Consider the following 56222-nt stretch of genomic DNA (forward strand, 5'->3'; position numbering starts at 1 on the left):
CACGAGCACGTTGCCGACGAGGTAGGCGCCGAGCAGGAAGCCCGCCGACACCCGTCTGCGGCGCACGAGCAGGAAGACCAGCAGTGCGAGCGGCACGACGACGCCGAGCGGGCCGCCGAACCAGTTCAGGACCGCCGCGACCATGCCGTACGGCCCCCCGTGCGGGCCGTCCATCCAGGTCAGCCAGCGGTCGTCCGCGCTCTGGAACGGCGGCTGCGCCGGGTCCCGCCGGACGGCGAGGGCGAGCACCGCCGGTACGACCAGCAGCAGGACCCCCGCGCCGAGGACGCCGGGCCGATGGCGGGCGGCCGCCTGCGGGGGCGGCGGGGCGGCGGGGGCGCCGCGGGTGGGCGGGGAAGCGACCGGATTCCTGGACATGCCTGCCTCTCGCGACCGTGACGGGGCACGGCGTGGTTCGGGGAATCGACGTGCGCGCCCGGGCGGGATCGACATGCCCGGACGGGACCGGGGGTGCCGGGCGCCCGGCCTTGCGGGGCACGGGCGCCCGGCCCGGGCGGGGAACGGGGGCGCCGCCCGTGCGGGAACGGGGGTGCCGCCCCTCCGGGCCGCGCCCCCGTCTCCTTCGCTGGCGACCAGCTCAGACCCGCGCCGAGGTGACGGGTCAGGCACCCTCGCCGAGGTGCCGGGCCAGGAACGCGACGCTGTCCGCGACGATCCGCGGGACGTCGGGCGAGCCGAGGAAGATGTGGTCGGCGCCTTCGACGGGCTGGAGGGTGACCTCCCCGCCCGCCTGCGTGAGGGCGGCGGCGAGCAACTCGCTCTGGCTGTACGGGACCAGCCCGTCCTGCCGGCCGTGGACGAGCAGGAACGGCGGCGGGTTCGAGCCCGGGGTCACGTGCGTGACCGGGCTGGCGGCCCTGGCCAGCTCCGGGCACTCGGCGACGGGCGCGCCGAGGAGCGCCACGTACGGGTCGGGGAACTCCGTGCCGGGTGCCATCGGCAGCTCGGGCATCGGGTGCGCCGAGAGGGAGACCAGGTCGGAGATCCCGTACCAGTCGACGACGGCCCGCACCGCGGTGTCGCCGGTGCCCACGCCGTGCGCGCCCTCCAGCGCCTCGCGGTCCGCGCTGTCCGGGCCGACGAGGCCCGCGAGCGCGGCCAGGTGGCCGCCCGCGGACTCGCCCCAGACGCCGATGCGGTCCGGGTCGATGCCGAGGATCCCGGCGAACGCTCGGACGTAGCGGATCGCGGCCTTCACGTCGTGCAGCTGGGCCGGGAAGGGGGCCTCCAGGCTGTGCCGGTAGTCGATGGAGACCAGGGCGAGCCCTGCCCCCAGCACCGCTCCGTGCAGCAGGGCCGCCGGCACGGTGGGCGGCGGGTAGCGGCGGTCGCCGTCCAGCCAGCCGCCGCCGTGGATCCACACGACCGCCGGGAAGGGGCCCTTCCCCGGGGGCACTTGCACGTCGAGCAGCCGGGGGCGGTAGCCGGGCGTGGTGGCGTAGGTGGCGCCGTGGTGGTGACGGACGCCGTTCTCGTCCGTGAGCGCCGGGACGGGAGTCTGGTAGGGCGGAGGCGGCCAGGTCATGTCGGCCATGTCGATCGCGGGCGGGGAGTGCGTCATTGCGGCCCTTCCAATCAGCGCGGACCCGGTAGGGGCAAGGCTTCGTAACGTATGTCCGAATTGCTTGCACGACCCACCCGGGAGGCATAACGTGTTACACGTGTAATCACGACTCTAGCGACGCATTTCCGCTGACCACAAGCCCACGAGCGGGCCGACTTCCGCACTTGTTACACGGGCCACAGCGCGAACTGCGTCACCGTCCCCCAGGGAGCACCCCATGCTCACCGCCACTCCCGCCCCCACCCCCGCCACCGTTCGCCCGCGCGCCTTCGTGCGGTGGACGGCCGAGCCCGGTGCGGCGACCGTCCCGCTCATCCGGTCCCGCGTCCGGGCGGTGCTCGACGACTGGCGGGTGACCGCCGATCTCGCGGACGTCCTGCTGCTGGCCGTGAGCGAACTCGCGGGCAACGTCGTACTCCATGCCGCCGGCCCGCGCCGGATGCGGGTGGCGGTCATCCTCCGGGAGGGCTGGCTGCACCTGGAGGTCGCCGACGAGTCGCGCACACCGCCCCGGCCGCTCCTCCCCCGGCCCGCGGTCGATCCGGACGCCGAGACGGGGCGGGGCCTGCTGATCGTGGAGTTGATGGCGGCCGAGGCGGGAGGCGAACTCACTTGCGGTGGAGGCGAGTTCGGGCAGCACTTCGCCGTCCGCGTCCCCGTCGCGTGAGGGTCTTTCGGGAGCAGAAAATATGGCGACTGATTGACGGTCGCCAAAATATCGAGATACTTGCCCCATCTCCCCCGCTGCTCCCTGATTGAGGTGCCGCCCCATGGAGCTCTCCCCCTCGGCACATGCCGATACCTTCTGCCGCGACCGGCTCCCCCCGTTCTCCCTCTGGCCCCGGCTCCACTTCGACCTGCCGGAGCTGGACTATCCCGTCCGGCTCAACTGCGCCCACAGCCTGCTCGACGAAGCCGTCGAACGCTGGGGACCCGACCGGCCCTGCCTGCTGACCCCGACCGAGCGCTGGACGTACGGCGACCTGCTGCGGCGTGCCAACCAGGTCGCCCAGGTGCTCACCGAGGAGCTGGGCCTGCTGCCCGGAAACCGCGTCCTGCTGCGCGGACCGAACAACCCGTGGCTCGTCGCCGCCTGGTTCGGCGTCCTGAAGGCGGGCGGGGTGGCCGTCACCACCGTGCCGCTGCTGCGCGCCGCCGAACTCGCCGAGCTGTGCGGGATCAGCCGCCCCGCGATCGCCCTCTGCGACCACCGCTACCTGGACGAACTCCGCTCCGCCACCGGCTCCGATCCCGGCGCCGCCCCCCGCGTGATCGCCTACGGCGGCCCCGGCGACGACGACCTCGCGGTCCGCTGCGCCGCCAAGGACGGCGACTTCACCAGCGTCGCGACCGCCGCCGACGACGTCGCACTGATCGCCTTCACCTCCGGCACGACCGGACGGCCGAAGGCAACCCTGCACTTCCACCGGGACGTCCTGGCCAACGCGGACACGTTCTCCCGGCACGTCCTGGCGCCCCGGCACGACGACGTGTTCACCGGCACCCCGCCCCTCGCCTTCACCTTCGGCCTCGGCGGGCTGGTGGTCTTCCCGCTGCGCGTCGGAGCCTCGACCCTGCTGATCGAGCAGGCCACGCCCGGGCAGCTGGCCGACCTGATCGCCGCGCACGCGGTGAGCGTCCTGTTCACGGCGCCGACCGCGTACCGCGCGATGCTGGCGCAGGGCGCGGCCGGCCTGCTCGCGGGCCTGCGCCGCTGCGTGTCCGCGGGCGAGCCGCTGCCCGCCGTCGTGTGGGAGGAGTTCCACGCCGCCACGGGGCTGCGCATCATCGACGGCATCGGCGCCACGGAGATGCTGCACGTCTTCATCTCCGCGGCCGACGAGGACATCCGGCCCGGATCCACGGGCAGGCCCGTGCCCGGCTACCGGGCCGCAGTGGTCGACGAGCACGGCGAACCCGTCCCCGACGGGCAGCCCGGCCTGCTCGCCGTCACCGGGCCCACCGGCTGCCGCTACCTCGACGACCCGCGCCAGTCCACCTACGTCCGGGGCGGCTGGAACATCACCGGCGACACCTACGTCCGCGACGCCGACGGCTACTTCTGGTACGTGGCCCGCAGCGACGACATGATCGTCTCCTCGGGCTACAACATCGCCGGGCCCGAGGTCGAAAAGGCCCTGACCGGCCACCCGTACGTCGCGGACTGCGGGGTCATCGGGGTGCCCGACGAGCGGCGGGGCATGCTCGTCAAGGCGTACGTCGTGCTGCGCGCCGGGGTCCCGGCCTCGCCGGCCACGGCCCGGGAGCTCCAGGACCACGTCAAAGCGGTCATCGCCCCCTTCAAGTACCCGCGCGCGGTGGAGTTCGTCACCGACCTCCCGCGCACGGAGACCGGCAAGCTCCGGCGCGGCCAACTCCGGGCCCAGGCACGGGAACCGGCCGTTCCCGCGGCGACGGTCCCGCGCGCCACCGTCGTGGAGTCGCTGCCCAGCGTCGTCATCGAGCGCCGTGTGGAGTGGCCCGACACCGACGCTGCCGGCCACTACCACCACTCCACCGTCGTGCGCTGGGTCGAGGCGGCGGAGGCGGTCCTGCTGAGGCGTCTGGGCCTGGCCCACCTGTTCGGCAGTACGCCCCGCGTCCGCTTCGAGGCGGACTACCGGGCCCGGCTCTGGTTCGGCGAGGCGGTGCGCACGGAGCTGCGCGTCACCAAGGTCGGCGCCAGCTCGCTCCACTACGCCTTCACCGTGCGCGGGGAGGCGGGCGCGGAGGCGGCCGCCGGCCGCATGGTCATCGCCCATTCCGCCGCCCGCGCCACCGGGGCCACCCCCTGGCCGGCCGAGGTCCGCGAGGTCCTCACCCAGGCGGGTCCGCAGGCCCCCGAACTGATCGAGAACGTCCGAGGAGGCGCCCCGTGCGCGTAGCAGTCATCGGAGGCGGACCCGGCGGTCTGTACTTCGCCGCCCTGGCCAAGCAGCTCTCCCCGCACTGGGAGATCACCGTCTGGGAGCGCAACGCTCCCGACGACACCTTCGGTTTCGGTGTCGTCTTCTCCGACGAGACCCTCGACGGCATCGCCCAGGCCGATCCGGTCGTGCACGCCGCCATGTCGGCGGAGTTCGCCCGCTGGAGCGACATCGACGTCCGCCACCGCGGCCGGACCCTGACCTCCGGCGGACACGGCTTCGCCGCCCTGGGTCGCCGCCGGCTGCTGGAGATCCTCCAGGAACGCTGCGCCGCGCTGGAGGTCGACGTCCGCTACCGCACCCAGGCCCCGCCGCCGGAGCAACTGGCCTCGGCCTACGACCTGGTGGTCGCCTGCGACGGCGTACGGTCGGGCACGCGCGCCGCCCACGCCGACACCTTCGCCACCGACCTCGACGAACGGTCCGGCCGCTACATGTGGCTCGGCACGGACAAGGTCTTCGAGGCCTTCACCTTCATCGTCGAGGAGCGGGAGTTCGGCACCCTCCAGGTGCACGCCTACCCCTACGACGCCACCCGGTCCACCGTCATCGTCGAGATGAACGAGGACGCCTGGCGGCGCGGCGGCTTCGACCGCTCCGAGTCCCTGGACCTGCCCCCCGGCGCGAGTGACGAGGAGGGGATCCGCCGCTGCGAGGAGATCCTCGCCCCCCACCTGGACGGCCACCGGCTGCTGCCGAACAACTCCAAGTGGCTGCGGTTCACCACCGTGCGCAACCGCACCTGGCGACACGGCAACACCGTGCTGCTCGGGGACGCCGCGCACACCGCGCACTTCTCGATCGGCTCGGGCACCAAGCTCGCCATGGAGGACGCGCTCGCACTGGCGGCCTGCCTGCACGAGCACCCCGACGCGCCCAGCGCGCTGGCAGCGTACGAGGACGAGCGCAGGCCGGTCGTGGAGTCCACCCAGCGGGCGGCGCAGGCCAGCCTCGAATGGTTCGAGCACATCGACCGGTACACCGGCCAGGACCCGCACCAGTTCGCCTTCAACCTGCTGACCCGCAGCCGCCGGGCCACCTACGACGGGCTGCGCGCCCGGGACGAGGGCTTCACCACCGCGGTGAACGCGTCGGCGCCGGTACCGCCGATGTTCCGGCCGCTGCGGCTCGGCGGACTGCGGCTGCGCAACCGGGTGGTGGCGGCCCCGGTCGCCCTGTCGACGGCCCGCGAGGGGATTCCTGGCGACTTCGACCTGGTGCACCTGGCCACCCAGGCCCTCGGCGGTCCGGCCCTGGTGCTGGCCGGGATGACCGCCGTCAGCGCGGGCGGGCGGACCGACGCGGGCTGCCCGGGCCTGTGGACCGACGAGCAGGAGGAGGCCTGGCGCCGGATCACCGGCTTCGTCCACGGCCAGTCGGACGCCTGCCTGGGCATCCAGCTCACCCACGCGGGCCGCCGCGCGGCCGACGGGACACCGCTGGCAGCCTCCGCGCTGGCCTGGGACGAGCGCAGCCCGGTGCCGCGGGAGGCGACCCGGGCGGACATGGACCTGGTCGTGCGGGACTTCGTCCGGGCGGCCGAGCGCGCCGACCGGGCCGGGTTCGACGTACTGGAACTTCAATACGGCCACGGCCACTTGCTGTCCGGGTTCCTGTCCCCGCTGACCAACCGGCGCGCCGACGCCTATGGAGACGGCCCGGCCGGGAGGCTGCGCTTCCCGCTCGAAGTACTGGGCGCGGTACGGGCGGTGTGGCCCGCCGGGAAGGCGCTCCTGGTGCGGATCTCCGCGACCGACTGGGCGGCAGGCGGTCTGGGCGAAGGCGAGGCGGTGGAGATCGCCCGGGCCCTGGGGGCGGCGGGCGCGGACGGGATCGACGTCTCGACGGGCGAGGTCGTGTCCCACGAACGGCCCCGCTACGGCCGCAGTTATCAGACGCCGTACGCCGACCTGATCCGCAACGCCACGGGGCTGACGACGATCGCCGTGGGCGCGCTCTCCACCTACGACGACGTGAACTCGGTGATCCTGGCGGGCCGCGCCGACCTGTGCGCCCTCGGCCGCGCGCAGCTCCACGACCCGCTGTGGACCCTGCACGCGGCGGCGGCCCAGGGGTACCGCGGGCCCGCCGCGCCGTGGGCCCGCTCCTGGGCGGCGGGCAGTGCCCGGCCGCCGGCCGCTCGCACCGACCGGGTACCGCCCCGCCTCGAACTGCTGCGGCCGGCCGAGGCCGCGGTGCACCGGCGCTGGCGTCCGCACGCCGCCGCGTCCCCCGCCGTCCCGGCGCCGACCGTGACCGCCGCCGCAACCCGCTGACCAGCGGAGATCCAGGAGATTCCATGGAACCCCCTCCCCCGTACGACCTGCCCCGCTTCACGGCGGCGGCCGTGCAGGCGTCCCCGGTCTACCTCGACCCCGGAGCCACCGTCGACAAGGCCGTCGCGCTCATCGCCGAGGCCGCCGGGAACGGCGCTGCGCTCGTCGTCTTCCCGGAGGTGTTCGTCCCCGGCTACCCGTACTGGAACTGGACGATGAACCCGGTGCAGGGTTCGCCCTGGTTCGAGCGCCTCCAGCGGGCCTCCGTCGACGTTCCCGGGCCGTACGTGGACACGCTGCGCGCGGCGGCGCGGCAGTACGGCGTCACCCTCGTCATCGGGGTCAACGAACGTGCTCCGCACAGTCTCGGCGTCCTCTACAACACCCTGCTGACCATCGGTCCCGACGGGGAACTGCTGGGCGTGCACCGCAAATTGGTGCCGACCTGGGCCGAGAAGCTCACCTGGACCGGGGGCGACGGCAGTTCGCTGCGCGTCCACCGGACCCCGGTCGGCCCGCTCGGCGCCCTCGCCTGCGGGGAGAACACCAACACCCTGGCCCGGTTCGCCCTCCTCGCGCAGGGCGAACTCGTCCACGCTTCCTGCTACATCGCCCTGCCCGTGGCCCCCGCCGACTACGACATGGCCGACGCCATCGCGGTGCGTACGGCGGCCCACAGCTTCGAGGGCAAGGTCTTCTCCGTCGTGGCTTGTTCCACCGTCTCGCCGGAGATCGTCGACCTGATCGCGGGGGACGACGCCGAGCTGCGGGCCCTGTTCGGCCGCCCGCGCAGCGCCCTGTCCGGGATCTTCGGCCCCGACGGCCGCCCGGTCACGCCGCCGCTCGTGGACGACGAGGGCATCGTCTACGCGGAGATCGACCTGGGCCGGTGCATCCAGCCCAAGCAGATGCACGACATCACCGGCCACTACAACCGCTTCGACGTCTTCCGCCTCGAAGTCGACAACCGGCCCCGTCCACCCGTGACCTTCACCGCACCGTTTTCCGCCCCCCGCACCACGCCGCTTCCCGAGGAGGACGCATGACCATCGGACAGGACGACACCGCGCTCGGCCGCGCACGGGTCCTCGCCACCCCCGAACTCACCGCCTACTACGCCGAACTCGAAGCGCGCGACGCGGGCGCGCTGTGGACCGTCGCCAACGACATCGAACCCTGGTACCCGCAGCCCAGGTCCGTCCCCGTGCTGTGGCGGTACGAGGAGCTGCGCCCGCTCGTGCACAAGGCGCTGGGTCTGGTCACGGCCGACGACGCGGGCCGCCGAGTGGTGATGCTGGTCAACCCCGGCCGCAGGGACGTCAGTGCGGCGGCCGGGCTGCTGTACACGGGCCTGCAGATCATGGGCCCCGGCGAGGCCATGACCGCACACCGCCACCAGGCCGCGGCGCTGCGCTTCGTCCACGAGGGAACCGGTGCCTGGACGATCATCGACGGGCAGAAGCTGAAGGTGGGCCCGCGCGACTTCGCGATCACTCCGAACGGCACCTGGCACGAGCACGGCAACGACGCGGACGACGCCCCGGTGATCTGGCAGGACGGCCTGGACATCCCCCTGGTCAACGCCCTCGACGCGGGGTTCTACGAGGTCCACCCCGGGCTCCACCAGGAGCCCGGAAAGGTGATCAACTCCTCGGTGCTGACCTACGCGGCGAACCTGCTCCCCTACGGCGCCGAGCGCTGGACCCGGCCCTACTCCCCCCTGCTGGCCTACCCGTGGGAGGCGACGTACGAGGCGCTGCTCGGCCTCGCGAAGGCCACCGAGGGGTCCCCCTACGACGGGATCATCGCGGAGTACACCAACCCGGTGACCGGCGGTCCGGTGATGCCCACCATGGGCGCCCACATGCAGCTGCTGCGCCCGGGTCAGGCCACCCAGGCCCACCGGCACACCGGATCGGTGATCTACACCGTGGCCAAGGGCCGCGGGGTCTCGGTGATCGCGGGGCAGCGCTTCGCGTGGCGGGAGGGCGACATCTTCTGCGTCCCGTCCTGGGCCTGGCACGAGCACCACAACCTCGATCCGGCCGAGGACGCGTGCCTCTTCTCCTTCAACGACTTCCCCGTCATGCGCTCGCTCGGCTTCCACCGCGAAGAGGCGTACGTCGACAACGGCGGCCACCAGGACGCCCGCTGAGCGCCCCCTTGAGCACCACACCGCCGGATTCCCACCGCTGCGACCACCAGGAGACACCCCCATGCGCCTGCTGACCTTCACCACCGCTTCCGCGGACGGCTCCCCGCCGCGCCTCGGCGCCGAGAGCGACGGCTTCGTCCACGACCTCGCCGCGCTCGCCGGCCACGCGGGCGCGGCGATCCCGGCGGACCTGCTCTCGCTCGTCCAGGCCGGGCCCGCCGCACTGGACACCGTCCGCGCCCTGCTCGACGGCGCGCGGCCGCGCCACGCCGTCCACCGGCTCGAAGACGTCCGGCTGTGCGCCCCGCACCGGCCCGGCAAGATCATCGGAGTCGGGCTCAACTACGTGGAACACGTGGCGGAGTCGAGCCGGACCCTGGACACCGACAAGGAACTGCCGCCCCGCCCGGTCCTGTTCAGCAAGCCGTCCACCGCCGTGACCGGTCCCGGAGCGCCGATCCTGCACAACGCGGATCTCACCAGCCGACTGGACTGGGAGTGCGAACTCGCCGTCGTCATCGGCCGGACCGCCTTCCGCGTGAGCGAGCAGGAGGCGTACCGGCATGTCTTCGGCTACAGCATCGTCAACGACATCAGCGCCCGCGACCAGCGCCGCTCGGGCCAGTGGTTCTTCTCCAAGGGCCAGGACTCCTACGCCCCCTTCGGCCCGGTCGTCGTCACGGCCGACGAGATCGCGGACCCGATGGCCCTGGACCTCGAACTGCGCGTCAACGGCGTCACCAAGCAGAAGTCCAACACCCGCCACATGCTGTTCCCCATCGCCCGGCTCATCGCCGACATCAGCTCCGGCGTGACCCTGGAGCCCGGCGACGTGATCGCCACCGGCTCCCCCTCCGGCGTCGGAGCCGGCATGGTCCCGCCCGAGTTCCTCGTCCCCGGCGACACCGTCGAGGCCACGGTCGAGGGCATCGGCACCCTCACCAACCCCGTCGTGGACGCCCGTTGATGCCGACGCCACCGGCCCACCACCCGCACCGAGGAGATTCCGTGCCACAGCAGACCTACCGCATCGGCCAGATCGTGCCGAGTTCGAACGTCACGATGGAGACGGAGGTCCCGGCCATCCTGCGCGCGCGGGAAGCCGTCGCGCCGGAGCGCTTCACCTTCCACTCCAGCCGCATGCGGATGACCCACGTGACGCCCGAGCAGCTCAGGGCCATGGACGCCGACTCCGACCGCTGCGCCGTCGAGCTGTCCGACGCCCACGTCGACGTCCTCGGCTACGCCTGTCTGGTGGCCATCATGAGCACGGGCCTGGGCTACCACCGCGCGTCGGAAGCGCGCCTGCACACGCGCACCGTGGAGAACGGGGCCCCCGCTCCGGTGGTGACCAGCGCCGGAGCCCTGGTCCAGGGGCTGCACACCATGGGCGCGAAGAAGGTCGCGCTGCTCGCCCCCTACATGCGCCCGCTCACCCGGACGGTCGTCGACTACCTCACGCACGAGGGCATCGAGGTGCTGGACCACCGCGCGCTGGAGATACCGAACAACCTCGACGTGGCCGCCCACGACCCGGCGAAGCTGCCCGGCCTGGCCCAAGCCCTCGATCACGCGGACGCGGACGCGGTGGTCCTCTCCGCCTGTGTGCAGATGCCGTCGCTCGGGGCCATCGAGGAGGCGGAACAGCTGCTCGGCAAGCCGGTCGTCTCGGCGGCCGTCTGCACGGCGCACCAGATGCTGCGGGCCCTCGGCCTGCCGGCGGTGGCGCCGGGGGCCGGGCACCTGCTGTCCGGGGCGTACGCGCTGGCGCCCCTGGGCCGGGGGGCGGCGAGCGGGGACTGACCTGCGGCGCGGTGCCCGGCCGCGCCGATCGGTAGGATCGCCACCGCATCCAACGGAAGGCGATCATGTCGGACAGCCCCCTCAGGCCCAGCTCGTTGATCAACACGGTCTACGGGGCGTTCCTGCGCGGCGGCGGTGGATGGATCTCCATCGCCGACCTGATCAGCCTGATGGCGGAGCTGGACGTCGAGAGCCAGGCCGTCCGCTCGGCAATCTCCCGGCTGAAGAAGAAGGGCGTCCTGGAACCGGAGCGGCGCGGCGCCACCGGTTACCGGCTCAGCCCGGCCGTCCATCCCGTCTTCGACGCCGGCGACCGGCGCATCTTCGCCAGTCTGGAGCCTGCGGACCTGGCGGACGGCTGGGCCCTGGCCGTGTTCTCCGTACCGGAGTCCGAGCGCTCCCACCGCTACCAGCTGCGGACCCGGCTGACCTGGCTCGGCTTCGGCAACATCGCCTCCGGCGTGTGGCTGGCGCCGGGCCGGGTGCTGGAGGACGCCCGGGCCATGCTGCTGCGGCTGGGGCTGAGCGAGTACGTCCACCTCTTCGCCGCGGCCGACTACGCCGCTTTCAGCGACCTGCCGGGGGCGGTCAGCTCCTGGTGGGACTTCCCCGCGATCCAGGAGCAGTACGCCGACTTCACGGACGCCTACGCGCCGGTCGCCGCGCGCCTCGCGCGGCAGGGGGGCGACATCGACCGCGCCGAGGCGTTCCGCCACTACGTGCCGATGCTCACCGCCTGGCGGCGCCTGCCCTACCTCGACCCGGGCCTGCCCGCGGAGCTGCTGCCAGCGGACTGGAACGCCGTCGCGGCCCGGCAGGTGTTCCAGCGGCTGCACGAGGTCCTCGCCGGACCGAGCCGGGACCACGTGCGCAGCGTCACCGGCGGCGCCGCGCCGTAGGACCGCCCGGCGCCGCGGCAGCGGGGGTCAGTGCCGGCTGGACTGCCGGACGCGGAACAGCTCGGTCCGCAGCACCGGGGCGCCGTCGACCGGGGCCGGGTTCTCCGCGGTGGGCTGGATTCCTCCGGCGGCGACCTTGTCCAGTGTGGCCAGGCCGTCGGGGCCGACCGTGCCGAACACCGTGTAGTTCGGCCGCAGTGCGGAGTCGCCGTAGACGACGAAGAACTGCGAACCGTTCGTGTTCGGCCCGGCGTTGGCCATCGCCAGCAGGCCGCGCCCGTAGAGGCGGCGCGCGCCGGTGGGATCGGTCGGTGCGGGCGGCAGGTCCACCGGGAGCTCGTCCTTGTACTTGTACCCGGGCCCGCCCTCACCCGTACCGGTCGGGTCACCGCACTGCAGTACCTTCAGCGTCGGATACGCCGTCAGGCGGTGGCACACCGTGCGGTCGTAGAACCCGTGGCGCGCCAGGTGCAGGAAGCTCTGGACCGTGCACGGCGCCTGGGCCTGGTTCAGGTGCAGCGGGAGGGAGCCCTGGCTGGTCGGAACGGCCACGTCGACCGTGCCGCGGCTGGGCGTGCGCCGCGGATCGGGCGGTAGCGGGACGCGGCGCGCGGGCGGCTCGTCCGGGGTCTGCGTGTACTGGCACGGGCCGTGCGTGGTGCGCGGCGGAACGCCGTCGGCAGCGGTGGCGGCGCCTGCCCCGGACACGGCCAACGTCACGGCCGCTAATCCGCTGATCAGTGCTCGGTTCATTTCGTACGCCCTCCTGATGATCGCCAGGTTGCGGAGCGGTCGCAGTCTAGGGCGTGATCCGGTCGGCGGGAATGGTCAACCGCAGAAGGCCGGCGCGGGCGGCTCCGGCCTTCTGCGGCACCGGGAATCAGGCGGCGACGAGCTCCCGCTCGCGGTCCGGCGCTTGCACCTTGGGCTTCTTGTTCGGCAGCGAGAGCCGGAAGACCTTGTGCCACGCGGAGTACACCTGCTTGGGCAGCGGGCCGGTGACGTACTCCAGCTCGTACTTCTCGAACAGGGCGCGCACCTTCACCGCGACCTCGGCGTAGCGGTTGCTCGGCAGGTCCGGGAAGAGGTGGTGCTCGATCTGGTGCGACAGGTTGCCGGTCATGAAGTGCATGGCCTTGCTGCCGCTGATGTTCGCCGATCCCATCATCTGGCGCAGGTACCACTGGCCGCGCGTCTCGCCCTTGATCGACCCGCGCTCGAAGACCTGTACGCCCTCGGGGAAGTGCCCGCACATGATCACCGAGTGGGTCCAGATGTTGCGGACCAGGTTCGCGGTGAAGGTGGCGGCGAGGGTGGGGAGGAACGACGGGCCCGACAGCAGCGGGTGGATCACGTAGTCCTTGAGCACCTGCTTGCGGATCTTGCGCCCCACGGCCCTGGCCCGCGCACGGAACTCCGGGTTCTTGCGGCGGCGCTTGTGCAGGTTCTTGGCGAGCTCCAGGTCGTACGCCGCGATGCCGTACTCGAAGAAGCAGGCGTTGAGGAAGTTCCACAGCGGCTGGCCGAGGTGGAACGGGTGCCACCTCTGGTCCTCGTCGACGCGCATGATGCCGTAGCCGAGGTCGTTGTCCTTGCCGATCACGTTCGTGTACGCGTGGTGGAGCTCGTTGTGCGAGTGCTTCCACTGCTCGGACGGGGAGACGTGGTCCCACTCCCAGGTGGTGGAGTGGATCTTCGGGTCCCGCATCCAGTCCCACTGCCCGTGCAGGATGTTGTGGCCGATCTCCATGTTGTCCATGATCTTCGCCACGGACAGCCCGGCGGTGCCGAGCAGCCACGCCGGCGGGAAGACCGAGAACAGCAGCACGCCCCTGCTCACCAGCTCCAGCTTGCGCTGCGCCGAGATGACCTTGCGGATGTAGGCGGCGTCCTTCTCGCCCCGGTCGGCGATCACCACGTCACGGATCGCGTCCAGCTCGCGGCCCAGCTCCTCGATCTGGTCCGCGGTCAGGTGGGCGGTGGGGTCGATGGCGGTCAAAGTGCTCCTACCGTTCGATGTCGCAGGGGCCCGCCGCGGCGGACACGCAGGTCTGGATGAGGACGCCCGGCTCGGCCTCGGTGATCTCGCCGGTGCGCAGGTCGCGGACGGCGCCCGCCTTGAGCGGCGTGACGCAGCCGAAGCAGATGCCCATGCGGCACCCGGAGGGCATGAGCACGCCGGCTTCTTCGCCGACGTCGAGCAACGGCGTGGCGCCGTCCGCGTCGACGGTCTTGCCGGTGGTGCTGAAGGTGACCTCGCCGCCGTCGCCGGCGACGACGACGGTGGGCCGGAAGCGTTCGGTGTGCAGGCGCTCCGGGACGCCGTGCAGGCTCCAGTGGTCCTCGGCGGCGTCGAGCAGGCCCGCGGGGCCGCAGGCCCAGGTCTCGCGCTCGGCCCAGTCGGGCACGAGTTCGGCAAGACGGGCGATGTCGAGCAGGCCGTCGGTCTCGGTGTGCAGCTCGGTGAGGCGCAGCTTCTCGTCGGCGACCAGATCGTGCAGTTCCTGGCGGAAGATCACGTCCTGCGGCCGTGGCGCGGAGTGGACCATGACGACGTCGTCGATCCGGACGTCGCGGAGCATGCCCATCACGGGCGTGATGCCGCTGCCGGCCGTCAGGAAGAGCACCTTGGCGGGCTTGGCCGGCGGCAGGACGAAGTCACCGGTCGGCTGGTCGAGGTGGATCAGCGTGCCCGGCTTCGCCTTGCGGACCAGGTGGTTGCTGACCTTGCCGTCCGGGATGGCCTTCACGGTGATCGTGACGCGGCCGTCCCGGCGGTCGGTCGGCGAGGTGACGGAGTAGGCACGCCACAGGCGCACCCCGTCGACGTCGACCCCGATCCGGACGTACTGACCGGCCGTGTGGCCGCGCCAGCCCTTGCCCGGCCTGATCACGATGGTCGCGGCGTCATCCGTCTCGGGGTGCACGGCCTCGATGCGCCCGCGCAGGTCCGCGCCCGCCCGTAGCGGGCTGACCAGGTCGAGGTAGTCCGACGGCAGCAGCGGCGTCGTGATCATCTCCAGCAGTTTCCACGCCCTACTGCGGAGGGCTGCACTCGTCATGACTCCAGCTTGGTGCGCCTCAGGGCGTAAAGTCCTGTCCGCAGGATGTAAATCTGGTCGGCGGAATTGTTCGCAGGGAACAAAAACATGAGCAACGCGATCCGGAGGGCCACCGAGCTGGCCCTGGATGAGACGACGGTCACAGTACTTCGGGCCGCACTGAAGACCACTGCCGACGAAGTCGTCGAGGCGATCATCGACGAGGTCCCGTCCTATGCCAACGCCCTTTCGGGCCGCATGGGCGGCACCATCCGCCGAGCCGTCCGCACCGCCCTGGGGCACTACCTGGACCTCGCGAGCGGGAACGCGGCGGGCGGCGACGGCGACGACGCGGCGTACGAGCTCGGCCGCGGCGAAGTGCGCGACGGCCGTTCGATGGACGCCCTGCTCAGCGCCTACCGCGTCGGCGCCCGTGTGGCCTGGCGCTGCCTGGCGGCGGGCGCCGTACCCGCAGGACTGCCCGCGGCCGAGGTCGCCAAGTTCGCCGAGCTGACCTTCGCCTACATCGACGAGCTCTCGGCCGCGAGCGCCGCCGGCCACGCCGACGAACTGGCCGCCCGGGGCCGGGCCCACGAGCGCCACCTGGAACACCTGGCCCGCGACCTCCTCGCCGGCGCGAGCCCGGACGTACTGCTGGCCTCTGCGCAACGGGCCGGGTGGCAGCCTCCCGTTTCACTGACCGCGGTCCTGCTGCCCGCCGACCAGGCCCGCCCCGCGTACCGCGCGCTCGACCCGAGCACCCTCGTCCTCGACGATCTGCCGGACGCCTCCGGCGTGCTGCTCGTCCCCGATGCCGACCGATCACATCTGCTGCGGCAGCTGACCGACCGCGCCGCCGTGGTCGGCCCGGCCCGGCCGTGGACCCGTGCGTCCGCCTCCCACGCACGAGCCGTACGCGCGCGCTCCCTCTCCCCCGACATCCGCGACACCGATGACCACCTGCCCGAGCTGGTGCTGAGCGCCGACGCGGACGCGTTCGCGGACCTGCGGGCCCGGGCCCTCGCACCGCTGCGGACCGTGTCCGTCGCGACCGCACGGCGGCTTGAGGAGACGCTGCGGGCGTGGCTGCTGCACCAGGGCAGGCGGGACGAGGTGGCGGCGGCGCTGTTCGTCCATCCCCAGACGGTCCGGTACCGGATGGCGCAGCTGCGCGAGCTGTTCCCGGACCTCGCATCGCCGCACCGGGTCCTGGAACTGACACTGGCGGTCGGACTTCGGGGCAGCTGACCCGTACGTCCACGGACCGTTCACCGTCTGGGGCGCGTTCTCCGCGAAGCCGCCGGCTACCCGAGCAGTTGGACCAGCCCGACCGGGAGGAACGCCGGGCGGCGGGGCTGTCCGACCTGGTACGGCACGAAGCCCAGCGAGGCCGCGACCTTGACCTCCTCGGTCGTTTCCGCCTGGTAGACGAGCCGGCAGGGCCCCGACTCGGCCCTGGCGCGCTGCCAGAGAGCGGGGGCCGGTTTGCGCTCCGCCTCGGTGCGGGGGGTGAGGATCCGGTCGCCGAAGTCCTGCCAGGCGAAGGGCTCGGGTCCCTCCCACGTGGCGTCGACTTCCTTCTTGAGCCGGGCGGCACGCTCGGCGTCGGTCGCGCCCCAGGAGGGCGGAACGTTGGTGATCAAGCCGATTCTGATGTGGCGCTCGCGCAGGGCGCGCAGATATGAGGCCGCTCCGGACCGATAGGCGATGCTGCCGTCCTCGGCCGTGTGCACGAGGGTCTCGCCCAGATCGAAGTACGCGACGGGACAAGCGCGTTGGTCCCCGGCACTCGCCACGGAGCCCACACCCGTGACGCCCCTCGCGGGCGCGGCCGCACTCACCGTGGCGCAGAGCACGGTCGATGCGAAGGCCACACCGAGCGCGAGGCTCGCCCGGCCCACCTTCTTGCTGGCTGATAACCGATTCATGGCGCCGTAGCCCCTCTCCTTGTGCGCCGCACGGATGCCCGGATGTCCGGTCCATGACAGGCAGGTGGCGCCGAGTCTCTCATACGGGCCTTCGGCGAAGCGGCCCGCGACGGGCAGGTCTCCTGCGCCGCCGCGCAGTTGACCCCTCTTGGCGGCGCGGCCGAGCGGGCGGACACTGAGGGCGGGGGTGGGCTCATGTGGATCGGACTGACCGCGGGCATGTGGATCCTGCTGGGCGCGGGGCTCCTCGTGCAAGGGGTGCTCCGGCGGAAACTGCGCGTCTTCCGGGGCGTGGTGCCCGACCCGCCGCCGAGGCTGGACGTCTACGCGTACGCCTACCTGTGCGGCGGACGCAGACGCACGGCGCAGACCGCGCTGGCGGCCCTGCACCTCGCGGGGCGGATCACCGTGCAGGAGGACCGGATCGTCCTCGCCGGGCCCGTCGGGGCCCCGCATCCGGTGGAAGCGGCCGCCCTGGCCGCCTGCTGGGACCCGGGACGCTTCCGGCGGCCGCTGTCGCCCCGAGGGGCGGAGAAGCGGACCAAACACAGCCTCGCCGTCCGCCGGGTCGGTGAGACCCTCGCCCGGGACGGTCTGATCCGCCATCCCGTCCTGCGCAAGCGGGCGGAGACCTGGGTCGCGATCCTGGCCATGGTCCTGCTGCTGACGCCGACCACGCTCGGGATGTCCGCGGCGATCATCGCGGACGTCTCGGGCCACTGGGCACCCGGCCAACCTGCGGCGGTCGTCACCTGGTTCGCCGTACCGGCCCTGGTCTTCACCTGCTTCAAGGGGCCGGAACCCGACGGCCCGACCCCCGAGGGCGCGCCCCTCATCGAGGAACAGCGCGTCCCTTCGACGGCGGACGGGCCGCACGGGGAGGTCCTGCGACGCGTGGCCCGCGAGGGCACGTCCACCGAGGGAATGCCGGCGGACCTGAGCCGCCTGCTGCGTCGCGAGCCTGCTTCCACCTTCCAGCCCGACGGGGGCCCCGGCCTCGGTGGTCTTTAGGTGGTCGCGTGAGCACTTTCGGCGGAAGACGTACCACTCTCGCGGTGCTACAGATACCGTTTCGCCAGAACTGAACTACCAGGAGGATCAGCACACGTGACAGCCGAACAGACATCACCGGCCGGGCGGTTCTGGCGCGACGACGCCGGGGACTGGTACTCCTGGAACCCCCGCTTCGCAGAACGGCTGTCTCCCGTCTACACCACCGCGGCCGCCGCCTGCCGGCTGATCGAGGAGGGCGTGCCCCTGGCACTCCCGGAAGACTGCACCCCGGAGACGCTCGCACACATCGCACGCTCGACGTTCGGCTACGACCGGCCGCCCGTACGGATCTCCCCCCGCCAGGCCCGCGAGCTGGGAGAGATCGCCCGGACGCTCCGCGACCACCACGGGGCCCTGCTTCTGGAGACGGATTACATGGGGTGGGAGGAATCCGCGGTCGACGGCATCCTGCGCGCGCTGGAGACCGGGGACAGTGACTCCTCCCCGTCCCTCCCCAGGGTCGAGTAACCGGGGGCCCGGCCAAGGGTCGACGTTTCACATGTCGGGGTGCGGCCCCCGTCGCGGCCCTGTTGGCCAGGGCCGCACCCCGTATGGACGAACGTACCGTGATGCCGGCCCGCCCGCGTTCCGTTTTCCTGGTCGGCAGGCTCGCGATCACACCGCAGGCGGGAAGTCCTTGATCGGCTGGTGTCCGAAGACCTGGTCGAGGACGGACGCCAGGCGGGCCTTCAGCGGCTCGGCGTGCGGGACCGGCCGCTGGGGGCCGCGCGGCACCAGGGGCGCGCCGAGGTCGAGGAGCAGGTAGAGCATGCGCAGCGTGCGCATCGTGTTGGTCGCGTACGCGGGCTTCGGTCCGGGACCGATCGCCCCGAAGTCGGCAGCGACCGGGTCGAGCCAGGCGGTCGCCGCATCGTCGCTCAGTTCCGGTCGCGTCAGGACCCTGGCGATCGCACCGGCGAGCCGGTCGTCCTCCTGCTGGTCCCAGACCTGGTCGTGGCGGGCGAGCATGCGCCCGGCCGCGAGGGCGAGCATGGACCCGGGGTCGACGTCCGGGTGGGTGCCGAAGGTTCCCAGCAGGTCCGACCCGTGCGCGACGGCGTGCAGCCAGCCCAGCTTCGGATCGTGGGCGCGCAGGTCGCTCTCCTCGGGGAACCAGGCCGCGAAGGCGTCGAGCCAGGGCTGCCGGAAGTCGCCCCGCGTGACGATCATGTCAAGGACCAGCGGGGCGAACGTACGGGCCTGGACCTCGCTGTCGGTGAACCGGCGCGCCATCTCGTCGCCCAGCCGCAGCCGCGGTGCACCGGCGATGACATCGCGCGCGATCCAGGTCCGCAGCACCACGTACGGCGCGCCGTCGCGCACCTCGGGGTCCCGGTCGCGCAGACAATCCGCCAGTTGCACCGTGAGTTCGTCGAGACCCACGCCCGACGGGACGCCGAAGCCGGTGGCGCAGAGGTCGTCCCAGTCGATCTTCATGGCCCGGACCCTACCGCGCCCGGTCGCGGAGGCCGTCGTATTATCCCGGCGACCGTCTGCTCGCCGGACTGCACCTCGCAGGCACTTTCATCGATGCGCCCGCACGCTAGCAGCCGTACCAGTTGGTCCACGTGCCGTTGCCGTTGAACGTGTTGCACCAGTAGCCGCCGTTGCCCCCGAGCACCTGCACCGTGGGATTCCCGCCGGAGAACCAGGCCCAGACGCCAGCCTGCACGTTGTTGCTGTTGCCGAGGGTGCCCCAGGTGGACCACGAGCTGTTCGAGCTGAACTGATAGCTGTGCCAGATCTGGCGGTCGCTCCCGATGACCACGAACTCGTACCGGCCGTCCGGCCAGTCCAAGCGCCGGACGATGGATCCGCACAGGACCACTGCGGCGGCAGGACCGTTCCCCGTGAAGCTGACGTCGCAGGCCGCGCTGCCGGTACGGGTCATACTGACGACGGGGGCGCTTGTGGTGCCTGTGCGTTCGCCGACGGTCGGTGCTCCGACCACGCTGGGCCCACTCGGAGCCGGTGCCGCCTGCGCGGTGGCGACAGGACTCAGTGTGGCCACGAGTGCCAGTGCCATCACGGCAAGAATGCCGGGCTTCTTCATGATTCCCCCCAAGAATGGCGTGACGTGTCTCCAACGGGCGGCTCAGCGCCGCCGGTTGCGGGAAGCTTGCGTGACAAACGGGCACTTTTCCAGAGCTTCCGAGCACGAGGCGGGGACATGACGCGAAGTCGATCCCGCTGGCCTGATACCCGGATCCGGATCCGCCGGCGGGCGGCACGGAGTTGCCCGCGCCGCCCGTCGGTGTGACCGCTCAGCCGGCGACGATGTCGAGGGCAGGAGCCGGCTGGCCACCCAGCCGGAGGAGCGCACGCCGTTGCCCACCCCCATGCCCCCACCACCCATGAAAGGCGCGAAGACGACGCCCCACAGGGTCGCCGGTGCGGCCCCGCTCGGGTCCGTGCCGCTGACAGCCGGGACCGCTGGTCCAGTCGGCTTGCCGATCCGGCACGGACGGCGTCTGCGGGGTGAGGGGTCAGGCAGCGGCGAGGCTGAGCTGGTCCTTGAACAGAACCCAGTGCTGGCCCGGGTCCTTCGGGTCGCACGGCTTCACCGAGACGCCCGAGGAGTTCCACGTGTTGGCGAAGCAATAGGCCGGAGCGTAGGCGAGGCCGACCTGCTGACCGGAGACGTTCCAGTACTGCCCCTGGTCCTTCGGGTCACACGGCTTCACCGAGACGTCCGGGGCGTTCCACGTGTTGGCGAGGCAGTAGGCGGGAGCGTTGGACAGGGCGATCTGGTGGCCCGAGAGGGTCCAGTGCTGGCCCTGGTCCTTGGGGTCGCACGGCTTCGTGGAGATCTTCGGGGTGTTCCAGGCGTTGGCGAGGCAGTAGAGACCGGGTGCGCGCAGCGCCGGGGCGGTGGTGGTCGCGGCCTGCGCTCCGGCGGTGGGCAGGAGGGAGGCGGCCAGGGCCAACGTCGTGAGGGCGAGCGTCTTGCGGAAGGCGATGGTCATGGGGGCGAAATCCGTTCTTGCGGGAGAAGTGGGATTCACGCCCGAGCGCGAGATGGCTTCCCCACGCGGTTCCGAACGCGGGCCAATTGGTAGCACCACCCAAGGGTTGGCCAACGGTTTCTGCGCAGCACGTTCATCCCAATGAGCCGGCACATGTGATGACCCGACAGGCCGCGGCAGGCGTTCACTCCGGCGACCCACTGGAGCCGGCCAGTACGGCGTCCAGCATCCTGCGGGCGACCGCCGTGAGCTCCGCCGGGTCGGGTGCGGGCCGCGTACGGGCCATCGCACCCACGAGGCGGTCGTAGAGCACGCCTTCGGTCCAGGCGACCAGCAGTTCGGCGGCTTCGGCCGGCCGGGCGGCGCCCAGTGCCGCGAGTGCGGCGGCCGTACGGCCGCGGGCCGCCAGGCCCGCCTGATGCAGGGCCGTCCCCAGTTCCGGCGTGCGCGCGGCCTCGATGCTCAGCTCGTAACGCGCCAGCTGCCGCTCGCGGCCGGTGGTCAGCCAGCGGTGCAGCAGTGCCCCGATCGCGGCCGCCGCCTCCTCCCGCGAAGCGGGCCGCCCCGCGGCGGAGGGGGCCGGCTGCCCCGCGTCGAAGTCGTCCAGGTCCAATTCCGCGATGCGCGCGTAACAGGCGCCGATCAGGGCCGTCCGCGTGCGGAAGTAGTACGAGGTGCTGCCCGCGGGCAGCCCCGCCGCGGCGTCGATCGCGCGGTGCGTGAGCCCGCGCAGGCCGGCCGTGGCCACGGTGGCGATCGCTGTGTCCGCGATGAGGGTGCGGCGGTCGGGGCTGGACATGCCCTCACTCTACAGCTGTAGAGTGAAGCTCTGGCGGCTCTACAGCTGTAGAGGACGCACGAATTCCGAACCGAACGGAGATGTGTTCCATGCCGAAACGTCATGCGGTGGTGGCCGGGGCCGGTATCGGAGGCCTCACGGCCGCCATCGCACTCCACCGCCGCGGCTGGCGCGTCACCGTCTGCGAGCGCGCGCCCGAACTCCCCTGCACCGGCGCCGGTATCGGCCTGGCCTCCAACGCCCTGCGCGCACTCGACGCCATCGGCGTGGACGCCGCCCGCGCCGCCGGGAGCGCCGTGCCCGCGACCATGGGCGTACGCCGCTCCGACGGCCGGTGGCTGAACCGGGCCGGGACCGCGGACATGGCTGCGCGCTACGGCATGCCCCCGATCGCCGTGCCGCGCCCGGCCTTCACCGCGGCTCTGGCCGCCGCCCTCCCGCCGGAGTCCCTTCGCTACGGCACCACCGTGACCGCCGTCGAGGGCGCCACGGGTCGCCCGACCGTCCGTACGGCGGCGGGCGAAGACCTCACCGCCGATCTGGTGGTCGCCGCCGACGGCATCCACAGCCCGTTGCGCCGCGCCCACTTTCCCGCTCACCCCGGCCTGCACTACATCGGCGAAACCGCCTGGCGGACCATCGTGGCCGCGCCGGACCTGCGGATACCGGAGATGAGCGAGACCTGGGGGCGGGGCGAGCGCTTCGGGCTGACCCCGCTCTCCGACGGCCGTTTCTACCTGTACGCCACCGCGGTCGTCCCGGCCGGGACCCGCTCAGCCGACGCCCGCGCCGAACTGCGGCAGCGCTTCGGCTCGTGGCACGACCCGATTCCGGCCCTGCTGGACCGCGTCGAGCGTCTCGACCCCGGCCAGGTGCTGCAGAACGACCTCTACGACCTGGCCGCCCAGCTGCCCAGGCTGCACCGCGGCCGGATCGCCTGGATCGGCGACGCCGCGCACGCCATGGCCCCGAACCTCGGACAGGGCGGCTGCCAGGCCATCGAGGACGCGGTGGTCCTCGCCCACCTGCTCCCCGACGGAGAGGTCCAGGACAGCGGGGACAGCGGGGACAGCGGGGACAGCAGAGATAGTGGGGACAGCGGGGACTCCCTTCCCGCCGCCCTCGCCGCCTACACGGCCGCACGCCTCGGCCGCACCGACGCCGTGCGCGTCCGCGCCCGCCGGGTCGGCCGCCTGGGCGCCCTCCGCAACCCGCTCGCGGTGGCCGCCCGCGACATGGCGGTGCGCACCACGCCCGCCCGTCTGGCCCTGCGCGGCATGGACGACCTCTTCAACGGCTTCCGCCTCCCGGACCGCCGAGCCTGAATGCGGCTTGCCGTATCGCGTCTGCAGGACATGCCGGGAGGGCAGATACGCCCGGCCGAAATGGGCGGCAGCGTCCCAAGTCCCCTTGCTACGGTGCGGTGATGTCATCCATGTCAGCCGTCAAGAAGTTCCAGGTCACCTTCGACTGCGCGGAACCCGAGCGCCTCGCCCGCTTCTGGTGCGAGGTGTTGGGGTACGTCGCAGCGCCGCCACCGGAGGGGTTCGCGACCTGGGACGATTTCAACCACACCCTCCCTCCTGAGAAGCGGGATGCGTGGTTCGCGTGCGGTGACCCCTCCGGCGCGGGGCCACGTCTGTACTTCCAGCGCATCCCCGAAGGCAAGACCGTCAAGAACCGGGTGCATCTCGATGTCCGGGTCGGCACGGGGCTCGTGGGGGACGAACGCCTCGCCGCACTCGAAGCCGAGTGCGCGCGCCTGGTCGCGCTCGGCGCCACGCACGTGCAAACGCTGTACGCCGACGGGGAGAACGAGTCGTGCATCCCCATGCTGGACATCGAAGGCAACGAATTCTGTATCGACTGAACCCACCCCGGCCTGCGCGGAGCTTCCCGGAGGGTGGGTGCTCGTTAAGCAGCGCATGATCCTCTGGTTGCTCAATCACCTCAGTACGTTCCTCATCGCCGTCCTCGTGGTGGGCGGCCTCACCGCCCTCGCCGTGGTCGGCAGCCTGGCAGCACGCCGCCGCTTCCCGCACCTGGCGCGGGGGGAACACAATGAGATGGTCGGCGTCGCGCTCGGCATGTTCGGCGCGATCTACGGCATCATCCTCGCCTTCGTCGTCGTCACCCTCTGGACTCAACTGGAGAACACCGAGAACATCGTCGCCAACGAGGCCACCGACCTGGCCCTCGTCGTGCGCAGCGCCGATGCCTTCCCGCCGGCCGACCGCGCGAGGGTGAACGGGGCGGTCGGCGCGTACGTGCACGCCGTCGTCGAGGTGCAGTGGCCGCTGATGCGCGAGGGCCGGCCGAGTTACGAGGCCACCGGCTCGCAGACGCGCAGGCTGTACGAGGCCCTCCAGGCGTACGAGCCGAAGGGCGCCCGGGCCGAGACCTTCTACACCGAGGCGGTCACCCGGCTCAACGACGTCGCCTCGCAGCGCCGGGCGCGCGTCTCGATGGCGGAGACGTCGCTGCCGGTCCTGCTCCAGGTACTGGTGTACGGGGGCGCGCTCGTGACGGTCCCGCTCACCTTCCTGTTCGGGCTGCGCAGCATGAAGATGCAGTTGCTGTTCGTGTCGGCGGTGGCCGGGCTCATCGGGTTCAGCCTGCTCCTCGTGGTGGCGCTGGACCGGCCCTTCGCGGGGGACCTGAGCGTGAGTCCGGCGCCGTACAAGGAGGCGGCACTGGCGCAGTTCTGGGCCGCGGGCTGAGGTCGCCCCGGCGGCGTCCGTAGCGTAGGCGGTGGGACTCGTGGCCGCCGGCGTCTCGGACGCCGTGCCGCACCGGTGAGGCTGCCGTCCGTGGCCTCATTCATTAGGGTGAGCGGCATGGACATGCGCAGGATCGTCGCCATGCTGGCCGAGGAGGCCGAGCAGCAAGTACGCGACCAGATGTGGGCACTGGCGCCGAGCGAACGCGCTCTCGCGCTGCAGGCCGAGACCGGCCTGCGCGACGCCGTCGGCCCGCCGGACGTCCAGGAGTCGCTGCCGGCGATCGACCGGCTCGGTCAGCTGCGGGAAGCGCTTGCCGTCCTGGCGGTCTCCCTCGCTCGTACCCACGGCCGCCTGGCCTGGTTCCTCTCCGGCGCCATCGACGCCCTCGAACCGGTCCTGCGCTGGCGCGCCCTGCCCGCCGACCGGGGAGGCACCTTCGGAACCGTCCTCCCGAGCCCCGAGGAATACGCAGAAGCCGAGGACGCCGTCCGCCGGCTCCGGGACACGCTGGCCCAGATCACCGCCCAGCCAGCCGAACCCGGTTGATGCGCCGGGGAACACGTCGAGGGGCCCGGGTGCCTGTGGCACCCGGGCGCCGAAGGAACTGCCGCACCATCTGCCGGCCTTGATACCGCGCCGGGGCGGCGGTCAGTGCACCTGGATTCCGATGAGGCACGTGTCGTCGTCCGTGTCGGACGCGCTGTAGGTCAGCAGGTTGTCGAGGCGCTTCTCCAGTGAGTCCGCGGTCCGGGAGGCGATGGTGAGCAGTTGGGCCAGCGATTCCGTGACGGCGATGTCCCTGCGCTCCACGAGGCCGTCCGTGTACATGAGGAGGATGTCCTCGGCTTCGAGCTGCACCTCTTCTTCCGTGAAGGCCGTGTCGGGCAGTGCTCCGAGGAGCAGTCCGGAGGGCATGGGGAAGCTCTGGGCCTGGGCGCCGCGGATGAGTACGGGGGGCAGGTGGCCGGCGCGGGCCCAGCGCAGGGAGCGGTTCTCCGGGTCGAAGATGCCGCAGACAGCGGTGGCGGTGAGGTCGCTGGTGAGGTGGAAGGCGATGGTGTTGAGCCAGGCCAGCAGTTGCGCGGGGCCTGCTCCGGTGACGGCGAGGCCGCGGAGCGCGTTGCGCAGGATGACCATGCCGGTCGCTGCCGGGATGCCGTGGCCGGCGACGTCACCGACGCTGAGGAGGATCTTGCCATCGGGCAGGACCACCGAGTCGTACCAGTCTCCTCCGACGAGGGACTCGGTTTCCGCGGGGCGGTAGCGGACCGCGATGCGGATGCCCGGGACCTCCATGGGCGCCGGGGCGGGCGGCATGATGACCTGTTGGAGTTGCAGGGTGAGCCTGCTGCGGTCGGCCGATTCGGCTTCGGTGTCGGCGAGTTGGTCGCGGGTGGCGGCGAGGGCGACCTCGGTCCAGTGCTGGGATGAGACGTCCTGGCAGGCGCCCCGGACCGCGCGCAGGCGGCCCTGGTCGTCCAGGACGGGTTCCGCGACCATGCGGATGTGGCGCGTGATGCCGTCGGAGCGCTGCAGGCGGAAATCGACCGAGGATTCGCGCAGCCGGTGCAGGAGCGTGCGCAGGAACCGGCCGATGGAGTTCATGTCGTGCGGGTGGGCGTAGGAGGCCAGGTCTTCGAGGGGTACGGGCGACGCCGTGGCCGGCAGGCCGAAGAGGCTGAACAGCTGGCCGTTCCAGCTGATTTCGCCGGTGGTCATGTTCTGCTCGAAGCCGCCGACACGGCCGAGTCGCTGCGCGTGCTGCAGCAGGTTGGCCAGTCGCGCCGTTTCGTCCTCGATCTTCCAGATCAGGAAGAGGGCCGTGCCGTGGCGGGTGATGCTGACGTCGGCGACGGTGGTGAGCGGTACGTCCCCGACGAAGGCCGTCAGGGTCGTGTGCCGCATCTGGCAGGCTTCCCCGGTGGCGTAGGTCCGTTCCAGGCTCTCGAAGAGGCCGCTGTCGGCTGCCGCGGGGTATGCCTCCAGGAAGCGGCTGCCGGTGACCATCGAGCGGGAGCGGCCCGCGGGGTCGATGAAGCGGTCGTTGGTGTGGTGGATGTGGAAGTCGGCCAAGTGCCCTTCGCTGTCGAGGCTGGGAGTGAGCACGAGGGCCGGATCGTACAGATGGTCGGCCAGCTCGGTGAGCTCCGCGACCGCGGGCAGGAGCAGAGCCCCGCGGTCCTCGGCGTGCGGCCGCTGTTCGTCGATGGTGTACGCGCACAGTTCGGCCAGGGCTTCGAGCTGGCGCAGCAGGTGGGGGGACTGCGGGGGGACGTCGTTCGGCCAGGCGATCTCCAGCACGCCGTGGATGCGGCCGCCGGTGCCCGCCGGCAGCATGATGCGTCCGCCCTCGGGGTGCTGGCGCCGGCCGATGGTGGGGATGCCGGCTTCGGAGAGGTCGGCGACGACCGCCGTGTCGCGCGCGGTCAGTGCGAGGCGGGCGCAGGTGGTCACCTCGGGCGGCACGTAGCGCCAGCGGGAGGCGTCCTCCTCCGTGAAGCCGCACTGGCCGACGAGGGTGAGGGACGCGTCGGACGCGGCGACCCAGATCGCGACGGCGAAGGCGCCCAGCGGGCGCAGCGCGTTCTCCCACACGGAGGTGGCGACGGCCTGGGCGTCGGTGGCCGCCAGTACGCCGCTCTCGGCGGCCCGCAGCCGTACGGCGTGGGTGTCGCCGCCCTCGGCCGGCTCGTCGACCGCTGCGTTGAGGAACTGCTGCGCGATGTCGCTGACACGGTCGCGGGCGGCCTGGTTGATGACGTCGACGGCCAGTTCGAGGAGGGTCACCCCGGACTGCTCGGCGAGCTTGGCCAACTGCCGGGACGCCTCGGCGGGCCCGCACCCCAGGCGCCCTACGAGGATGCCCTTGGCCATCTCGATCAGGGCCCGTCCGTCGGCGGCGGACTGGGCTTCGATGGCCTCTTGACGGAGCCGTTCCACCGTGGCGGCCAGGCGTCCCGCCTCCTGCGCGGTGGAGGACGCCGGCTCGGCGCCGGGGCCGGGGCGGCGTGCCGGGGCGGTGGTGGGCGGCACCGCCGGTGTGCCGTGCGGTCTGCGGCCTTCCGGCCGGGACGCTGGGGGTTCTGTGGGGTTGGTGTTCACCGTCGGGCGGCTTTCTCGGTAAGGGCGACGTGGGCGCTGCGGAAGTCAGGCACGAGCGGTACCGGAGCCTTCGTGCGGCGGCAGCCAGCGGCGCAGCCGAGTGATGAGGTCATCGGCGTCCACGGGCTTGGTGACGTAATCGCTCGACCCGGAAGCCAGGCTCTTCTCGCGGTCCCCCGGCATGGCCTTGGCGGTGACGGAGATGATGGGCAGGTCCGCGTACTGGGGCATGCGCCTGATCTCGGCGGTCGCCCCGTAGCCGTCCAGTTCCGGCATCATCACGTCCATCAGGATCAGGTCGATGCCCGGCGTGCTGGTCAGGGTCTCGATGCCCTTGCGGCCGTTCTCGGCGTGGATGACCCGCATGCCGTGCAGTTCCAGGATGCCGCTGATCGCGTACAGGTTGCGCGGGTCGTCGTCGACGACCAGGACGGAACGGCCCGCGAGACTGGTGTCGACGACGGAGTGCTCGGGGACGGCGAGGTCGCCGTCGGAGCGCACCAGCGGCAGGACGTCCCCGGGGCGGTCGGCGGAGAGGTGCAGGGCGATGCGCTCGCGGAGTTCGTCCAGGCTGGCGAGGACTTCCAGCGGCTGAGCGGCGGTCCGCTGGGCGACCTCCTGCTGCTGCGCGAGGGTCATCCGGCGGTTGTCGTGGGCGAGGACCGGCAGGGACGCAAGGGCGGTGTCACCCGCCAGGGCCCGCAGGAAGCGCAACGCCTCCCCGTCGGCGTCCAGTTCGAGGACCACGCAGTGGAAGGTCGACTGGGCCAGGACGTCGGCCGCCTCGGCGGCACTGAGGGCGGTGACTACCTCGATCCCTTCGTCGGGTCGCGAGGAGACGCGTCCGGCGGCCAGGTCCGCGGCCGCGCTTTCGGCGACGAGGCTGAGGAGGCCGTTGCTGCGCTGTTCGATGACCAGCAGGCGCCGGGGGCGCCGGGACCGGGCAGCCTGCGGCCTCGTGTCCTCACGCTCCTCGGCCGCCGCCGTGACGGCGGCCGGCTCCAGGACGAGAAGGCCTGCGTCCTGCTCCGTGGCGTCGGGGCGGGACACAGGGAGGTACAGGGTGAACGTGGAGCCTTCCCCGGGCACGCTGCGCGCGGTGACGGCACCCCCGAGGAGCCGGGCGATCTCCCTGGTGATCGACAGGCCGAGGCCCGTGCCGCCGTACTTGCGGCTGGTGGTTCCGTCGGCCTGCTGGAAAGCCGCGAAGATCGCTTCCAGCTGCTCTTCGGCGATCCCGATGCCGGTGTCGATGACCCGGAAGGCCACCACGGAGCCGGCCTGGGCCAGCTCGGGGGGCAGTTCCGCGCTGTCCGCCGGTTCGATACGGACCCGCACCCGGCCCTGTTCGGTGAACTTCACCGCGTTGGACAGCAGGTTGCGCAGGATCTGCTGGAGCCGCGCGTCGTCCGTCAGCAGGTCCACCGGCACGCCGGGTGAGGTCTCGATGTCGAATTCGAGTCCCTTCTGGCTGGTGAGGGGCCTGAAGGAGGCTTCCACGTAGTTGAGCAGCCGCTGGAGCGAGACCCGCTCCGGGTTGATGTCCATCTTTCCGGCCTCGACCTTGGACAGGTCGAGGATGTCGTTGATCAGCTGGAGCAGGTCGGAGCCCGCCGAGTGGATGATCCCGGCGTACTCGACCTGCTTGGCGGTCAGGTTGCGCGTGGGGTTCTGCGCCAGGAGCTGGGCGAGGATGAGCAGGCTGTTCAGCGGGGTGCGCAGCTCGTGGCTCATGTTGGCCAGGAACTCGGACTTGTACTTCGAGGCCAGCGACAACTGCTGCGCGCGGTCCTCCAGTTCCTGCCGCGCCTGCTCGATCTCCAGGTTCTTCGTCTCGATGTCCCGGTTCTGGGTCGCGAGGAGGGCGGCCTTCTCCTCCAGCTCGGCGTTGGAGCGCTGGAGTTCGTCCTGCTGCACCTGGAGCTGCTCCGAGCGGGCCTGCAACTCGACGGTCAACCGCTGCGACTCGCCCAGGAGTTCGTCGGTACGGGCGTTGGCCACGATGGTGCTGACGTTGACGCCGACGGTCTCCATCAGACGGCCCAGGAAATCGCGGTGGGCCGGTGTGAAGGACGTGAAGGACGCCAGCTCGATGACGCCCAGGACCTGGTCCTCGACCAGGATGGGCAGCACGATGAGGCTGGCGGGTGCGGCGGCGCCCAGCCCCGAGGAGATCACGTAGCCGGAGGGGACGTCGTCGATGGCGAGGATCCGGCGACTACGGGCCGCCTGCCCCACCAGGGTCTCGCCCAGGCGCAGGCGCGTGGGCGCGGGGCTTGCGGCCGGCCGGCCGAAGGATCCGATCAGGGACAGCCAGGTCTGCCCGTCGGCTTCCTCCGCGAGGTAGAAGGCGCCGTAGCTGGCGTTCACCAGCGGGGTGAGTTCGTCCATCACGAGTTCGGCGACGACCGCGAGGTCGCGGTGGCCCTGCATCAGGCCGGAGATCTGCGCCAGGTTGGACTTGAGCCAGTCCTGTTCCTGGTTGGCGCGGGTGGTCTCGCGCAGCGAGCCGACCATCGAGTTGATGTTGTCCTTGAGTTCGGCGACCTCGCCGGAGGCGTCCACGGTGATCGACCTCGTCAGGTCGCCCTCCGCCACCGCGCTTGCGACCTCGGCGATCGCCCGGACCTGCCGGGTCAGGTTTCCGGCCAGCTCGTTGACGTTCTCCGTCAGCCGCTTCCAGGTGCCCTCGACGCCCTCGACCTCGGCCTGGCCACCGAGCCGCCCCTCGCTGCCCACCTCGCGCGCCACGCGCGTCACCTCGGCCGCGAAAGAGGACAGCTGGTCGACCATCGTGTTGATCGTGGTCTTCAACTCCAGGATCTCGCCCCGCGCGTCGACGTCGATCTTCTTCGACAGGTCGCCGTTGGCGACCGCCGTGGTGACCAGCGCGATGTTGCGGACCTGGCCCGTGAGGTTGTTCGCCATCGAGTTGACGTTGTCGGTGAGGTCCTTCCACGTGCCCGCCACGTTGGGGACGCGCGCCTGCCCGCCGAGCCGGCCCTCGGTGCCGACCTCGCGGGCGACGCGGGTGACCTCGTCGGCGAAGGCGGACAGCGTGTCCACCATCGTGTTGATGACCCCGGCGAGCGCGGCCACCTCGCCCTTCGCCTCCACCGTGATCTTCTGCGACAGGTCGCCCCTGGCCACGGCCGTCGCCACCTGGGCGATAGACCGCACCTGCCCGGTCAGGTTCGAGGCCATGACGTTGACGTTGTCGGTCAGGTCCTTCCAGGTGCCCGACACCCCGCGCACCGTGGCCTGCCCACCGAGATTGCCCTCGGTGCCGACCTCGCGGGCGACGCGCGTCACCTCGTCCGCGAAGGCCGAGAGCTGGTCGACCATCGTGTTGATGGTGTCCTTCAGCTCCAGGATCTCGCCGCGGGCGTCCACCCGGATCTTCTGCGACAGGTCGCCCTGCGCCACCGCCGTGGTGACCTCGGCGATCGAGCGCACCTGCGCGGTCAGGTTGTCGGCCATGAAGTTCACCGAGTCGGTCAGGTCCCGCCAGGTGCCGGAGACGCCCTTCACGTCGGCCTGGCCGCCGAGCCGGCCGTCCGTGCCGACCTCGCGGGCGACGCGGGTGACCTCGTCGGCGAAGGCGGAGAGCTGGTCGACCATCGTGTTGATGGTGGTCTTGAGCTCCAGGATCTCGCCGCGGGCGTCCACCCGGACCTTCTGCGAGAGATCGCCGCGCGCGACCGCGGTCGCCACCTGCGCGATGGAGCGCACCTGGGAGGTGAGGTTCCCGGCCATGAAGTTCACCGAGTCGGTCAGATCCCGCCAGGTGCCGGAGACGCCCTTGACGTCGGCCTGGCCGCCGAGGATGCCCTCGGTGCCGACCTCGCGGGCCATGCGGGTCACCTCTCCCGCGAAGGCGGAGAGCTGGTCGACCATCGTGTTGATGGTGTTCTTCAGCTCCAGGATCTCGCCCCGGGCGTCCACGTCGATCTTCTGCGACAGGTCGCCCTTGGCGACCGCCGTCGTCACCTGGGCGATGTTGCGGACCTGGTCGGTGAGGTTTCCGGCCATGAAGTTCACGGAGTCGGTGAGGTCCCGCCACACTCCGGCGACGCCCGGTACCTCGGCCTGTCCGCCGAGGCGGCCTTCGCTGCCCACCTCCCGGGCCACGCGGGTGACCTCGTCTGCGAAGGAGGAGAGCTGGTCGACCATCGTGTTGACGGTGTCCTTCAGCTCCAGGATCTCGCCCCGCGCGGCGACGTCGATCTTCTGCGACAGGTCGCCCCGGGCCACCGCGGTCGCGACCTGGGCGATGTCACGGACCTGCGTGGTGAGGTTTCCGGCCATCGCGTTCACCGAGTCCGTGAGGTCGGCCCACGTGCCCGACACCCCGGGCACCTCGGCCTGACCGCCGAGCGTCCCCTCGGTGCCGACCTCGCGGGCGACCCGGGTGACCTCCGAGGTGAACAGCGACAGCTGGTCCACCATCCCGTTGAAGACCGTGGCGATCTCACCGAGGAGCCCGTCCGCCGCATCGGGCAACCGGGTGCCGAAGTCGCCGTCGCGCACCGCCGTCAGTCCGGCGAGCAGCTGCCGCAGCTCGGATTCCCCCACCGCGCCCGGCGCCACAGCACCCGCACGCGCAACCGCCGACTTGGCCATCCCTGTCCCATCTCCTCAACTCAACCCGAGGCACGCCACGACCTGAGGCTTACCGGAATCAAGTGCATCACACCCGGAACGGCGCCTCGGGTACGCCCCCCGCCCTGCCTCGCGGCCGGCGGCCTGGGCGAGGGCCGGGAGCCCGGCGCCCGGGCCCGCCGTCAGCCCGTTCGGCTCCGGTTGCCGCGCAGCGCTTGCCGGCGGGGAAATTGCGGTGCGGGCCGGCGCCGCGTCGGTCAGACTCGCGGACATGGCTGAGAAGATCACCCGCGTCAACCCCGAGCAGCTCCACGAGACGCCCGGCTACCACCACATCACGGTGGTGGAGGCAGGACGTACGGCCTACCTGGCGGGCCAGTGCCCGCTCGACCGCAACGGCGACCTCGTCGGTTCCGGTTCCCTCGAAGCGCAGGTCGACCAGGTGGCCGCGAACGCGCTCACCGCGCTGGCGGCGGCGCGTGCCCGGCCGCAGCACGTGGTGCGGTCCGTGATCTACGTACGGAGTGACGACAGGGACGACCTCGGAGCCGTGTGGCGGCGGCTCACCGAGTCCGACCTGGGTCCGGCGTTCACCACCGCCAGCACGCTCCTGGGCGTCGCCCAGCTGGGCTTTTCCGGACAGCTCGTCGAGGTGGACCTCACCGTGGCACTGCCCGACTGACGCCGGGGTCAGCCGCCCACGTGGATTCCGGGGCGGCGGGCCGGGTCGGGTTCGTGGCTGCGGATGATCTCGCGGGTCACCGGGGCGGTGTCGCCGCGGCCGAGGAGGAAGTACCGGACCATGTGCACCAGCGGGCTGCCCTCGGCCCAGGCGAAGTAGCAGTGCGGCTGGACGTCGGTGGCGTTGCGCAGGGCCAGCAGGATGGCGGCGATGGCGTTCGGGGCCGCCGGCGCGTCGGCGCGCAGTACCCGGTATCCGTCGACTTCGACGCCGTGCACGCTGAGGGTGTCGCTGAAGTCGGAGGGGTCGATCACGTCGATCTCCAGGAACAGCACGTCGGCTGCGCCGGGCACCGGATTGACGCCGCGCTGTTCGCGTTCCTTGCCGCCGTACTCGTCGACGTCACCGGTCTGGCGGCGGTTGGCGATGATGTTGATGGAGTTGTCGTGGGCGAGGGTGTCGTCGATGAACCGGCGGGCGGCGGCGTCGAAGACGATGCGGTCGGCGCGCAGCTCCGTGGTGCGTGAGACCCGGGAGATCAGCGACACGATGATGATCCCGGCGATGAAGAACCCGGAGATGACGATGCCGTCGGGCTTGTCGACGATGTTGGCGACCAGGGCGTAGAGCAGCACCGCGGTGAGCAGGGCGAAGCCCACGGTGGTGGCGCGGCGGCGGTGGCGCGCGACGGAGACGGTGACGGCGAAGGCGCCGGAGACCATCATGGCCAGGACGCCGGTGGCGTAGGCGCCGGCCTGTTCGTCGACGTCCGCGTTGAAGGCGATGGTGATGAGGACGCACAGGGCGGTGTAGACGATCACGACGGGGCGTACGGCGCGCCCCCACTCGGGAGCCATGCCGTAGTCGGGCAGGTAGCGGGGGACGATGTTGACGAGCCCGGCCATGGCGGAGGCACCGGCGAACCACAGGATCAGGATGGTGCTGATGTCGTAGACCGTGCCGAACGCCTCTCCCACCTGTTCGTGGGCCAGGTAGGCCAGTGCGCGGCCGTTGGCGCCGCCGCCGGGCTCGAACTCCTTGTGCGGGACGAGGACGGTGGTGACGAAGCTCGCCGCCAGCAGGTAGACGCTCATGATCAGGGCGGCGGTGGTCAGCAGGAGCCGGGCGTTGCGGACGCGGGAGCGGAGCTGCTGCTCGGGATCGGCGCCTTCGGCGGCGATGAGCGGCATCATGCTCACGCCGGTCTCGAAGCCCGACAGGCCGAGGACCAGGAGCGGGAATGCCAGCAGGGCCGGGCCCATCAGGTGGCCGATCCCTCCCCCGCCGTCGGCGAGGGCGTCCGTCCAGGCGGACCAGGCTCCGGGGGTGGTGAAGACGTGGACCAGGCCGACGCCGATGACGACGGCGTTGAGCACGAGGAAGACGACGACCAGGGGGATGGCCACGCTGACGGCTTCGCTGAACCCGAGCAGGAACACCCCTCCCAGGACCAGCAGCAGCGTCACCGTGAGCGCGACCTCGTGGCCGTGCAGCGCGGGAGGGAAGAAGGGGTTCTCGACCACGTGCACGGAGGCGTCCGCCGTGGACAAGGTGATCGTGATGATCCACGAGGTGGCGACGAAGCCGAGCAGGACCAGCACGAACAGCTTGCCCCACCAGAACGGCAGCAGGTCCTCCAGCATCGCCACGGAACCGGCACCGTGGGGGCTCTCCTTCGCCACCCGCCGGTACATGGGCAGCATCCCCAGCAGGGTCAGGGCCACGATCAGCAGCGTCGCCAGGGGCGAAACCGCTCCGGCGGCCAGCGCGGCGATCGCGGGGACGTAGGCGAGGCTGGAGAAGTAGTCCACTCCGGTCAGGCACATCACCTTCCACCACGCGTGCGGGACGGCGTGCCCCTCGCCCGCGGCGGGTCCCACCGGCTGGACCCGGTGCCGCAGCATCCACTGCGCGACCTTGCCCGTGGGCTGCGGCCGCGCCGCGGGGCTGTCCACCACCTCCGGCATCCCCGCCCGAGCCACTTCGTTCATGTCCCCCATCGACCTCTCCCGACCTTCCTCAGCTCCTGCACGACGGCCATCGGCTGAGGGCCTCGCAACGATCAACGAGTATGGGGCTGCCGCCACCGCGTCCCGCACCGGACAGGCCGACTCCAGCACCCGCTCCGCCCATGTGCCCCGCGCACCGTCCGCCACCCCCGGGGGCCTGCACACCTCAACGACCCGCGCGCAGCAGGCAACTCGGCAGCGGGGAGCGCGCCAAGAGCCTCCCTGGCCCCGCGTGCGGAAGACGCGGCCAGGGCTTTCGATGGACCGCCCCCGGAAAAACCTTTACGCATCCTTAACGGCGGATCGGACGGAGAAACCCCCCGTGGCCATGCGGAAGGTAAACCCGTGCGGTCGGCAGACGAAACCGTTACCCGACCCTCCGGGCAGTCGTTACGCAGGTCAGGGCTCTGGCCCGGCAGGACCCCCACCCCAACATGTTCGAGGAGATACGTCATGTCCGCAGTGAAGAAGAGCTTCGCCATCGCCGCGACCGCGGCCACCGTCATGATGGGCGGCGCCGGCATGGCTGCCGCCGACGCCGGCGCCGAGGGCGCGGCCATCGGCTCGCCCGGTGTCCTGTCCGGCAACCTGGCCCAGGTCCCGGTCCACGTTCCCGTCAACGTGTGCGGCAACAGCGTCAACGTCGTCGGCGTCCTGAACCCCGCCTTCGGCAACGTCTGCGTCAACGACTGACGCTCGGTCCCCCGGTCGAAGCGCGCACCAGCGGCTTTCCCCGGTCCGCGAGACCGTGAGCGCGGCAACCGGACTCCTCCCCGGCCGTCCCGCTCACTCAGGCGCCCGCCCCGGCACTCCGGGGCGGGCGCCCCTCGTTGCGCGGGCACGGCGTTCAGGCGCTCGCCGTCTCAGGTGGAGGCGAGTACGGAGTCGTCGAGCGGGCCCGTACCGGGCAGGCGGTGGCGAGCGGCTATCAGGGCGGCGTGGACGTCCGCGGTGCCGGTGGCCACGCACAGGGCTCGCTCCACGCTTTCGAGCTCCTTGCGCACGGGCGAGTCGTCTCCTGCCGCATCGAGTACGGACAGCGCCCAGTAGCGGTCGACGAGGCCGGGAAGCACGGCCGGGTGAGCCATCAGCATGGGGGTGCCTTTCGCCAGCGGATCCATCAGGTGGTGATCATCGACTCGTCGACTGCCCCGCCCGTCGCGGTTCAAGCGCACAGGAGCCTGCGAACGGTTCCGGGGTCCGGACGTCGGCCGGCGAGCCGGGGGGAGGGGTCAGGTGTGGGCTGCTCCTGGTGCCCTCGGTCTTCGCGCACAAGCCCGCGCCCCCGGTCAGCGCGGAGGAGGCGCCGTCCCTGATCTACCCGAGCCGCGGGGTGGCGACGCTGTGGCATCCGGTACCGGACGGGGGCCCGGGTGCGGCGCGGGACGCGTCGGCCCTCGTACCCCTGCTCGGCGCCCCGAGGGCGCGGCTGCTACGGCTGCTGGGAGAGCCGCGGGCCACGGCGGACCTGGCCCGCCTGCTACGGGTCACTCCGAGCGCCGTGTCGCAGCACCTGCGGGTGCTCTTCGCCGCCGGGTTGGTCACCCGGGCCCGGCAGGGGCGGCAGGTGCTGTACCGCCGCAGCCCCCTCGGGGACGGGCTCGCGGCGGTGGAGTGAACCGGGATCGGCCGGCATCAGCCGGTAGGCATCAAGAACGATGACGGCCGTGACGGCCCGGCTCACCGGTCGCCAGGAGGACGAGTGCCAGGCCCAGGGGCAGCAGGAACATCAGCAGAATGGTCATGCCGCCGCTCCTGCCCCGGCTTCGGCGGTTGATGCCACACCGGAGGCCGGGGAAGGCGGAGGGGCCCGGGAACACGGTGCTCTCCGGGGCCCCTCGGGCGGCGGTGACCGCTACTCGGCGGTGATGTTCTGCGCTTCGAGGCCCTTCTGTCCCTGGACGACGTCGAAGGAGACGTGCTGGCCTTCGATGAGTTCGCGGAAGCCGCTGGAGGCGATGTTGGAATAGTGGGCGAAGACGTCCGGGCCGCCTCCGTCCTGCTCGATGAAGCCGAAGCCCTTCTCCGAGTTGAACCACTTCACTGTGCCGGTAGCCATGCGCCCTCCAGAAAGACACCACGTCGGTCCCCCGCAGCTTCACGCCCGGCCCGCGCGTCCACCAAGCATCCGCGCCCGCGTCGCCGACCACTGTGGCCCACTTGGCCTACTCCCCCGCGTCCCAGGGCGTGTTTTAAAAGTCCCGCCTGGCCTGCGACGCCTGGCACCGCACCTCTCCCCCAGCTACCGCTGGGAGGTGCCCCCTGCGTTGTCGGGGCGCCCGAGTACTCCAGTACACGGGCGCCCCTCCGCCTTGCGATGCACGGCACCAGACGCCGCAGGCCCGCGCCCTCCGGGCGCCCGGCGCTACTTTTAAAACGCGCCCTAGCGCAGCGGTGGCGCGACAGCCGCCCGGCGCATGGCGTCCTGCCAGGCCCGGGCCGCCCCGCGTGCGCGGGCCGCGGCAGCGGATTCCGCCAGGGACCTGCGCAGCGGCTCGGTGGGTGCGCCGCGGCTTCCGTGGTCGCCGGGGGACGGATGCAGGCTGTCGATGAGATCGAGGAGCCGGAGCGGCTGGGGCTGCCAGTCGTAGGTGAAGAAGGCGATGCTCCGCCCGTCGAGGCGGTGGACGAAGCCGAGCAGGCCGTGCAGCCCGGCGACGTCGAGGAAGGACAGCTCTCCCATGTCGCAGGCCACCACCTCGACGCCGTCGAGAGCGGCCTCCGCCTCGTCCAGGGCGGCTCTGGTCTCCAGGTCGAGTTCACCGGCCGGAACGAGGTGCACGGTCGGCCCGTAGCGCCTCATCGTCATGTGGAAGTCCATGGCCTCTCACCTCACCGCGACCGGACGGCCTGACGCACGCCCGCCGCCGGGATTAGGGCACCAGACGGCCCGAATCGATCCTCCCGCTGTTCCGCGGCCCTCCGCAAGCCCGCCCCGCCGGGAACGGGGCCGGTGGCGCCCGCCGCCGCTGGCGGCCTCAGTCGTGACGGGCGAGTTTGACCGCGGAAACGAGCAGGATCACGGCCAGCGCGGGCATGAGCACCAGGTCTGGGAACACACCCAGCAGCAGGCCGCCCACGGCGGCGCCGGCGAGCGAACCTGCGGCCATGATGGCCGCGAAGCGGAGGTTCGCGCCGAGGACGGCGAAGCTGCCGTCACGGCTGTACCGCGCGAAGGCCACCAGCATGGTCGGCAGCGAGACCAGCAGGGAGAGGCTCCCCGCCGTCTTGATCCCCTCCCCGAACAGCAGCACGATCGTCGGAATCAGCAGCTCACCGCCTGCCACGCCCATGATCGCCGCGGCCACCCCGATGCCGAAGCCGGCGACCACCCCGCACGGCACCTTCGCCCACGACGGCAGATCGAGCGTGCCCAGGGTCGTGGTGTGCGTGACCAGCACGGCCACGGCCATGAGCACCATCAGGGCGGCCAGCACCCGGTAGAGGGTGGCGGAGCACATCCGTACCGCCCAGGACGCCCCGACCCAGGCACCCAGCAGGCTCCCGGCCAGCAGGTTGACCGCGACCGGCCAGCGGGCGGCAACCTCGGCGGCCGGGACCGCCGCCAGCCGGGCCGGCAGCGCGACCAGGACCACGACCAGGCTCATCGCCTTGTTCAGGATGACCGCCGACAGCGCGGCGAATCCGAACAGGCCGATCAGCAGCGGCAGGCGGAACTCCGCACCGCCCAGCCCGATCATCCCTCCCAGCACCCCGATGGCCGCTCCCGCACCGAACACCACGGGTGACGGCGGGGCGAGGCGGCGAGGCGCGAGGTTCTGGTCGGCGGTCACGACGGACATCCTCGCCTTCCTGTTCCTGGGACCTGGAGATCTAGGCGATCTTGGTCACGAGGTAGGCGGCGATCAGGATGGCGGCGCACGCCAGGACCATGCGGAGCCAGGCCGGCAACCTGATCGGGGCCGGACGGTGGGAGGGCGCTCCGCCCGGTGCGCGGGCCGGGGCGGGCGGGGTGCTCCGCGGCGCGGCAGCGGGCGGCTGCTGCCGGGTGGGGTGAGGCTGCCGGTACGCGGGCGGATGGGTCGGCTCGGGTACCGGGGCGGGAGCGGGGGCCGAGCCGGGGGCGGGGCCTGAATCGATCGTCGGTCCCGATGCCGGTCCCGGTGCCGGGCTGGGCGCGAAGTCCAGCAGCTGCGCGGCGGAACGGCCTATGTGGATGAGCAGCTTCCCCGGCAGCCATGGTTCGTCGGGGTCCGTGGGGGTGCGGGCGGCGACGTCCTCGGGAGTGGGCCGCAGGGCCGGGTCCTTGTGCAGGCACTGCCGTACGAGCCCGAGGAGGGGCTCCGGGACGCCGTCGAGGTCGGGCTCCTCCTCCGCGACCCGGAACATGAGGGCGTGCAGCCCGCTGCCCGCGGTTCCGAAGGGGGAGCGCCCGGTGGCGGCGTAGGCGAGGACGGAGCCGAGGCAGAAGATGTCGGAGGCGGGCGTGAGCCGCAGTCCCCGCACCTGCTCCGGCGACATGAATCCGGGCGACCCGATCACCGCGCCCGTACGCGTCATCGCGCCCTCGGCCAGCGTGTCGAGGGCCCGCGCGATACCGAAGTCGATGACGCGCGGCCCGTCCATCGTCATCAGGACGTTCTGCGGTTTGAGGTCCCGGTGGATCAGGCGCACGGCGTGGATTTCGGTCAAGGCCCGTGCCAGCCCGTTCGCGAGGGAACGAACCGAAGCCTCCGGCAGCGGCCCGAAGTCCCGGGCGACCACCTCCTGAAGCGGCGGACCGGCGACGTACTGCGTGGCCACCCACGGGACCGCCGCGTCGGTGTCGGCGTCGAGCACGGCCGCCGTCCAGGCCCCGCCCACCCGGCGCGCGGCGGCCACCTCGTGGGCGAACCTCCTGCGGAACTCGGCGTTCCTGGCGTACTCGGCCTGCACGACCTTGACCGCGACGGTACGGCCGACGTCCGAACGGCCCAGGTACACCAGGCCCATGCCACCGGCGCCGAGGCGGGCGACGAGGCGGTAGGGGCCTATGTGGGACGGGTCTTCAGTGATCAATGGCTCCACGTCAGGACCGTAGCCCACGGGGCACCTCCTGTCCGGCGGATCGTGGCCCGACGCTAAGACGGCGACGGCGAGGAGCTGCCGGTGGGGGGCCCGGCGGGCGGGTCGAGGTGGCAGGCGTCGGCAAGGACCGCGCGGACGTGCTCGCGGTCGGGTGGGGTGGTGCCGGCGAGGGCGTGCAGGATCAGTCCGGCCATGAGCGCGGTGACGGCGGCGGCCCGGTGCGGCGGGAGCAGCGCTTCCAGGCTGGTGCGGCCGAGCGCGATGTCCCTGTCCGCGAGCGGGCGCAGGGCGGGCCGGCGCAGGGCGGCGAGGAAGAGTTCGTACTGCACGACGGAGCGGTCGCGGTCGGTGGTGCAGGCGGTGACGACGGCGTCGGTGAGCCGGTCGACCAGCTCGGGGAGCGTGGTCGCAGGCCGCTCGCGGTCGAGGGTGTCGAGGGAGGCCGCGAAGCGGTCGACGGAGCGCGCGAAGGCGAGCTGGATGAGGTCGTCGCGGGTGGCGAAGTGGTAGGTGGTGGAGGCGACGGGGATGCCGCCCTCCTCGGCGACCGCGCGGTGGGTCATCCCCTCCACGCCGCGGGCGGCGATCACCCGTTCCGCAGCCTCGATCACCTCCCGTTTGCGGGCATCCGGGTCACGGCGGCGGCGCGTGCGCGGCTGGTTCGCGGGCTGATCGGAGGGGGCCATCACACGTCCTTGATTGCAGCAAAACGGACAAAAGGTGTTACGGTACAGAACAACAGTACCGAAAGAGGTCCGACCCGCCTGTCCGGGGAGGCCCGGCCAGGAAGGAAGAAGTCCATGAGGATCGCCGTTCTCGGCACCGGTGGCGGCGCCCGCGCTCACGCCGCGAAGCTGCTCGGTCTCGGCCACGAGGTGTACGTCGGAACCCGTGATGTCCAAGCCACCCTGGCCCGTACCGAACCCGACATGATGGGGACGCCGCCCTACCGGGACTTCCTGGCCGACCACCCCGGCATCACGCTGCGGCCGTTCGGTGAGGCGGCGGCCGCGGCGGACGAGCTGGTGATCAACGGGATCGACGGCCGCAACGCCGTCGCCGCCCTGACCGCGATCGCCGACGAGCTGGCCGGCAAGATCCTGATCGACTATGCCGTCCCGTACGTCTACGACCACCGGCCAGACCACCCGTGGCCCACGCCCTGGGGGATCATGCCGAAGCTGGGGCCGTGCGACACCGACAGCCTCGGTGAACAGATCCAGCGCGCCCTGCCGCGCACCCGCGTCGTGAAGTCCTTCGTCACCCAGGAGCAGAGCACGGTCGTCGACCCGGCGGCGGTGGGCCTCGGCGACCACACCATGTTCGTCGCCGGTGACGACCCCGACGCCAAGGAGCGGACCACCGCCCTGCTCAAGGCCTACGGCTGGTCCGACATCCTCGATCTGGGTCCCCTCGTCAGCGCCCGCGGCATGGAGATGTACGCCCACCTGCACTCCGCGATCGGCTTCGCCCTGGGGTACCGGTTCGGTGGGCACTTCGGCCTCAAGGTGGTCCGCTAGCCGGTCGGCCGGTCGGTCTCGGGGTCGATCCGCTCGATGCCGACGGGCCGCGCCCGCTGCTCCGCGGGCCCTGGCCGTACTACCGGCCCGGTGCCCGGGTAGGCGCCGGGCAGGGAAGCCCCACGGGAACATGCGGGCGACCTTCACGACGAAGGGAGAGGACATGCGTGCGGTGACCGTCCGGCCGATGCATCCGGATTCGTTGGAGGTCAGCCGCGTGCCCGACCCCGAACCCTCCGCGGGCGAACTGCTCGTGGACGGCCTGGCCGTCGGCGTGTGCGGTACGGACAAGGAGATCGTGGCGGGCCAGTACGGCTGGCCACCGCCGGGCAGGGAGCGGCTCGTCCTGGGCCACGAGTCGCTGGGCAGGGTGCGCCGGGCCCCGGACGGCAGCGGATTCGTCACGGGCGACCTGGTCGTGGGGGTCGTGCGCCGGCCCGATCCCGAGCCCTGCGGCGCGTGCGCACGGGACGAGTTCGACATGTGCCGCAACGGCCGGTACACCGAGCGCGGCATCAAGGAACTCGACGGTTACGCGTCCCAGGCCTGGACGGTGGAACGCGACTACGCGGTCAAGCTCGACGCGGGGCTGGAGCGCGTGGGCGTGCTCCTGGAGCCCACGACGGTGGTGGCCAAGGCGTGGGAGCAAGTGGAACGGGTCGGCGCACGGTCGTGGTTCGAGCCGCGCAGCGTGCTGGTGACCGGCGCCGGGCCCATCGGGTTGCTGGCCGCCCTCCTCGGATCGCAGAAGGGTTTGGAGGTGCACGTCCTCGACCGGGTGACAACCGGCCCCAAGCCCGCGCTGATCGCCGACCTGGGCGCTCAGTACCACAGCGGGGACGTCGACCGGGTGACCGCATCCGTCCGGCCCGACGTGATCATCGAAGCGACGGGGGCCGGCAGCCTGGTGTTCGACGCCCTCGCAGGCACCGCCGCCTACGGCATCGTCTGCCTCACCGGTGTGTCCCCCAAGGGCCGCAGCATCACGGTCGACGCCGGCAGCCTCAACCGTGAACTCGTCCTGGAGAACGACGCGGTCGTGGGCTCGGTCAACGCCAACCTGCGCCACTACCGGCAGGCCGCGGCCGCATTGGCCCAAGCGGACGGCACCTGGCTGGAGCGGGTGATCAGCCGCCGGGTCCCGCTGGAACGGGCCGCCGACGCCTTCACCGCGCGGGACGACGACATCAAGGTAGTCGTCACCCTGGACGACAACGACTGACGGGAACCCCGGCTGACCCGGGAGCGACGCGTCCGCCCCCGCCCATGGGAACGGTGGAGCGCAGTCGATCAGGCGCGGGTCACCGGCGCCTGCAGTTCCGTCACCCACTCGTCGCGGTCCTCGGGGCACTCCAGGTTGACCTCGCGGGGGTAGCCGCTGGACCGGTAGCCGTTGCCATCGATCCAGCGGGCCAGGGTCTGGGCGGCGGGCAGCACGGTCTCCATCGGGCCGCGGTGCACGATGGTCGCAGCCTGGTCGAGGGAGGGCAGGTCAAGGACGCGGAAGGTGCCGTCCTGGAGGGGTGCGCAGACCTGGACGGCGGCGTGGACGCGGATGGCACCGCCGCCTGCGGGGGCGTCCTCGTAATGGGCGATGCCGGGACCCGTGGGGGCGATGCCCGCCGAGTTCAGGCACCGGAACAGCTCCGCGTAGAGCGGCCCGATGACCGGGCCGATGTCTTCGGGCCCGAAACCGGCGGCGGTCGCAGTCAGCTCCGCCACCCGGACGGTGGGAACGCTCTTGATGACGACGTCGTTCGTGGGCATGCGCCCCTCGCTCTCGATCGCTCGGAGCCTCGCCTCGACCTGGATCAGCCGCGCTTCCGCGACGGCCACGGCGGTTTCCAGCTCGACCCGCCGCAGTCGCAGCATGCCGCGCAGTTCGTCGGCCCCGACCTTCTCGTCCACGATGTCCTGGACCTGCTGGAGGGTGAACCCGAGGTCCTTGAGCGCGATGATCCGGTTGAGGCGGGCGAGCTGGCCGGCGGTGTAGTAGCGGTAGTTGCTGGCAGGGTCGACATGGGCCGGGCGCAGCAGACCGGTCGCGTCGTAGTGACGCAGCATCCGGACCGAGACGCGGCCGTGCCGGGCGAAGTCTCCGATGGTGAACATGGTGCCTCCGACGTGACCGCCTGACACGGTGTGAGGGTCAAGAAACTACGTGGTCCCGAGGACAGCGAGAACGTCGGGTTTCATCGGCGCAGTCGGCCCATCAGATGGCCGATCGCGGTCATCGCCGCCACCCCGGCCACCGCCGAAGCGCGGGAATCGGGCATATGAGCCAAGGGTGACGCTCACTCGTTCGGCCGGTCGGAGCGCTTTCGCAGCGGCAGACTCCTGGGAGGGAGCGCCCCCGAGGGGGCGCGGGCATGGCGATGCGGCGGTGGCGTGGCCGAGCGCGGCGGGAGCGGTGGCGCCGCTCCGGGCGAGGGCGCGCCGGGGCGGGCGAGAGGGGCTGGGTGTGACGGACCACGGTGTCGGTGTCCAGCGTGCGGGCGTGGTGGCGCAAGACCGGGCGGACGGGCGGCAGTACGGCGACGAACGACGGCTCGGGGACGGTCCGGTGCGCGGGGTGCCGCGGCACGTCGCCTGCGTGATGGACGGCAACGGCCGCTGGGCACAGCGGCGTTCACTGCCGCGCACGGCGGGCCACCGGGCGGCGGAGAGCACCGTCATCGACATCATCGAGGCGGCCCGGGGCGCCGGCGTCGAGTGGCTCAGCCTGTACGCGTTCTCCACCGAGAACTGGAACCGTCCCGGCGCCGAGGTCGACTACCTGATGCGTCTGGTCCGCCGGGTCGTGCGCAAGCACGCGCCGCTGCTGCTCGTCCGCGGCATCCGCTGCCGCTTCCTCGGGGTCACCGACGCGCGCATCCCCCGCGAACTGGCCCGCGACTTCGAGGACCTCGAGGCGCTGACCGCCGACAACCGGGGGATGACGCTGACCGTCGCCTTCGACCACGGCGGCCGCCGGGACATCGTCGAGGCCACCCGGTCGCTGATCCGCAGTGGCACGCCCGCCGAGGAGGTCACCGAGCGGCTGTTCGCGGACCACCTGCCGTGCCCCGACACCCCCGACGTCGACCTCGTCATCCGTACGTCCGGCGAGCAGCGCATCTCCAACTTCATGCTCTGGCAGGTCGCCTACGCCGAGTGGGTGTTCCCCGAGGCCCTTTGGCCGGACTTCCGGGCCCCCGATTTCCTCGCCTGCCTGCACACCTACCGGCGCCGCGACCGCCGCTTCGGCGGCGTGCCGCCCCGGACGAATGGAGCCCCCTCGTGACCACAGGAAACGTGCACCCGGGAACGACCGACGAGACGCCCCTGTTCGGCCCCGACTCCCGGTTCAGCGGTTTCTTCGACGACCCGCGCTGGGCGCTCGCCATCATCCGCGCCACTGTGCTGGAGGCCGCCCACCCGCAGATCGGCGCCGCCCTCGCCGACAACTCCACGTTCGTCACGCACCCGTGGCGCCGCCTGCGCAACACCTTCCTCAGCATGCGGCGCATGTTCGGCGCCGACCCGGCAGCACGCGAACGGGAGGCGGCCAGGCTCAACCGGATGCACGCCCGGATGAGCGGCTCCGACTCCCGCGGCCGCGCCTACGACGCGATGGACCGGCCGACCCGTGCCTGGGTGGTCGCCACCCTCTTCGAGAGCGCCGTCACCATGTGCCGGCTGAGCGGCCAGCCCCTCGACCAGGACACGATGGAGCGGATGTACGCCGAGTACCGCCGGTTCCTCGCCGCGCTCGACGGCGACGCCGCGGAACTCCCCGAGGACCTGAGCGGCTTCTGGCCGTACTTCGACCGGGTCGTCGAGAACGAGCTGGAGAACACCGAGGCCGTCCGCGTCATCCTCTACCGGCTCTTCGACCACCTGCCCGCCCCCGCGCTGTTCGAGGGTGCACCGACGCTGTGGGCGGCCGGCCGGGCGGTCGTCGGTCCCCTGCTCGGCGTGATCACCGTCGCCTCGCTCCCCGAGCCGTACCGGCGCCGCGCGGGTCTTCCCGAGATGCCCGGCGCCGCCACCCTCATGCAAGGCGCCTACCTCACCGCCGGGCTCGCGCGTTTCCTGCCCGAGGGGTGGCTCAACGCCGAATACGTCATCGAAGTCCTCTCCCTCTCCCCCGGCAGCGACGACCCCCGCGCCCGGACCGTCGCCGCCCTGCGCGCCCGCATGAAGCGGGCCACGGCACTGCTCCGCCTGCTCACGCCGCTGAGCGGCGAGGCCGACCTCCCCGCGGAGCCGGCACCTTCGGCGGCCACCGCGGAAAGCCGGCGCGCGGCGGAGGAGTTCTTCCGCCGCGTACTGGACCAGACCGGCGACGGCCACCTCGACTGGCCGGACCTCGCCGCCATGGCGCGCGAACTCTCCACCCGCCTCGACCTGGACGAACCCGAGGAGACCCGGCTCTACGACGCCTTCGCCGCCTGGTGGCGCGAGCTCCAGAGCGCCCTGGACACCGACGGTGACGGCCGGGTCAGCGCCGCCGAGTACGCCGCCGCCGTCCCCTCGTTCGCCGGACCCGCGCTCATCCGCGTCGCCGAGGTCCTCTTCGAGGCCACCGACAAGGACGGCAACGGGAGCATCGACGCCCACGAGTACCGCACCCTCTTCCGCACCGCCTTCCACCGCGACCTCGGCGACCCGGGCGCCGTCGGCCGTGGCTACGGCCGCAGCGCCTTCGTCGGCGATTTCCTCTCCTTCATGTCGGGCCGCCGCTCCAGCAGCCCGTACGACCCGCTCCTCGCGGACGCCTGACGCACCCGCCGAGGCGTGCCGTAGCCGCGCGCGGCCGGAGCGGTACGGGCCAGAGATCCGACCGGCATGTCCGCGTTACGCCGAACGTACGGGGCAGCCGGCCCGCCGCGCTCTTTACGGGCCCGCGCCGTCGCGGTTACCTGGTACGCACGGGAACGAGCGGCGGGGGGCCGGCATGGCGGGCTGGCACGGGGGCTGGGCGCGCGGGCTGTGGCGGACCGCGGTGGCGCTGGCCGCGCCGCCGCTCAGCGCGGCGCTGGCGTTCGGGGTGGCCCGGTGGTCGGCGTACGGGTCACTGGGCAATTGGGGGTTCATCCTCGCCGGCCTGCTGCTCCCGCCGGCCCTACTGGGCTGGCACGCCGCCCGCGCCGCTCGGCGCCGGGCCCCGCTCGTCGCGCTGTCCGCCCTCCCCGCCGGCATCGGCGCCTTCCTGGCACTCGTGTCCGTGGGGCACAGCGCGCTGGAGGACCGGGGCGTCGAGATCCGCTGCGTCGTGCTGAAGGTCACCGAGCGCACCTGGACGGAGTCCTCCACGGACGCCCAGGGCCACCCGACCTCCACGACCCGGACCTCCTACGACCACCGACTGGACTGCCCCGCGGGCGGCCCGAAGCACTTGGACGTCCCCGGTCGGCTCGCGAAGGAGGGCGAATCCCTGGCGGTGCTGTACGACCCGCAGGGCAAGGTCTCCCCGCGGGCGGCCGGTGACGTCCACGGCCGGGGGCTGCGTACCGCGGCCGAGGTGACGGTCGGGGTAGCGATGCTCATGGGGTTGGCCGGCGGCATCCGGGAGGCGTACGAGAAGCGGCGCCGGCGGCCGCGGCGGCCCGTGAAACGCTGACGACCGGGACCGAGGCCACGTCATGGCGGGCGGCCCCGGTCCCCGCCCGGCGCGGATCAGGGGCTGATGAAGCGGGTGGCGCCCACGAACGGACGGTTCGACAGGGGCTCCTCCCGGACCTTCTCCCCGGTTTTGGGCGAGTTGATCATCATCGGTTCGCCCTGAGCGTTCCTGCCGACGTAGATGCCGATGTGCGTGACGTTCGTGGTGCTGGTGCCGAAGCCCACGACGTCGCCCGGCCGGAGGTCCGCCGGCGAGGTGATCCGTTCGCCCTGGGCCGAGCCCGCGGGCGCCGCGCCGCCGCCGGCGTCGAACTGCGGCTGGCTGTCGCGCGGGATGGTGATCCCGAGGAGGGAGTACACCTGGCTCGTCAGTCCGGAGCAGTCGTAGCCGAAGCCGGCCGTGCCGGACCACAGGTACTCCAGGCCCAGGAACTTGCGTGCCTGGGCCACCACGTCGGCCCCGGTCACCCCGGATGCCGGAACCTTCGCGAGGTCGCCGCGCCTGAAGTAGACGGGGGTGCCGTCGTTGGCGCGGGCCTCCATGACGAAGGGGGAACCCGCGACCGGCTTCACGGCGAACTCCGTATTGAAGGAGTACTCCGTGGCGCCCCTGGAGTGCGCCCCCGCCGCCAGTGCCTGACGCGAGCTGTAACCCCAGGCGGTCGGGCTGGTGATGCGCTGCGCGGTCGTGCCGGCCGGGGCCTTCTTCCGTAGCTTCGTCAGCTGCCGGTCGGGGACCCAGCCGGGGTAGCCGCCCGTGTTCCGCGGCGTGGGCTGCCCGTGGACGACCACCTTGTCCCAGAGGACGCCGTCCTTGGTCATCGTGTCCACCACGGTGACCCGGCCCCCGTACAGGGCCTGCGTCTCACCCGGGACGTCGCGGCGCAGGTTGATGTCGGGGGCCATCGCGGCGAACCAGCCCCGGATGTCGACCGGGTTGGTGAGCGCCTTCGCGTCGACCGCCCGCACTTTGTCGGGGCTCTCCCAGACTTGGGCGACGGACACGTCGACGTAACAGGTACGGGCTCCCTTGCAGGCGGCCGAGGACGCCGAGGCCGCCGAGGCCGCCGGATACGAGTCGTCCGCGACGGCGCCGGGACGGGCCAGGGGAACCAGGGCCAGGACGGCGCCGACGGCAACGGGCAACGCGATTCTCGACAGGGGCATACCTCGATTGTCCCGCGCGGGCTGCGCCGGACCAGGGACCGATCGGCCGACCATGTGGCTGATACCGGGCGGGTCACCGCCTGTTGCTGCCGAACCGCTCAGTCGTCTTGAGGATCGCTTCCTGCATCGCGGGGCTGCCCGTATGACCCGAGTCCTCGATCACCATCAGTTCTGCCTCCGGCCACGCCTTGGCCAGCTCCCACGCGGTCGTCAGCGGGCTGGCCAGGTCGAGCCGGCCGTGGATCAGCACCCCGGGGATGCCGGCCAACCTCCCTGCGTCGCGCAGGAGTTGTCCGTCGTCCAGCCAGGCGTCGTTGGCGAAGTAGTGGGCGCAGATCCGGACGAAGGCCATCAGGGCGTCGTCCGGCTTGGCGCTGTAGGCACCGGGCTTGCCGAGCACCTCGTGGGCGATCACCGCGTCCTCCCAAGCGCACCAGTCCCGCGCGGCCTTGTCCCGGACCGCCGCGTCCGGATGGTTCACGAGCCGGTTGTAGGCGGCCACGAGATTGCCGTCCCGTTCCGCCTCCGGCAGCGCGTCGCGGAACGCTTCCCAGGGGCCGGGCAGCAGCCGCCGGACGCCGCGGTAGAGCCAGTCCGTCTCCTCGGGCCGGGTCGTGGTGACGCCGACGATCACGATCTCGGAGACCCGCTCGGGGTGGCGCTCGGCATAGGCGAGGATCAGCGTGGAACCCCAGGAACCGCCGTAGAGGAGCCAGCGATCGATGCCCAGGTGCTCGCGCAGCCGCTCCATGTCGGCGACGAGGTGGTGGGTGGTGTTGTCTTCGAGGCTGACGTTCGGGTCGCAGGCGTGAGGACGGCTCTCCCCGCAACCGCGCTGGTCGAAGACGACGATCCGGTAGACCTCGGGGTCGAACATCGTGCGGCCGCTGCGGCGCCCCCCACTGCCCGGACCGCCGTGCACGCACAGAGCCGCCTTTCCGTCGGGGTTGCCGCTCGTCTCCCAGTAGATCCGGTTGCCGCCACCGACATCGAGGAGGCCGTGCGCGTACGGCTCGATCGGCGGAAAGGACTGGGCGGCCATGGCGATCTCCTCGTGAAGGCGGGAAGGCAGGAAGGCGTAAAGAGGGACGGGTGAAGGACAACTTCGTCGAAGTCAGCCACGCACGGGACGGAGGTCTCTCGCTTGCTACAGCCGTTCGCAGCACCGGACCGACCATCAGGGCCTCAGCAGTCCGCCCACCCACCAGTCGTGCGGCTTGCCGTCGTTGGCGATTCCGCGATTGCGCAGTGTCCCTTCGACGGTGAAGCCGAGTTTCTCGGCGACGGCCCGCGAGCCGGTGTTCCCGGCCATGGCCCACCACTCGATGCGGTGCACGTCGAGCGTGGCCCAGCCCCAGTCGCACAGGGCCCGAGCAGCCTCCACCGAATACCCGCGGCCGCGCCGTCCCTTGACCGCCCAGTAACCGAGCTCCCATACGCCGCGGCTGATGAGGGTCAGGCAGTACGAGCCGACCAGGGCGCCGGTGTCCCTGCGGAACGCACCGAGGGTGTAGTCCCTGTCCTCGGCCCACTGGGCGGGCAGTGTCTCGCCGACGAGTTTCTCCGCGTCCGCACGCCGATACGGCACCGGCACCGGCGTATAGAACTGGATGTCTTCGTCCTGGCAGGCTTCGTACACCGCATCCACGTCGGCCGGCACGAAGGCCCGCAGCAGCAGACGCTCGGTCTCAATCGTCACCGGATCCATTGCGGCAGTATGAACACCCCCGCAAACAACGACCACCGAATATCCCGGCCGAGCGACACCGGGGGCGGGCGGCGCCGGCAGTCCCGCATCTCCCCGGCTAGCCGCTCGCGAGCCCGCGCAGCAGGAGGCCGACCAGGCGGCGGGGATCGTAGCGGGGGTCGTCGTCGCGCCCGATGCAGAGGTTGCCGATGCCCCGCATCAGTTCGTACGCCTGCACAGCGGGCCTGATCTGCCCCGCAGCCTGCGCGGCGTCGAGCAACTGCGCGCAGACGGGGACCAGTCGGTCGAGGAAGTACGCGTGCAGCGCGTCGAAGCCACTGCTGTCCGACTGCATCGCCGTGGCGAGTCCGTGCTTGGTGACCAGGAAGTCGACGAACAGGTCGACCCACTGGCGGAGCGCTTCGAGCGGAGCGGCCGCACCGGCCAGCAGGGCCGGCCCGGCCTCGGCGCAGGCCTCGACCTGGTGGCGGTAGACGGCGACGACGAGGTCCGCACGGTTGGGGAAGTGGCGGTAGATCGTGCCCAGCCCGACGCCGGCCCGCGCCGCGATCTCGCGGATGGGTGCGTCGACGCCCGAGGCGACGAAAACCTCGGCAGCGGCGTCGAGCAACGCCTGCTGGTTGCGCACGGCGTCGGCCCGCTTGCCCCGGACCGGCGGCGCGCCTCCGGACTCACTCGCAGTAGGCACGCGTGCTCTCCTTCCCCGCCGTTGACTAAACGGAACAGCGTTCCGTATCGTAAGTGGAACAAGGTTCCGCTTCGGGCCGAGTGTAGCCGAAGCGTGCCGTCCCACCACGGAAGGGCCATCCGGATCATGAACGACACGACCTACGCGGACCGCGCCGTCAGCCCGCCCGCTCCCGTCCTCTCGGTAAGCCCGGTCATACTGGCCGTTTCCGGCCGGGCAGTTGACCTGGAGGTACGGGTCTCCGCGCCGCTGACCGGTAGCGAGCTGCCGGTCATCCTCCTCTCGCACGGCATGGGCCCCTCGAACCACCTCTCCTCGCTGAACGGCTACGCGCCGCTCGCCCAGTACTGGGCGGCGCACGGCTTCGTCGTCATCCAGCCCACCCACCTGGGCTCCGCGACGCTGCGTCTGGATCCCGGCACTCCCGGGGCACCTCTGTACTGGCGGTCCCGCGCCGAGGACATGTCACGCATCATCGATCAGCTCGACGTGATCGAGACCGCCGTCCCGCACCTCCTCGGCCGCCTGGACCGGAGCCGGGTCGCCGTGGCCGGACACTCGATGGGCGGCCACACCGCAAGCCTGCTGCTGGGCGCGCGGCTCACCGACCCGGAGGACGGAACGGAGGCGGATCTCGCCGATCCCCGGATCACGGCGGGCATCCTGCTCGCCGCGCCCGGCCGGGGCGGCGACGCCCTCACCCCGTTCGTGGCGGAGAACTATCCCGCCTTCCTGACCACGGACTTCTCCACCATGACCACGCCCGCGCTGGTGGTCGCCGGCGACCAGGACGCCTCCGCCCACCTGACGGTCCGGGGCCCGGACTGGCACACCGATCCCCACACCCTCTCCCCGGGCCGCACATCCCTGCTGACCCTCTTCGGCGCGGAACACGGCCTCGGCGGGATCTCCGGATACGACGTGGCCGAGACCACGGACGAGGATCCCGCCCGGGTGTCCGCGGTCCAGCGGCTCACCCGTGCCTATCTGCGCAGCGAGTTCTACCCCGCCGACCCGTCGTGGCAGGCGGCGCAGGACGCACTGGCGGCGGACCCGCACCCGCTCGGGCGGATCGAAACCCGGGGGGCCGACGCCGGGCGGTGAGCCGACGGACAAGCCACCTGCTCATGGAGCAGACCGCACGACACCCCCTAACCGCGCCACCGCGACGCCACGTCCTCGCGTACGCATTCGATGAGGTAGTCGCTGGTATCCGGGTCGATGGACACTCCGTGGGCCTCGCTGTGGAACCCGGGGAAAATCCGGTCGAACGCCTCCAGCGCCCCGAGGTAGCGCAGGACGGGACCGCCGGGGGCTCCGAGTGCTTCGCCGGGCATCAACACCGGAATGCCGGGCGGGGTCACCGTGATCATGGCGGCCGCCACGCGCCCGGCGGCGTCGGCGAGGCGCACGCGTTCGGTACCGCCCCGGATCAGCTGCTGGTAGCAGGCCTGCGGTGGGACGACGGGTTCGGGCAGCTGCTGGAAGGCCGTGTCGAGGGCGTCGATCAGTTCGGCGCGCGTGAGGTGTTCGTGCATGTCCTGGCACAGGGCCCGCAGCGTCAGGTGCCCGTAGCGCTTCGGGTGGCTCTCGACCAGGCGGGGCAGTACCTGCCGCAGGGGCGTGTCGGCGTCGTGGAGGGCCTTGAAGTCCATGAGGGCGTCCATCAAGGTGCCCCATTTCCCCTTGGTGATGCCCATGGAGAACAGGACGAGCGCGGTGTAGGTGTCGGTCTTTTCCACCACGATGCCCCGGCCGGCCAGGTAGGCGGTGAGGACCCGGGCGGGAATGCCCCACGCGTCGGCCCCGCCGCTCGCGTCGACGCCCGGGCAGGTCAGCGTCACCTTGATCGGGTCCAGCAGGCACTGGCCCCGGCTCAGTCCCCGGAAGCCGTGCCACGGTGCGTCGGGGTCGAGTTCCCAGCAGCGGGGGTCGGCGGCCAGCAGCGCCGGAGAGGCGTCGGCGAAGGGGACGGTGCTCCCGTCGGCCGGGTCGGTCACCGTATCCGGTTGCCACACGCCGAAGAACCACGGCGACCGGTCGCCGGCGGCAGCGATCCGGCGTCCGGTACGGACGACCGCCTGCCGGAACCGGATCGCTTCGGTGACCGCCTCGTGGATCAGCCATTCGCCCTGCGGCCCGTCCATCATCGCCGCGGCGACGTCCAGGGAGGCGATGGCCGGATACAGGGCGGAGGTGGTGCCGTGCATCATGAACGCCTCGTTGAAGCGGTGGTGTTCGACCGGCGCCCGCGGCGAGGACTTCACGTGCACCATGGCCGTCTGCGACAGGGCGGCCAGCAGCTTGTGCGTCGACTGGGTGGCGAAGACCGTCGGGCGCTCGTCGCCTTCGAAGGTGTCGGGGCCCACGGCCATGCCGTACCGGCCGGCGTACAGGGGATGGAACCGGGCGTAGGCGAACCAGGCTTCGTCGAAGTGCAGCCGGGGCGTACTGGGAGCCAGCGCGCGGGCCGTTTGCAGGGTGTCGTAACACAGGCCGTCGTACGTCGAGTTGGTGACGACGGCGTACTGGGCCTGCGGTGACGTGGCTCCTGCGGTCAGGGGGTGTCCGGCGATGCGCGCGGCGACCGCGGCGGGCAGGGTCTGGTCGGCGGGAAGGGGACCGGCCAGGCCGTACCCGTTGCGGGTCGGGACGAGGTAGACCGGCCGCGCTCCCGAGATCACCAGCCCGTGCAGGACCGACTTGTGGCAGTTGCGGTCCACCAGGGCGATCTCGTCGGTGGTGACGCAGTAGTGGCCGACCATGCGGTCGGCGGTGGAGTTCCCGTGCAGCACGAAGTACGTCCGGTCCGCCCCGAAGATCCGGGCGGCGTTGCGCTCCGCGTCGCCGATCGGACCACTGTGCTCGAAGAGGGAGCCCAGTTCCTCCACCGAGATCGACAGGTCGGTGCGCAGGAGGCGTTCGCCGTAGTAGTCGAAGAACGCCCTGCCGACCGGTGACTTGAGGAAGGCCACTCCCCCGGAGTGCGCGGGGGTGTGCCAGGAGTACTCGTGGGCGTCGTCGAACTGGCGCAGGGCCTTGAAGAACGGCGGCAGGACGGCCTCGCCGTAGGCGCGCGCCGCGTGGGCGACGCGGCCGGCGATGAAGGACGGGGTGTCTTCCAGGGGCCAGATGTAGCCCATGGCGATCTCCGCGACCCACAGGGGCAGTTGGTCCAGGCCCGTGTCCGCCGTCTCCGACATCACGACGAAGACGGGCAGGTCCTTGAACCGCCGGGAGATCTGCCGCAGGACCGCCCCGCCCTCCCCGCTCTCCGCTCCGCTCTGCGAACTCCCCGCTCCGCTCTCCGACGGCAGGTCCCAGGCCACGACGGCGCCCGACAGACCGGCCTCGGTACTCAGCACCGCGCAGGCGCCTTCGACCGTCCGCGCCCACCGCACGTCCAGTCCGCGGTTCTCCAGTTCCTTCCCGATGCGCCGCAGCTGTTCGCCGCCGACACCCCCGCCCAACGGGTCCTCCCGCAAGGCCAGCAGGACACTGCAGTTCGTCATGACGCTCCCCATCCGTGCTCACGCGTTCCACTCGGCCACCCGACCGGGCCAGTGTCCGGGCGCCCAGCGCGTGCCGTGCCGGGAATGCCCCGCCTCTCACCCGTACGGGGGGACTTCGCCCGCGCCTCCCGTGCCGTGGGCATGAAGCGCTGTCATATTCCTCCCAGATTGCCCCGCTCGTCTCGATGCACCCATCAGGGGAAGGCAGGAACATGGGCAGATTCAGGTACCGGACCGCAGCGTCGGCCGTCGTGCTGAGCGCCGTCGGATCACTCGCGGCCATGGGAGGCACGGCTCACGCGGAAGCGGGCCAGGACACCATCACCATGCTGAAGCAGGAGAAGACCCAGTGGTGCTGGGTCGCCTCCGGGCTGACCATCGCCAAGTTCCAGGGATACGGCTCCACCCAGGCCGACTTCTGCACCCGGGCCCAGCCCGCCTACGGGTGCAACAACCAGCCCGCCACGCTCGACGACATGGCCAAGGGCTGGAGCAGCCTCGGCATGAGCCACACCGGCTCGGGCCTGGCCAGCGCGGCCACCTTCAACCAGGTGTACACCGACGTCAAGGCGGCCCGGCCGATCGGCGCCCGCATCGGGTGGGCCTCGGGCGGCGGCCACATGAACGTCGTCTACGGCTTCGACACCTCGAACAGCACGATCGCCGTGGCCGACCCCTGGCCGGACACCACCACGTACACGTGGTGGAACTACAGCGACTACGTGAGCAACAGCTCCTCCAAGTGGACCCATTCCCGCATCGGCATCTCCCGCTAAGGCAGGCGACATGCGCGACACCAGCTGTACCAGCGACCCCGGCGGCCGCCACCTGTCCGGCATGCGGGCGGCCTCCCGCTCCTCCCGCCTGTCCCTCGTCATCGCACTGAGTGCCTCCGCACTCCTGGGCGTCGTCGGCCCCGCCCACGCGGCAGTGGCCAAGGACCCCCTCCCCGTCGACATCCCCGACTACCAGGCCGCCCTCAACGCGGTGAAGTCGATCGACGTCCGCAACGCCGTCTGCCGTTTCCTGAGCACTCCGCTGCCCACGGGCAACGTCGCCGGCGGCTCGGTGCAGGCGCTTCCCGAACCGGCCGAGCCGTGCCAGAACCTCCCGGCCTTCACGATCAAGGACCCGGTGGCACGGAACGAGATCACCCCCGCATTCGTCGCGGGCACCGCCAAACCGCTCCCCACCGAGGCGGTCAAACTGACGCAGCTGGTGTCCTCGTTGAGCGCCACCGTCAACGGCCGCACCGCCACCGTCATGCTCGCCCCCACCCAGGGCGGCGGCTGGCACCTCGCCGCCATTCGCGACGGAGACACCGAGGCCGCCTTCGCCGGCAAGGCCGCCCTGGGCACGCTCGTGTTCACGGAGCCACAGATCCGCGGCTGGTACCAGCTCAAACTCACCACCGTCGAACCGCTCAACGACGAGGCCCGCCAAGGCCTGGGCGGCCAGTCGTCGGCGTCCCTCGGCGACTACCAGAAGCTGGTCAAGGCCCGCTACGCCGACAAGCTCCCGGGCTCGGCGTACGACACCAACGGGTACTCCAGCGGCTACGGCTCTGCGCACACGGCGACCGACGACCCGTCCTCCACCCTGCTCCTCGCCGGCGGTTCCAGCGCGGCACTCGCCCTCGCGGGCGGCGCCGTGTTCCTCCGCCACCGGCGGCGCCCGAACACCGGCTGACGCAGGTCCCGCAGGCGCCCGCGCCCGGGGCTGCCGGGCGTCCTCGGCTACCCGCGAGGGCGGATAAGAAACCCATAAGATCGAACGCATGAGCGGGGGAACGCCGGGCACGTGAGGGCTCGGAGGTTGATAACCATGGTTCCCCTGCTTCTCGTTCTTCTGCTGGCTCTGATCCTTTTCGGCGCGGGATTCGCCGTGAAGGTCCTGTGGTGGGTCGCCATCGCCGTTCTGGTGCTGTGGCTCATCGGTTTCGTCGCCCGTCCCGCGGGGGGCGGTGGCCGCTGGTACCGCTGGTAGCGGTACCACCGTGGCGTGGCCCGTCATCCCGTCCGTACGGGAGGCGGGCCACCGTCATGTCGTCGTGCCGGAGCGGGGTGCGGGAGGAGATCCCGTACGCGGCCCGGGCGCCGCGGCCGCGTCGAGCTGGTCGTAACGCGTCAGCGTCTGGCGGTAGGCGTCCGGCTCGATGCCGAGCGGCGGGGTGAAGGAATGCTGGAGGCTCGACACCAGGTACACGCCGAAACCCAGGACGGTACCGAGCAGGATCATCACCAGCATGTGCCGGGGGCCGGCATTGATGCCGACCAGCGCCGGGAAGAGGACGACGAGTACGGCCGTCGAGATCAGGGCGTAGAAGATCGGATCCGGGACGGCCCACCGCATGTCGCTGGAGCGCTGGTTGCGCGCGATGACCACGCTGTCCAGCGCGGAGGCGACCGAGTCCTGGGCGCTCTTCTGTTCGTCGTTCGCACC

The 56222-nt window shown here is 71.8% G+C and carries 51 protein-coding genes and 3 pseudogenes (2 of these 54 cut by a window edge); 28 read left to right on the forward strand and 26 right to left on the reverse strand.

Annotated elements, in window-relative coordinates:
• Both AC0693_RS14265 and AC0693_RS14270 read right to left on the reverse strand, forming a co-directional pair.
• On the reverse strand, positions 1-378 hold the 5' end (the start) of the coding sequence (locus AC0693_RS14265) for a phosphatase PAP2 family protein (RefSeq protein WP_478801936.1). 423 nt of this gene lie to the left of the window's left edge; only the first 378 of its 801 coding nucleotides appear in the window; it begins with the start codon at positions 376-378; its stop codon lies off the left edge, out of view.
• Between the two features lie 244 nt (positions 379-622).
• Positions 623-1582: an alpha/beta hydrolase fold domain-containing protein gene (locus AC0693_RS14270; RefSeq protein ID WP_478801937.1), complete on the reverse strand. Its 960-nt coding sequence runs from the start codon at positions 1580-1582 to the stop codon at positions 623-625.
• A gap of 220 nt (positions 1583-1802) precedes the next feature.
• Here AC0693_RS14270 and AC0693_RS14275 point away from each other — a divergent pair, with 220 nt between their 5' ends.
• From AC0693_RS14275 to AC0693_RS14315, 9 genes and pseudogenes are all read left to right on the forward strand, one after another.
• Complete coding sequence (locus AC0693_RS14275) at positions 1803-2252, forward strand: ATP-binding protein (RefSeq protein ID WP_478801938.1); 450 nt, start codon at positions 1803-1805, stop codon at positions 2250-2252.
• A 103-nt stretch (positions 2253-2355) separates the two neighbouring features.
• Positions 2356-3972: pseudogene (locus AC0693_RS14280) on the forward strand (AMP-binding protein); the annotation flags it as partial.
• Positions 3973-4116: 144 nt separating this feature from the next.
• A pseudogene (locus tag AC0693_RS14285) lies at positions 4117-4470 on the forward strand (acyl-CoA thioesterase); the annotation flags it as partial.
• Complete coding sequence (locus AC0693_RS14290) at positions 4461-6788, forward strand: oxidoreductase (protein ID WP_478801939.1); 2328 nt, start codon at positions 4461-4463, stop codon at positions 6786-6788. The pseudogene AC0693_RS14285 and the gene AC0693_RS14290, both read left to right, overlap by 10 nt.
• 23 nt (positions 6789-6811) lie before the next feature.
• Positions 6812-7834 (forward strand): carbon-nitrogen hydrolase family protein, encoded by a 1023-nt coding sequence (locus AC0693_RS14295; RefSeq protein WP_478738578.1) that lies wholly within the window; start codon positions 6812-6814, stop codon positions 7832-7834.
• Complete coding sequence (locus tag AC0693_RS14300; protein ID WP_478801940.1) at positions 7831-8943, forward strand: cupin domain-containing protein; 1113 nt, start codon at positions 7831-7833, stop codon at positions 8941-8943. The genes AC0693_RS14295 and AC0693_RS14300 overlap by 4 nt, the downstream gene beginning before the upstream one ends.
• Before the next feature lie 61 nt (positions 8944-9004).
• Positions 9005-9910, forward strand: a complete 906-nt coding sequence (locus AC0693_RS14305; RefSeq protein WP_478801941.1) for a fumarylacetoacetate hydrolase family protein — start codon at positions 9005-9007, stop codon at positions 9908-9910.
• Positions 9911-10005: 95 nt separating this feature from the next.
• Positions 10006-10746: a maleate cis-trans isomerase family protein gene (locus tag AC0693_RS14310; protein ID WP_478802234.1), complete on the forward strand. Its 741-nt coding sequence runs from the start codon at positions 10006-10008 to the stop codon at positions 10744-10746.
• Positions 10747-10811: 65 nt separating this feature from the next.
• A complete protein-coding gene (locus tag AC0693_RS14315; RefSeq protein WP_478738584.1) occupies positions 10812-11645 on the forward strand; it encodes a PaaX family transcriptional regulator in 834 nt (277 codons plus the stop codon).
• A gap of 27 nt (positions 11646-11672) precedes the next feature.
• Here the strand turns inward: AC0693_RS14315 and AC0693_RS14320 are convergent, their stop codons facing one another.
• From AC0693_RS14320 to AC0693_RS14330, 3 genes are all read right to left on the reverse strand, one after another.
• Positions 11673-12398, reverse strand: a complete 726-nt coding sequence (locus AC0693_RS14320; protein ID WP_478801942.1) for a peptidylprolyl isomerase — start codon at positions 12396-12398, stop codon at positions 11673-11675.
• Positions 12399-12525: 127 nt separating this feature from the next.
• A complete protein-coding gene (locus tag AC0693_RS14325) occupies positions 12526-13644 on the reverse strand; it encodes a fatty acid desaturase family protein (protein ID WP_478738588.1) in 1119 nt (372 codons plus the stop codon).
• A gap of 7 nt (positions 13645-13651) precedes the next feature.
• Positions 13652-14707: a ferredoxin reductase gene (locus AC0693_RS14330; RefSeq protein ID WP_478801943.1), complete on the reverse strand. Its 1056-nt coding sequence runs from the start codon at positions 14705-14707 to the stop codon at positions 13652-13654.
• 87 nt (positions 14708-14794) lie between these two features.
• On the opposite strand from AC0693_RS14330, the gene AC0693_RS14335 reads away from it, so the two are divergent.
• A complete protein-coding gene (locus tag AC0693_RS14335; protein WP_469320506.1) occupies positions 14795-15934 on the forward strand; it encodes a PucR family transcriptional regulator in 1140 nt (379 codons plus the stop codon).
• Positions 15935-15990: 56 nt separating this feature from the next.
• Here the strand turns inward: AC0693_RS14335 and AC0693_RS14340 are convergent, their stop codons facing one another.
• Entirely contained in the window at positions 15991-16614 is a 624-nt protein-coding gene (locus AC0693_RS14340; RefSeq protein WP_478801944.1) for a hypothetical protein, read from the reverse strand.
• Positions 16615-16809: 195 nt separating this feature from the next.
• Here AC0693_RS14340 and AC0693_RS14345 point away from each other — a divergent pair, with 195 nt between their 5' ends.
• Positions 16810-17625, forward strand: a complete 816-nt coding sequence (locus AC0693_RS14345; RefSeq protein ID WP_478801945.1) for a TIGR04222 domain-containing membrane protein — start codon at positions 16810-16812, stop codon at positions 17623-17625.
• Positions 17626-17721: 96 nt separating this feature from the next.
• Positions 17722-18135, forward strand: a complete 414-nt coding sequence (locus tag AC0693_RS14350) for a hypothetical protein (protein ID WP_356408642.1) — start codon at positions 17722-17724, stop codon at positions 18133-18135.
• Positions 18136-18282: 147 nt separating this feature from the next.
• On the opposite strand, the gene AC0693_RS14355 is transcribed toward AC0693_RS14350, so the two are convergent.
• From AC0693_RS14355 to AC0693_RS14370, 4 genes are all read right to left on the reverse strand, one after another.
• On the reverse strand, positions 18283-19104 hold the full coding sequence (locus AC0693_RS14355; protein WP_478801946.1) for a DUF2785 domain-containing protein: 822 nt from the start codon (positions 19102-19104) through the stop codon (positions 18283-18285).
• A gap of 106 nt (positions 19105-19210) precedes the next feature.
• Positions 19211-19558: a hypothetical protein gene (locus AC0693_RS14360; RefSeq protein ID WP_478801947.1), complete on the reverse strand. Its 348-nt coding sequence runs from the start codon at positions 19556-19558 to the stop codon at positions 19211-19213.
• Positions 19559-20153: 595 nt separating this feature from the next.
• Positions 20154-20633, reverse strand: coding sequence for a ricin-type beta-trefoil lectin domain protein (locus AC0693_RS14365; protein ID WP_478801948.1), 480 nt, complete (start codon positions 20631-20633; stop codon positions 20154-20156).
• 184 nt (positions 20634-20817) lie between these two features.
• Entirely contained in the window at positions 20818-21432 is a 615-nt protein-coding gene (locus AC0693_RS14370) for a TetR/AcrR family transcriptional regulator (RefSeq protein ID WP_469333462.1), read from the reverse strand.
• Between the two features lie 89 nt (positions 21433-21521).
• Here AC0693_RS14370 and AC0693_RS14375 point away from each other — a divergent pair, with 89 nt between their 5' ends.
• The 4 genes from AC0693_RS14375 (at position 21522) to AC0693_RS14390 (ending at position 24701) form a co-directional block, all read left to right on the forward strand.
• Positions 21522-22757, forward strand: coding sequence for an FAD-dependent monooxygenase (locus AC0693_RS14375; protein ID WP_478801949.1), 1236 nt, complete (start codon positions 21522-21524; stop codon positions 22755-22757).
• Between the two features lie 110 nt (positions 22758-22867).
• Entirely contained in the window at positions 22868-23302 is a 435-nt protein-coding gene (locus AC0693_RS14380) for a VOC family protein (RefSeq protein WP_478802235.1), read from the forward strand.
• A 55-nt stretch (positions 23303-23357) separates the two neighbouring features.
• Positions 23358-24152 carry a bestrophin-like domain gene (locus AC0693_RS14385; protein WP_478802236.1) on the forward strand — a complete coding sequence of 265 codons (795 nt, stop codon included), beginning with the start codon at positions 23358-23360 and terminating at the stop codon, positions 24150-24152.
• Positions 24153-24269: 117 nt separating this feature from the next.
• Positions 24270-24701, forward strand: a complete 432-nt coding sequence (locus AC0693_RS14390) for a hypothetical protein (protein ID WP_478801950.1) — start codon at positions 24270-24272, stop codon at positions 24699-24701.
• 102 nt (positions 24702-24803) lie between these two features.
• Here AC0693_RS14390 and AC0693_RS14395 read toward each other — a convergent pair whose 3' ends face one another.
• Together AC0693_RS14395 and AC0693_RS14400 are read right to left on the reverse strand one after the other, a co-directional pair.
• The gene (locus tag AC0693_RS14395) at positions 24804-27188 is read right to left on the reverse strand and encodes a SpoIIE family protein phosphatase (protein WP_478801951.1); all 2385 of its coding nucleotides are present in this window, start codon (positions 27186-27188) and stop codon (positions 24804-24806) included.
• Between the two features lie 114 nt (positions 27189-27302).
• Positions 27303-31880, reverse strand: coding sequence for a HAMP domain-containing protein (locus AC0693_RS14400; protein ID WP_469333464.1), 4578 nt, complete (start codon positions 31878-31880; stop codon positions 27303-27305).
• A 250-nt stretch (positions 31881-32130) separates the two neighbouring features.
• Between AC0693_RS14400 and AC0693_RS14405 the strand changes: the two genes are divergently transcribed.
• Positions 32131-32541: a RidA family protein gene (locus tag AC0693_RS14405; protein ID WP_478801952.1), complete on the forward strand. Its 411-nt coding sequence runs from the start codon at positions 32131-32133 to the stop codon at positions 32539-32541.
• Between the two features lie 8 nt (positions 32542-32549).
• On the opposite strand, the gene AC0693_RS14410 is transcribed toward AC0693_RS14405, so the two are convergent.
• Positions 32550-34541, reverse strand: a complete 1992-nt coding sequence (locus tag AC0693_RS14410) for an APC family permease (RefSeq protein ID WP_478801953.1) — start codon at positions 34539-34541, stop codon at positions 32550-32552.
• A gap of 462 nt (positions 34542-35003) precedes the next feature.
• On the opposite strand from AC0693_RS14410, the gene AC0693_RS14415 reads away from it, so the two are divergent.
• Positions 35004-35243 (forward strand): chaplin, encoded by a 240-nt coding sequence (locus AC0693_RS14415; protein WP_356415895.1) that lies wholly within the window; start codon positions 35004-35006, stop codon positions 35241-35243.
• A 170-nt stretch (positions 35244-35413) separates the two neighbouring features.
• Here the strand turns inward: AC0693_RS14415 and AC0693_RS14420 are convergent, their stop codons facing one another.
• Positions 35414-35644, reverse strand: coding sequence for a DUF5133 domain-containing protein (locus AC0693_RS14420; protein WP_356415893.1), 231 nt, complete (start codon positions 35642-35644; stop codon positions 35414-35416).
• Positions 35645-35802: 158 nt separating this feature from the next.
• Between AC0693_RS14420 and AC0693_RS14425 the strand changes: the two genes are divergently transcribed.
• Complete coding sequence (locus AC0693_RS14425; protein ID WP_478801954.1) at positions 35803-36168, forward strand: ArsR/SmtB family transcription factor; 366 nt, start codon at positions 35803-35805, stop codon at positions 36166-36168.
• 237 nt (positions 36169-36405) lie between these two features.
• Here AC0693_RS14425 and AC0693_RS14430 read toward each other — a convergent pair whose 3' ends face one another.
• From AC0693_RS14430 to AC0693_RS14450, 5 genes and pseudogenes are all read right to left on the reverse strand, one after another.
• Complete coding sequence (locus AC0693_RS14430) at positions 36406-36609, reverse strand: cold-shock protein (protein WP_356415880.1); 204 nt, start codon at positions 36607-36609, stop codon at positions 36406-36408.
• A 324-nt stretch (positions 36610-36933) separates the two neighbouring features.
• Positions 36934-37371: an STAS domain-containing protein gene (locus tag AC0693_RS14435; RefSeq protein WP_469317113.1), complete on the reverse strand. Its 438-nt coding sequence runs from the start codon at positions 37369-37371 to the stop codon at positions 36934-36936.
• 157 nt (positions 37372-37528) lie between these two features.
• Entirely contained in the window at positions 37529-38353 is an 825-nt protein-coding gene (locus tag AC0693_RS14440) for a sulfite exporter TauE/SafE family protein (RefSeq protein ID WP_478801955.1), read from the reverse strand.
• Positions 38354-38399: 46 nt separating this feature from the next.
• Positions 38400-39578: pseudogene (locus AC0693_RS14445) on the reverse strand (serine/threonine-protein kinase); the annotation flags it as partial.
• Between the two features lie 53 nt (positions 39579-39631).
• Complete coding sequence (locus AC0693_RS14450; RefSeq protein ID WP_478801956.1) at positions 39632-40264, reverse strand: TetR/AcrR family transcriptional regulator; 633 nt, start codon at positions 40262-40264, stop codon at positions 39632-39634.
• A gap of 114 nt (positions 40265-40378) precedes the next feature.
• Here AC0693_RS14450 and AC0693_RS14455 point away from each other — a divergent pair, with 114 nt between their 5' ends.
• Positions 40379-41098 carry an NADPH-dependent F420 reductase gene (locus AC0693_RS14455; RefSeq protein ID WP_478801957.1) on the forward strand — a complete coding sequence of 240 codons (720 nt, stop codon included), beginning with the start codon at positions 40379-40381 and terminating at the stop codon, positions 41096-41098.
• 163 nt (positions 41099-41261) lie between these two features.
• On the forward strand, positions 41262-42320 hold the full coding sequence (locus AC0693_RS14460) for a glucose 1-dehydrogenase (RefSeq protein ID WP_478801958.1): 1059 nt from the start codon (positions 41262-41264) through the stop codon (positions 42318-42320).
• Between the two features lie 68 nt (positions 42321-42388).
• Here the strand turns inward: AC0693_RS14460 and AC0693_RS14465 are convergent, their stop codons facing one another.
• On the reverse strand, positions 42389-43210 hold the full coding sequence (locus AC0693_RS14465; RefSeq protein ID WP_478801959.1) for a MerR family transcriptional regulator: 822 nt from the start codon (positions 43208-43210) through the stop codon (positions 42389-42391).
• Positions 43211-43661: 451 nt separating this feature from the next.
• On the opposite strand from AC0693_RS14465, the gene uppS reads away from it, so the two are divergent.
• From uppS to AC0693_RS14480, 3 genes are all read left to right on the forward strand, one after another.
• The gene (gene uppS, locus AC0693_RS14470) at positions 43662-44381 is read left to right on the forward strand and encodes a polyprenyl diphosphate synthase (RefSeq protein ID WP_469317301.1); all 720 of its coding nucleotides are present in this window, start codon (positions 43662-43664) and stop codon (positions 44379-44381) included.
• Positions 44378-45862: an oxygenase MpaB family protein gene (locus AC0693_RS14475; RefSeq protein WP_478801960.1), complete on the forward strand. Its 1485-nt coding sequence runs from the start codon at positions 44378-44380 to the stop codon at positions 45860-45862. Before uppS ends, AC0693_RS14475 begins: the two co-directional genes overlap by 4 nt.
• A gap of 175 nt (positions 45863-46037) precedes the next feature.
• Positions 46038-46703, forward strand: a complete 666-nt coding sequence (locus tag AC0693_RS14480; RefSeq protein WP_478801961.1) for a hypothetical protein — start codon at positions 46038-46040, stop codon at positions 46701-46703.
• Between the two features lie 56 nt (positions 46704-46759).
• Here the strand turns inward: AC0693_RS14480 and AC0693_RS14485 are convergent, their stop codons facing one another.
• The 4 genes from AC0693_RS14485 to AC0693_RS14500 all read right to left on the reverse strand — a co-directional run bounded on the left by AC0693_RS14485 (position 46760) and on the right by AC0693_RS14500 (position 50268).
• Positions 46760-47872, reverse strand: a complete 1113-nt coding sequence (locus AC0693_RS14485; RefSeq protein WP_478801962.1) for a C40 family peptidase — start codon at positions 47870-47872, stop codon at positions 46760-46762.
• Positions 47873-47945: 73 nt separating this feature from the next.
• Positions 47946-48914, reverse strand: a complete 969-nt coding sequence (gene pip, locus AC0693_RS14490; RefSeq protein ID WP_478801963.1) for a prolyl aminopeptidase — start codon at positions 48912-48914, stop codon at positions 47946-47948.
• Positions 48915-49049: 135 nt separating this feature from the next.
• Positions 49050-49580, reverse strand: coding sequence for a GNAT family N-acetyltransferase (locus AC0693_RS14495; RefSeq protein WP_478801964.1), 531 nt, complete (start codon positions 49578-49580; stop codon positions 49050-49052).
• A gap of 97 nt (positions 49581-49677) precedes the next feature.
• A complete protein-coding gene (locus AC0693_RS14500) occupies positions 49678-50268 on the reverse strand; it encodes a TetR/AcrR family transcriptional regulator (RefSeq protein ID WP_469333480.1) in 591 nt (196 codons plus the stop codon).
• A 126-nt stretch (positions 50269-50394) separates the two neighbouring features.
• Between AC0693_RS14500 and AC0693_RS14505 the strand changes: the two genes are divergently transcribed.
• Positions 50395-51372 (forward strand): alpha/beta hydrolase family protein, encoded by a 978-nt coding sequence (locus tag AC0693_RS14505; RefSeq protein ID WP_478801965.1) that lies wholly within the window; start codon positions 50395-50397, stop codon positions 51370-51372.
• Positions 51373-51419: 47 nt separating this feature from the next.
• On the opposite strand, the gene AC0693_RS14510 is transcribed toward AC0693_RS14505, so the two are convergent.
• Positions 51420-53780 carry an Orn/Lys/Arg family decarboxylase gene (locus tag AC0693_RS14510; protein WP_478801966.1) on the reverse strand — a complete coding sequence of 787 codons (2361 nt, stop codon included), beginning with the start codon at positions 53778-53780 and terminating at the stop codon, positions 51420-51422.
• A gap of 212 nt (positions 53781-53992) precedes the next feature.
• Between AC0693_RS14510 and AC0693_RS14515 the strand changes: the two genes are divergently transcribed.
• From AC0693_RS14515 to AC0693_RS14525, 3 genes are all read left to right on the forward strand, one after another.
• On the forward strand, positions 53993-54556 hold the full coding sequence (locus AC0693_RS14515; protein ID WP_356415845.1) for a papain-like cysteine protease family protein: 564 nt from the start codon (positions 53993-53995) through the stop codon (positions 54554-54556).
• 10 nt (positions 54557-54566) lie between these two features.
• Positions 54567-55469, forward strand: a complete 903-nt coding sequence (locus AC0693_RS14520; RefSeq protein ID WP_478801967.1) for a hypothetical protein — start codon at positions 54567-54569, stop codon at positions 55467-55469.
• A gap of 135 nt (positions 55470-55604) precedes the next feature.
• Positions 55605-55766, forward strand: a complete 162-nt coding sequence (locus AC0693_RS14525; RefSeq protein WP_190183959.1) for a hydrophobic protein — start codon at positions 55605-55607, stop codon at positions 55764-55766.
• Between the two features lie 54 nt (positions 55767-55820).
• Here the strand turns inward: AC0693_RS14525 and AC0693_RS14530 are convergent, their stop codons facing one another.
• Positions 55821-56222, reverse strand: partial view of a bestrophin-like domain gene (locus AC0693_RS14530; protein ID WP_469317133.1) — the final stretch only. It continues 420 nt past the right edge of the window; only the last 402 of its 822 coding nucleotides appear in the window; its start codon lies off the right edge, out of view; the stop codon is at positions 55821-55823.

The organism is Streptomyces sp. NPDC043876 (assembly GCF_056435825.1).

Coding starts and splice junctions, on each gene's coding strand:
- AC0693_RS14415 (WP_356415895.1), top strand. CDS start 35,004: ATGTCCGCAGTGAAGAAGAGCTTCGCCATCGCCGCGACCGCGGCCACC.
- AC0693_RS14460 (WP_478801958.1), top strand. CDS start 41,262: ATGCGTGCGGTGACCGTCCGGCCGATGCATCCGGATTCGTTGGAGGTC.
- AC0693_RS14480 (WP_478801961.1), top strand. CDS start 46,038: ATGGCGGGCTGGCACGGGGGCTGGGCGCGCGGGCTGTGGCGGACCGCG.
- AC0693_RS14330 (WP_478801943.1), bottom strand. CDS start 14,707: ATGACGAGTGCAGCCCTCCGCAGTAGGGCGTGGAAACTGCTGGAGATG.
- AC0693_RS14340 (WP_478801944.1), bottom strand. CDS start 16,614: ATGAATCGGTTATCAGCCAGCAAGAAGGTGGGCCGGGCGAGCCTCGCG.
- AC0693_RS14485 (WP_478801962.1), bottom strand. CDS start 47,872: ATGCCCCTGTCGAGAATCGCGTTGCCCGTTGCCGTCGGCGCCGTCCTG.
- AC0693_RS14275 (WP_478801938.1), top strand. CDS start 1,803: ATGCTCACCGCCACTCCCGCCCCCACCCCCGCCACCGTTCGCCCGCGC.
- AC0693_RS14385 (WP_478802236.1), top strand. CDS start 23,358: ATGATCCTCTGGTTGCTCAATCACCTCAGTACGTTCCTCATCGCCGTC.
- AC0693_RS14520 (WP_478801967.1), top strand. CDS start 54,567: ATGCGCGACACCAGCTGTACCAGCGACCCCGGCGGCCGCCACCTGTCC.
- AC0693_RS14355 (WP_478801946.1), bottom strand. CDS start 19,104: ATGAAGATCGACTGGGACGACCTCTGCGCCACCGGCTTCGGCGTCCCG.
- AC0693_RS14495 (WP_478801964.1), bottom strand. CDS start 49,580: ATGGATCCGGTGACGATTGAGACCGAGCGTCTGCTGCTGCGGGCCTTC.
- AC0693_RS14335 (WP_469320506.1), top strand. CDS start 14,795: ATGAGCAACGCGATCCGGAGGGCCACCGAGCTGGCCCTGGATGAGACG.
- AC0693_RS14380 (WP_478802235.1), top strand. CDS start 22,868: ATGTCAGCCGTCAAGAAGTTCCAGGTCACCTTCGACTGCGCGGAACCC.
- AC0693_RS14465 (WP_478801959.1), bottom strand. CDS start 43,210: ATGTTCACCATCGGAGACTTCGCCCGGCACGGCCGCGTCTCGGTCCGG.
- AC0693_RS14270 (WP_478801937.1), bottom strand. CDS start 1,582: ATGACGCACTCCCCGCCCGCGATCGACATGGCCGACATGACCTGGCCG.
- AC0693_RS14450 (WP_478801956.1), bottom strand. CDS start 40,264: ATGGCCCCCTCCGATCAGCCCGCGAACCAGCCGCGCACGCGCCGCCGC.
- AC0693_RS14310 (WP_478802234.1), top strand. CDS start 10,006: ATGGAGACGGAGGTCCCGGCCATCCTGCGCGCGCGGGAAGCCGTCGCG.
- AC0693_RS14525 (WP_190183959.1), top strand. CDS start 55,605: ATGGTTCCCCTGCTTCTCGTTCTTCTGCTGGCTCTGATCCTTTTCGGC.
- AC0693_RS14390 (WP_478801950.1), top strand. CDS start 24,270: ATGGACATGCGCAGGATCGTCGCCATGCTGGCCGAGGAGGCCGAGCAG.
- AC0693_RS14410 (WP_478801953.1), bottom strand. CDS start 34,541: ATGGGGGACATGAACGAAGTGGCTCGGGCGGGGATGCCGGAGGTGGTG.
- AC0693_RS14365 (WP_478801948.1), bottom strand. CDS start 20,633: ATGACCATCGCCTTCCGCAAGACGCTCGCCCTCACGACGTTGGCCCTG.
- AC0693_RS14300 (WP_478801940.1), top strand. CDS start 7,831: ATGACCATCGGACAGGACGACACCGCGCTCGGCCGCGCACGGGTCCTC.
- AC0693_RS14305 (WP_478801941.1), top strand. CDS start 9,005: ATGCGCCTGCTGACCTTCACCACCGCTTCCGCGGACGGCTCCCCGCCG.
- AC0693_RS14440 (WP_478801955.1), bottom strand. CDS start 38,353: ATGTCCGTCGTGACCGCCGACCAGAACCTCGCGCCTCGCCGCCTCGCC.
- AC0693_RS14435 (WP_469317113.1), bottom strand. CDS start 37,371: ATGGACTTCCACATGACGATGAGGCGCTACGGGCCGACCGTGCACCTC.
- AC0693_RS14400 (WP_469333464.1), bottom strand. CDS start 31,880: ATGGCCAAGTCGGCGGTTGCGCGTGCGGGTGCTGTGGCGCCGGGCGCG.
- AC0693_RS14345 (WP_478801945.1), top strand. CDS start 16,810: ATGTGGATCGGACTGACCGCGGGCATGTGGATCCTGCTGGGCGCGGGG.
- AC0693_RS14370 (WP_469333462.1), bottom strand. CDS start 21,432: ATGTCCAGCCCCGACCGCCGCACCCTCATCGCGGACACAGCGATCGCC.
- AC0693_RS14510 (WP_478801966.1), bottom strand. CDS start 53,780: ATGACGAACTGCAGTGTCCTGCTGGCCTTGCGGGAGGACCCGTTGGGC.
- AC0693_RS14375 (WP_478801949.1), top strand. CDS start 21,522: ATGCCGAAACGTCATGCGGTGGTGGCCGGGGCCGGTATCGGAGGCCTC.
- AC0693_RS14315 (WP_478738584.1), top strand. CDS start 10,812: ATGTCGGACAGCCCCCTCAGGCCCAGCTCGTTGATCAACACGGTCTAC.
- AC0693_RS14515 (WP_356415845.1), top strand. CDS start 53,993: ATGGGCAGATTCAGGTACCGGACCGCAGCGTCGGCCGTCGTGCTGAGC.
- pip (WP_478801963.1), bottom strand. CDS start 48,914: ATGGCCGCCCAGTCCTTTCCGCCGATCGAGCCGTACGCGCACGGCCTC.
- AC0693_RS14455 (WP_478801957.1), top strand. CDS start 40,379: ATGAGGATCGCCGTTCTCGGCACCGGTGGCGGCGCCCGCGCTCACGCC.
- AC0693_RS14505 (WP_478801965.1), top strand. CDS start 50,395: ATGAACGACACGACCTACGCGGACCGCGCCGTCAGCCCGCCCGCTCCC.
- AC0693_RS14360 (WP_478801947.1), bottom strand. CDS start 19,558: ATGACCCGTACCGGCAGCGCGGCCTGCGACGTCAGCTTCACGGGGAAC.
- AC0693_RS14295 (WP_478738578.1), top strand. CDS start 6,812: ATGGAACCCCCTCCCCCGTACGACCTGCCCCGCTTCACGGCGGCGGCC.
- AC0693_RS14405 (WP_478801952.1), top strand. CDS start 32,131: ATGGCTGAGAAGATCACCCGCGTCAACCCCGAGCAGCTCCACGAGACG.
- AC0693_RS14430 (WP_356415880.1), bottom strand. CDS start 36,609: ATGGCTACCGGCACAGTGAAGTGGTTCAACTCGGAGAAGGGCTTCGGC.
- AC0693_RS14420 (WP_356415893.1), bottom strand. CDS start 35,644: ATGCTGATGGCTCACCCGGCCGTGCTTCCCGGCCTCGTCGACCGCTAC.
- AC0693_RS14320 (WP_478801942.1), bottom strand. CDS start 12,398: ATGAACCGAGCACTGATCAGCGGATTAGCGGCCGTGACGTTGGCCGTG.